General features: G+C 69.9%; 47 protein-coding genes (1 of these 47 only partly in view). 32 read left to right on the top strand and 15 right to left on the bottom strand.

Translation table 11 applies throughout. The annotated features are described in order from the left end of the window. The 3 genes in view from Q9G87_RS45010 to Q9G87_RS45020 are tightly spaced (at most 43 nt apart) and all read right to left on the bottom strand, a layout consistent with a single transcriptional unit that may run on beyond the window. Positions 1–18, bottom strand: partial view of an FUSC family protein gene (locus Q9G87_RS45010; protein WP_305922772.1) — the beginning only. The gene continues 1068 nt to the left of window position 1, outside the view; 18 of the gene's 1086 nt are visible here — the first part of the coding sequence; it begins with the start codon at positions 16–18; its stop codon lies off the left edge, out of view. 34 nt (positions 19–52) lie between these two features. Continuing rightward, the gene (locus Q9G87_RS45015; RefSeq protein ID WP_305922822.1) at positions 53–1138 is read right to left on the bottom strand and encodes an FUSC family protein; all 1086 of its coding nucleotides are present in this window, start codon (positions 1136–1138) and stop codon (positions 53–55) included. 43 nt (positions 1139–1181) lie between these two features. Beyond that, positions 1182–1865 (bottom strand): alpha/beta fold hydrolase, encoded by a 684-nt coding sequence (locus Q9G87_RS45020; protein ID WP_305922773.1) that lies wholly within the window; start codon positions 1863–1865, stop codon positions 1182–1184. Positions 1866–1907: 42 nt separating this feature from the next. On the opposite strand from Q9G87_RS45020, the gene Q9G87_RS45025 reads away from it, so the two are divergent. The 16 genes from Q9G87_RS45025 to Q9G87_RS45100 all read left to right on the top strand — a co-directional run bounded on the left by Q9G87_RS45025 (position 1908) and on the right by Q9G87_RS45100 (position 15018). Beyond that, on the top strand, positions 1908–2582 hold the full coding sequence (locus Q9G87_RS45025) for a response regulator transcription factor (protein WP_305922774.1): 675 nt from the start codon (positions 1908–1910) through the stop codon (positions 2580–2582). Next, entirely contained in the window at positions 2563–3855 is a 1293-nt protein-coding gene (locus Q9G87_RS45030) for a sensor histidine kinase (RefSeq protein WP_305922775.1), read from the top strand. Before Q9G87_RS45025 ends, Q9G87_RS45030 begins: the two co-directional genes overlap by 20 nt. Before the next feature lie 96 nt (positions 3856–3951). After that, on the top strand, positions 3952–4461 hold the full coding sequence (locus Q9G87_RS45035; protein WP_305922776.1) for a hypothetical protein: 510 nt from the start codon (positions 3952–3954) through the stop codon (positions 4459–4461). Next, entirely contained in the window at positions 4458–5480 is a 1023-nt protein-coding gene (locus Q9G87_RS45040) for a peptidoglycan-binding protein (RefSeq protein ID WP_305922777.1), read from the top strand. Before Q9G87_RS45035 ends, Q9G87_RS45040 begins: the two co-directional genes overlap by 4 nt. Positions 5481–5539: 59 nt before the next feature. Beyond that, positions 5540–6232, top strand: a complete 693-nt coding sequence (locus tag Q9G87_RS45045; protein WP_305922823.1) for an ABC transporter ATP-binding protein — start codon at positions 5540–5542, stop codon at positions 6230–6232. After that, on the top strand, positions 6219–7373 hold the full coding sequence (locus tag Q9G87_RS45050) for an ABC transporter permease (RefSeq protein ID WP_305922778.1): 1155 nt from the start codon (positions 6219–6221) through the stop codon (positions 7371–7373). Before Q9G87_RS45045 ends, Q9G87_RS45050 begins: the two co-directional genes overlap by 14 nt. Positions 7374–7467: 94 nt before the next feature. After that, positions 7468–8559 (top strand): barbiturase, encoded by a 1092-nt coding sequence (locus tag Q9G87_RS45055; RefSeq protein ID WP_305922779.1) that lies wholly within the window; start codon positions 7468–7470, stop codon positions 8557–8559. Between the two features lie 49 nt (positions 8560–8608). Then, entirely contained in the window at positions 8609–8950 is a 342-nt protein-coding gene (locus tag Q9G87_RS45060; protein ID WP_305922780.1) for a PadR family transcriptional regulator, read from the top strand. Then, the gene (locus tag Q9G87_RS45065) at positions 8947–9744 is read left to right on the top strand and encodes an HD domain-containing protein (RefSeq protein ID WP_305922781.1); all 798 of its coding nucleotides are present in this window, start codon (positions 8947–8949) and stop codon (positions 9742–9744) included. Before Q9G87_RS45060 ends, Q9G87_RS45065 begins: the two co-directional genes overlap by 4 nt. 11 nt (positions 9745–9755) lie before the next feature. After that, positions 9756–10286 (top strand): SseB family protein, encoded by a 531-nt coding sequence (locus tag Q9G87_RS45070; RefSeq protein WP_305922782.1) that lies wholly within the window; start codon positions 9756–9758, stop codon positions 10284–10286. 146 nt (positions 10287–10432) lie between these two features. Then, positions 10433–11011 (top strand): prepilin peptidase, encoded by a 579-nt coding sequence (locus tag Q9G87_RS45075; RefSeq protein WP_305922783.1) that lies wholly within the window; start codon positions 10433–10435, stop codon positions 11009–11011. Between the two features lie 43 nt (positions 11012–11054). Then, positions 11055–12236: a chorismate synthase gene (aroC, locus tag Q9G87_RS45080; protein ID WP_305922784.1), complete on the top strand. Its 1182-nt coding sequence runs from the start codon at positions 11055–11057 to the stop codon at positions 12234–12236. A gap of 28 nt (positions 12237–12264) precedes the next feature. Beyond that, positions 12265–12765 carry a shikimate kinase gene (locus Q9G87_RS45085; protein ID WP_371825923.1) on the top strand — a complete coding sequence of 167 codons (501 nt, stop codon included), beginning with the start codon at positions 12265–12267 and terminating at the stop codon, positions 12763–12765. Next, positions 12762–13835 (top strand): 3-dehydroquinate synthase, encoded by a 1074-nt coding sequence (gene aroB / locus Q9G87_RS45090; RefSeq protein ID WP_305922786.1) that lies wholly within the window; start codon positions 12762–12764, stop codon positions 13833–13835. Before Q9G87_RS45085 ends, aroB begins: the two co-directional genes overlap by 4 nt. Then, positions 13832–14266 (top strand): type II 3-dehydroquinate dehydratase, encoded by a 435-nt coding sequence (gene aroQ / locus Q9G87_RS45095; RefSeq protein WP_305922787.1) that lies wholly within the window; start codon positions 13832–13834, stop codon positions 14264–14266. The genes aroB and aroQ overlap by 4 nt, the downstream gene beginning before the upstream one ends. Continuing rightward, the gene (locus Q9G87_RS45100; protein WP_305922788.1) at positions 14263–15018 is read left to right on the top strand and encodes an SGNH/GDSL hydrolase family protein; all 756 of its coding nucleotides are present in this window, start codon (positions 14263–14265) and stop codon (positions 15016–15018) included. Before aroQ ends, Q9G87_RS45100 begins: the two co-directional genes overlap by 4 nt. Positions 15019–15420: 402 nt before the next feature. On the opposite strand, the gene Q9G87_RS45105 is transcribed toward Q9G87_RS45100, so the two are convergent. Beyond that, complete coding sequence (locus Q9G87_RS45105) at positions 15421–17421, bottom strand: ATP-dependent DNA helicase (protein ID WP_305922789.1); 2001 nt, start codon at positions 17419–17421, stop codon at positions 15421–15423. Positions 17422–17651: 230 nt separating this feature from the next. Here Q9G87_RS45105 and Q9G87_RS45110 point away from each other — a divergent pair, with 230 nt between their 5' ends. Further along, complete coding sequence (locus Q9G87_RS45110) at positions 17652–18857, top strand: hypothetical protein (protein WP_305922790.1); 1206 nt, start codon at positions 17652–17654, stop codon at positions 18855–18857. Between the two features lie 63 nt (positions 18858–18920). Further along, positions 18921–20507: a Na+/H+ antiporter gene (locus tag Q9G87_RS45115; RefSeq protein WP_305922791.1), complete on the top strand. Its 1587-nt coding sequence runs from the start codon at positions 18921–18923 to the stop codon at positions 20505–20507. 14 nt (positions 20508–20521) lie between these two features. Here the strand turns inward: Q9G87_RS45115 and Q9G87_RS45120 are convergent, their stop codons facing one another. Then, positions 20522–20779 (bottom strand): UBP-type zinc finger domain-containing protein, encoded by a 258-nt coding sequence (locus Q9G87_RS45120; RefSeq protein ID WP_305922792.1) that lies wholly within the window; start codon positions 20777–20779, stop codon positions 20522–20524. 125 nt (positions 20780–20904) lie between these two features. Between Q9G87_RS45120 and Q9G87_RS45125 the strand changes: the two genes are divergently transcribed. From Q9G87_RS45125 to Q9G87_RS45150, 6 genes are read left to right on the top strand one after another with little or no spacing between them, the layout of a single operon-like run. Then, a complete protein-coding gene (locus Q9G87_RS45125) occupies positions 20905–21666 on the top strand; it encodes an ABC transporter ATP-binding protein (RefSeq protein ID WP_305922793.1) in 762 nt (253 codons plus the stop codon). Then, positions 21654–22418 (top strand): ABC transporter ATP-binding protein, encoded by a 765-nt coding sequence (locus Q9G87_RS45130; RefSeq protein WP_305922794.1) that lies wholly within the window; start codon positions 21654–21656, stop codon positions 22416–22418. The genes Q9G87_RS45125 and Q9G87_RS45130 overlap by 13 nt, the downstream gene beginning before the upstream one ends. Beyond that, positions 22415–24238 carry an AMP-dependent synthetase/ligase gene (locus Q9G87_RS45135; RefSeq protein WP_305922795.1) on the top strand — a complete coding sequence of 608 codons (1824 nt, stop codon included), beginning with the start codon at positions 22415–22417 and terminating at the stop codon, positions 24236–24238. The genes Q9G87_RS45130 and Q9G87_RS45135 overlap by 4 nt, the downstream gene beginning before the upstream one ends. Next, complete coding sequence (locus Q9G87_RS45140; RefSeq protein WP_305922796.1) at positions 24235–25122, top strand: branched-chain amino acid ABC transporter permease; 888 nt, start codon at positions 24235–24237, stop codon at positions 25120–25122. Before Q9G87_RS45135 ends, Q9G87_RS45140 begins: the two co-directional genes overlap by 4 nt. Continuing rightward, positions 25119–26285 carry a branched-chain amino acid ABC transporter permease gene (locus tag Q9G87_RS45145; protein WP_305922797.1) on the top strand — a complete coding sequence of 389 codons (1167 nt, stop codon included), beginning with the start codon at positions 25119–25121 and terminating at the stop codon, positions 26283–26285. The genes Q9G87_RS45140 and Q9G87_RS45145 overlap by 4 nt, the downstream gene beginning before the upstream one ends. 13 nt (positions 26286–26298) lie before the next feature. Then, positions 26299–27588 (top strand): ABC transporter substrate-binding protein, encoded by a 1290-nt coding sequence (locus Q9G87_RS45150; protein WP_305922798.1) that lies wholly within the window; start codon positions 26299–26301, stop codon positions 27586–27588. A gap of 90 nt (positions 27589–27678) precedes the next feature. Here the strand turns inward: Q9G87_RS45150 and Q9G87_RS45155 are convergent, their stop codons facing one another. From Q9G87_RS45155 to Q9G87_RS45170, 4 genes are all read right to left on the bottom strand, one after another. Beyond that, complete coding sequence (locus Q9G87_RS45155) at positions 27679–27813, bottom strand: hypothetical protein (protein ID WP_305922799.1); 135 nt, start codon at positions 27811–27813, stop codon at positions 27679–27681. 269 nt (positions 27814–28082) lie between these two features. Further along, the gene (locus Q9G87_RS45160) at positions 28083–30257 is read right to left on the bottom strand and encodes a transglycosylase domain-containing protein (RefSeq protein ID WP_305922800.1); all 2175 of its coding nucleotides are present in this window, start codon (positions 30255–30257) and stop codon (positions 28083–28085) included. After that, positions 30257–31195, bottom strand: a complete 939-nt coding sequence (gene bla / locus Q9G87_RS45165; RefSeq protein ID WP_305922801.1) for a class A beta-lactamase — start codon at positions 31193–31195, stop codon at positions 30257–30259. Before bla ends, Q9G87_RS45160 begins: the two co-directional genes overlap by 1 nt. Before the next feature lie 114 nt (positions 31196–31309). Next, positions 31310–31501, bottom strand: a complete 192-nt coding sequence (locus Q9G87_RS45170; RefSeq protein ID WP_305922802.1) for a hypothetical protein — start codon at positions 31499–31501, stop codon at positions 31310–31312. A 43-nt stretch (positions 31502–31544) separates the two neighbouring features. Here Q9G87_RS45170 and Q9G87_RS45175 point away from each other — a divergent pair, with 43 nt between their 5' ends. The 4 genes from Q9G87_RS45175 to Q9G87_RS45190 are packed head-to-tail and all read left to right on the top strand — an operon-like array spanning position 31545 to position 33038. Next, positions 31545–31934, top strand: coding sequence for a hypothetical protein (locus tag Q9G87_RS45175; RefSeq protein WP_305922803.1), 390 nt, complete (start codon positions 31545–31547; stop codon positions 31932–31934). Between the two features lie 53 nt (positions 31935–31987). Beyond that, complete coding sequence (locus tag Q9G87_RS45180; protein WP_305922804.1) at positions 31988–32314, top strand: YidH family protein; 327 nt, start codon at positions 31988–31990, stop codon at positions 32312–32314. A gap of 10 nt (positions 32315–32324) precedes the next feature. Beyond that, positions 32325–32660, top strand: a complete 336-nt coding sequence (locus Q9G87_RS45185; protein ID WP_305922805.1) for a DUF202 domain-containing protein — start codon at positions 32325–32327, stop codon at positions 32658–32660. Positions 32661–32708: 48 nt separating this feature from the next. Next, the gene (locus Q9G87_RS45190; RefSeq protein ID WP_305922806.1) at positions 32709–33038 is read left to right on the top strand and encodes a hypothetical protein; all 330 of its coding nucleotides are present in this window, start codon (positions 32709–32711) and stop codon (positions 33036–33038) included. A 103-nt stretch (positions 33039–33141) separates the two neighbouring features. Here the strand turns inward: Q9G87_RS45190 and Q9G87_RS45195 are convergent, their stop codons facing one another. Both Q9G87_RS45195 and Q9G87_RS45200 read right to left on the bottom strand, forming a co-directional pair. Beyond that, the gene (locus Q9G87_RS45195) at positions 33142–34986 is read right to left on the bottom strand and encodes an ABC transporter ATP-binding protein (RefSeq protein WP_305922807.1); all 1845 of its coding nucleotides are present in this window, start codon (positions 34984–34986) and stop codon (positions 33142–33144) included. Next, on the bottom strand, positions 34983–36707 hold the full coding sequence (locus tag Q9G87_RS45200) for an ABC transporter ATP-binding protein (protein ID WP_305922808.1): 1725 nt from the start codon (positions 36705–36707) through the stop codon (positions 34983–34985). The genes Q9G87_RS45195 and Q9G87_RS45200 overlap by 4 nt, the downstream gene beginning before the upstream one ends. 205 nt (positions 36708–36912) lie before the next feature. On the opposite strand from Q9G87_RS45200, the gene Q9G87_RS45205 reads away from it, so the two are divergent. Continuing rightward, positions 36913–37392: a nucleoside deaminase gene (locus Q9G87_RS45205; protein ID WP_305922809.1), complete on the top strand. Its 480-nt coding sequence runs from the start codon at positions 36913–36915 to the stop codon at positions 37390–37392. 26 nt (positions 37393–37418) lie between these two features. Here Q9G87_RS45205 and Q9G87_RS45210 read toward each other — a convergent pair whose 3' ends face one another. Next, complete coding sequence (locus Q9G87_RS45210) at positions 37419–38534, bottom strand: ferritin-like domain-containing protein (RefSeq protein ID WP_305922810.1); 1116 nt, start codon at positions 38532–38534, stop codon at positions 37419–37421. An 85-nt stretch (positions 38535–38619) separates the two neighbouring features. Between Q9G87_RS45210 and Q9G87_RS45215 the strand changes: the two genes are divergently transcribed. Continuing rightward, positions 38620–39258: a TetR/AcrR family transcriptional regulator gene (locus tag Q9G87_RS45215; RefSeq protein ID WP_305922811.1), complete on the top strand. Its 639-nt coding sequence runs from the start codon at positions 38620–38622 to the stop codon at positions 39256–39258. Between the two features lie 3 nt (positions 39259–39261). Here the strand turns inward: Q9G87_RS45215 and Q9G87_RS45220 are convergent, their stop codons facing one another. After that, positions 39262–39720 (bottom strand): aggregation-promoting factor C-terminal-like domain-containing protein, encoded by a 459-nt coding sequence (locus Q9G87_RS45220; protein ID WP_305922812.1) that lies wholly within the window; start codon positions 39718–39720, stop codon positions 39262–39264. A 334-nt stretch (positions 39721–40054) separates the two neighbouring features. After that, positions 40055–40459 (bottom strand): aggregation-promoting factor C-terminal-like domain-containing protein, encoded by a 405-nt coding sequence (locus Q9G87_RS45225; RefSeq protein ID WP_371825924.1) that lies wholly within the window; start codon positions 40457–40459, stop codon positions 40055–40057. A 186-nt stretch (positions 40460–40645) separates the two neighbouring features. Here Q9G87_RS45225 and Q9G87_RS45230 point away from each other — a divergent pair, with 186 nt between their 5' ends. Together Q9G87_RS45230 and Q9G87_RS45235 are read left to right on the top strand one after the other, a co-directional pair. Next, positions 40646–41131, top strand: coding sequence for a glutathione peroxidase (locus Q9G87_RS45230; protein ID WP_305922813.1), 486 nt, complete (start codon positions 40646–40648; stop codon positions 41129–41131). A gap of 344 nt (positions 41132–41475) precedes the next feature. After that, entirely contained in the window at positions 41476–41643 is a 168-nt protein-coding gene (locus Q9G87_RS45235) for a helix-turn-helix domain-containing protein (protein WP_305922814.1), read from the top strand. 184 nt (positions 41644–41827) lie between these two features. Here the strand turns inward: Q9G87_RS45235 and Q9G87_RS45240 are convergent, their stop codons facing one another. Continuing rightward, complete coding sequence (locus Q9G87_RS45240) at positions 41828–42277, bottom strand: hypothetical protein (protein ID WP_305922815.1); 450 nt, start codon at positions 42275–42277, stop codon at positions 41828–41830. Positions 42278–42828 lie beyond the last annotated feature (551 nt).

A 42828-nucleotide genomic window follows, 5' to 3' on the forward strand; every position in this document is an offset into this window, starting at 1 on the left:
GCTGAGCCGGGTTCGCACCCTTCTACCTTGGCGGATCTTTGTGACATTAAGGTCACATTCCCCCGGAAACGTCCTTTTCGGGGAAGGTGTCCAGCGGCGGCAGCGCGGCCACGGCCTCCTCGCGATCGGTGCCGGTGGCCTGCAACAGGTCCACGGTGATCGACCGGACCTGCGCGATCATCACGTCCGCCGAGAACCCCCAGCGGTCGGCGTCCTGCCCCGACGCCACCGCCAGGATCGCCTCACGGGCCTCTTCCGGCGTGCGCCCGTCGGCCAGCTCCTCCCTGAGCAGCAGCGTGGCGTCGGCCAGCGCGCGCAGCGTCCCGGGCAGCCAGGGCGGCAGCGCGCTGGAGCCGTCGAGCGCCACGATGGCCCGCCTGGCCAGCACTCTGGCGTTGCGCAGCGCGTGGTCGAGCGGCACGGCGGCCTTCTCGTACCCCTCGAGCCTGCCGCGGCGGTGCCGGTGCAGCGGCGAGATGGTGGCGATCTCCCGGCTGGTCTCCAGCGCCTGCTTGAACTCCTCCACGTTCGTCTGGCTGCCCCGCGCGGCCTCGAGCGCCTCGGTGGCCAGGCTCGACCGGGACTTCTCGATGGCCTCCGCGATCCCTCGCAGGGCGTCGCCGAGCGCGTCGAACATCCCGGCCGCGTGCCGGTGCGCCAGCGCCGACGGGCTGGACGGCAGCAGCGCCACCGCGGCCAGCCCCATGAGGCCGCCCACCAGAGCGTCGACCATCCGGTCGATTCCGCCTGTGCCGCTCGGCGGCAGCAAGGTCGCCACGAGCACCGCCGAGGAGCCGGCTTGGAGCACGATCAGCGAGCCGCTGTCGAGCAGCACCGCGGCCGCCATCGCCAGCGCCACCACCAGCGCGATCTGCCACGCCCCTGAGCCGATCCAGGACACGAGCAGGTCGCCCACGCCGACGCCGAGGCTGACCCCGACGACCAGCTCCACCACCCGCCGCAGCCGCTGACCGAGCCCCACGCCGATGCACACGACGACCGCGATGGGCGCGAAGAACGGGCGGCTGTGCCCGAGCAGGTCCTTGGCCACGAGCCAGGCGAGGGCGGCCGCGACGGCGCACTGCAGGATCGGCGGCGCCATCAGCCGCAGCCGGCTCAAGCGCTCGTGTACGTGCATCTCGACCACGCCCCTACCCTTGCTCCCCCGCGTCACGCGCGCGTTACGGCGTGGTGAGGCGGTCGTTCACGAAGTCGTCGACCGCCCGCAGGAACGCCCGGCGCGCCGTCACGTGGACGAGATGCCCGGCCTCGATCGTCACCAGCCTGGCCCCCGGGATCCGGGCCGCCGTCCCCGCGGCGTCGAACGGGCTCGCCGCCCCGCCCGAGATCACCAGCGTCGGCGCGGTGATCCTGGCCAGCCCCTCCAGCCAGCCCGGATCGGGATCGAGGAACTGACGCTCGGTGTCGTGCATCATCCGCCAGTCGAACCCGGTGGAGCCGTCCTCCACGATGGGCGGCCGGTTCTTCAACGGCAGCGGCGGCGCCACGTCCTCCAGCACGAGTCGCTCGACGCGGCCCGGATGGCGCATGGCCAGCTGATAGGCCACCATGCCGCCCAGCGAGTGCCCGATCACCGTGGCCCGTTCCATCCTCAAGTGATCGAGCAGGCCCGCGATGTCCTGGGCCATGTCCGGCAGCGCGTACGCGCCCGGGTAGTCGCTGGCCCCGTGCCCTCGCAGGTCGGGGACGAGCACGTGGTAGCGGGCCGCGAAGTGCTGGGTGATGCCGTTCCAGTCATTGTGGTTCGCCGTGCGGCCGTGGATCAGCAGCAGCGGGGGAGTGGCGGGGTCGCCTTCCTCCCGGTAGACGAGCTTGATCCCGTTGACGTGTGCTTCGCGAATCACGCGTTTAGATTACGTTGAACTTTCCGCTTTAGCCTGGTGGCCATGGACACGTTGCTCGTCGTGGAGGACGAACCGAGCTTGCGCGAGTTGCTCGTCGGCTGCCTGCGCGAGGGGTTCGAGGTGGTGGCCGCCGCGGACGGGCGGGAGGCGGTGCGTCTGGTCCAGCGGCACGCGCCCGACCTCATCGTGCTCGACGTCATGCTGCCCGACCTGGATGGATTCGACGTGGTACGGCGGCTGCGCGGGGGCGGCGACCGCACCCCCGTGCTCTTCCTGACCGCCAGGGACGCCACCGCGGACAAGGTGCGCGGGCTGACGGCGGGCGGCGACGACTATGTCACCAAGCCCTTCAGCCTGGAGGAGCTGATCGCCCGCATTCACGCGCTGCTGCGCCGCAGCCGGCGCACCGCGGCGGCGCCGGTCCGGCTGGCGGTCGCCGACCTGGAGCTCGACCAGGACGCGCACACCGTGTGGCGGTCGGGCAGACAGGTCCAACTGTCGGCGACGGAGTTCCAGCTGCTGCGGTATTTCATGGTCAACCACAACCGGGTGTTGTCCCGTGCCCAGATCCTCGAGCACGTGTGGGATCCCGACTTCAGCGGCAATCCCGGCATTGTCGAGCAGTACGTGTCGCTCTTACGCAGGAAGGTCGACTCCGCCCAGCCGCGGCTCATCCACACAGTGCGCTCGGTGGGCTATGTTCTCCGCGTTCCGTAGCCTGCGGGTGCGGCTGATCGCCGGGACGGTCGCCCTCGTGCTGCTCGCCCTGGTCACGATCGGTGTGGCCAGCCTGGTCCTGCTGCGTGCCGAGCTCGTGGACAAGGTCGACCTGCAGCTCCGGACGCTCGCCCAGGCCGGCCCGGCCGACGACCGCCCGGCGCGGCGGCCCGCCGGTTACGTCTTCCAGGTCCGCGACGCCACAGGGGCGGTGGTCAGCGGGGACCCGGGCGGGCCGCCGGTCGTGCCGCAGGCCGAGCGGGAGCCGTACACGGCGGGCGATTGGCGCGTGCTCGTCGACACCCGGCCGGGCGGCCAGTCGATCGTCGCCGCCATGGATCTGCGCGAGATCGACGCCACCATCGGGCTGCTCGGCATGATCGAGCTGCTCGCCGGGGGCGTGGTCGTGGTGGTGCTGGCCGTCGCGGGGCTCGTGTTCGTACGGCGGAGCCTGCGGCCGCTCGCCGAGATCGAGAGCGCGGCCCGGCAGATCGCCGACGGCCGGCTGTCGCGGCGGGTGCCCGACGTGGACCCCCGTACCGAGGTGGGCCGCCTCGGGGCCGCGCTCAACGACATGCTGGCCAGGATCGAGGCCGCCTTCGCCGCCCGGCGGGAGTCGGAGGAGCGGATGCGGCGTTTCGTGGCCGACGCCAGCCACGAGCTGCGCACCCCGGTGACCGTCGTCCGCGGCTACGCCGAGCACTTCCTGCGGCACGCCGACAGCGAGAACGTGCGGCGGATCGAGGAGGAGGCCAGGCGGATGGGGGCGCTCGTGGACGACCTGCTGGTCCTCGCCCGGCTCGACGCCGAGCGGCCGCGCGAGCATGGGCCCGTGGACCTGCTGCCGCTGGCCGCCGAGGTCGTACGCGACGCGCGGGTGCTGGCGCCCGAGCGCGACATCACGTTCGCGTTCGGCGAGGACGCGGCGTTCGTGGTCCTGGGCGACGCGGCCGAGCTGGGGCAGGTGCTGCGCAATCTCGTACGCAACGCGCTCACGCACACCCCGCCGGGGACCGCCGTCGACGTACGGGTCCGGCACGAGGACGGGCACGCCGTGCTGGAGGTCGCCGACCACGGCCCCGGGCTGGCCGAGGGCGAGGCGGCCAGGGTGTTCGAGCGCTTCTACCGGGCGCCGGGGGCCCGCTCGCGCGAGGGGTCGGGGCTGGGACTGGCGATCGTCCAGGCGGTCGTGGCGGCCCACGGAGGCTCGGCAGGCGTCGAGTCGGCCCTGGGCCGCGGCACGACCTTCTCCGTCCGGCTCCCGCTCGATTAGCAAACCCTCAGGCGGGGTTTGAGGTCTGATGAGACCCGCCGCCTACACCTGGATCCGCACGGGGACGAGCGTTCCCCGTGCGGGAGGTGATCGACCATGGTCAGGTGCCTGGTGGCACTGATCGTCCTTGCGGTGACGACAGGCTGCGCCGCCGCCCCGCCCGGGGACGGTGTCGCGTCCGCGGGCGGGCCCGCGTCCGCCACGTCCTCGCCGTCCGCGAGCGCGGACGTATTGAAGTTCGCGCAATGCCTGCGCGACCAGGGGCTCAAGGTCGAGGATCCGGCCCCGGGGGAGCGGGTCGACGTCGACGACGCCGACCAGGCCGGGCGGGAGCTGATGGAGAAGGCCATGACGGCCTGCCGGTCGCTGGCGCCCCCGCAGACCGTGAACCGCGACAACGACCAGCAGTCGCTCGACGGCATGCTCGACTACGCGCGCTGCATGCGCGAGCAGGGCCTGAACTGGCCGGACCCCGTCGTCGTGAACGGCGACGCCCGCTGGCCCGACACCGACGACCTGCCCCGCAGGAACACCGGCCCGTTCAAGACCGCCGACGAGAAGTGCCGGCCGCTGCTGGGCGAGAAGAAGTCCGGGGGGACCAAGTGAGACGCGCGATCCTGGCCGGAGCAGTCCTGAGCGCCGCGGCGGTGGCGGCGCTCGCCGTCACGCTCGGCGCCGGCGAACCCGCCGCCGCGCCCTCCCCGTCCGCCGCTCCCTCCTATGCCGAGGTGACGAGGGGAGACCTGGCCGACTCCGAGACCGTGGAGGGCATGCTCGCCTACGCCGACGAACGCGTGCTGCGGGCAGGGCCCTCTGGCACGCTGACCGCGATCAAGGCCAAGGGCACTTCGGTCAAGCGGGGTCAGACCCTCTACACGGTCGATCGCCGCCCGGTCACCCTCTTCTACGGAAAAATACCGATCTACCGGGAGCTGTCCGTGGGCGTGAATGGCGCGGACGTCGCCCAGCTCGAACGCAACCTCAAAGCTCTCGGCTACGGCACCGGCATGACAGTGGACGACCAATTCACCACGGCCACCGCCGCCGCCGTCGCCGGCTGGCAGGCCGACAGGAACCTGCCGGTCACCGGCGCCGTGGACGCCGCCCAGGCGGCCGTGCTGCCCGGCCAGGCCTGGGTGAAGCAGACCAAGGCCCAGGTGGGTGATCCGGTCTCGGCCGGAACCGAGCTGCTCGTGGTACGCAGCACCCGGCGGGTCGTCGCCATCGACCTCGACATCGCCGACCAGCACCTGGCCAGGAAGGGCGCGGAGGTCGAGATGGAGCTGCCGGGCGGCGCCCGGCTCAAGGGCACGATCAGCAAGGTCGGGGTGGTGGCGGAGGTGTCCGAGGACAGCGTCACCGTCGACGTCGAGGTCGCCCCGCGCGGCTCGACAGGGGCGCTGCGCGAGGTGCCCGTCACAGTGGACCTGCGCAGTGACACCCGAGAGGACGTGTTGTCGGTGCCGGTGGAGGCCCTGCTGGCCCTGCGCGAGGGCGGGTACGGCGTACGCACACAGCAGGGCGTCGTGATCACCGTTACACCCGGACTGTTCGCCGGAGGCCGCGTGGAGGTTACGGGCGCCGGACTGAGCGAGGGCATGAAGGTCGAGGTGCCGGCGTCATGACCGACATCGCAAAGCGGCGGCTTCAGGCGCGCGGCGTGGGCGACGGTCCGGCAAGGGGCATGACAGGCGATCCGGGCGAGGGACCCGTGGCGGAGCTGGCCGGAGTCACGAAGGCATACCCGGGCGGGGTCGAGGCGTTGCGGGGCGTGGATCTCAGGGTCGACGCGGGCGAGGCCGTGGCGATCGTCGGGCCGTCCGGCTCCGGCAAGTCGACCCTGCTCCACCTGCTCGGCACCCTCGACCGACCCTCCTCGGGAACCGTCCGCGTCGCCGGCCACGACATCGCCCATCTCCCCGACCGGCGGCTCGCCGCGCTGCGGGCCTCGACGATCGGCTTCGTCTTCCAGCACTTCCACCTCATCCCCGGCCTGAGCGCCCTGGAGAACGTCGCCGACGGCCTCCTCTACGCGCGGATCCCGATGAGCGAGCGCAGAGGCCGGGCGGCGCACGCCCTGGAGCGGGTCGGACTGGCGCACCGCCTCCACCACCGTCCGCACGAGCTCTCGGGCGGCGAGCAACAACGGGTCGCCGTGGCCCGGGCGATCATCGGCGAGCCCGTGCTCCTCCTGGCCGACGAGCCCACGGGCAACCTGGACTCGGCCTCCGGGGCGGAGGTGCTGCGGGTGTTGTTCGCCGTGGCGGCCACACTCGTGATCATCACCCACGACGCCGACCTGGCCGCCGCCCTGCCACGCCGCGTCCGCATGCGCGACGGCCTGATCGTGGAGGAGACCGCTCATGAGCCCGCGTGACCTGCTCCGGCTCGGCGTCGTCGGGCTGCGGGCCCGGCCCAGCCGGGCCGTGCTGTCCGCCCTGGGCATCGCGATCGGCATCGCCACCATGGTGGCGGTCATCGGCATCTCCGCCTCCAGCCGCGCCGACCTCCTGCGCAAGCTCGACAGCCTCGGCACCAACCTCCTCACCGTCACCGCCGGCCAGACGGTCAGGGGCGAGCAGTCCAGCCTGCCCGAGACCGCCGTCGCGATGACCGGCCAGATCGGCCCGGTACGGTCTGTCGCCGCGACGGCCCAGCTGGAGGCCAGGATCTACCGCAGCGACCTGATCCCGCCCGAACGCACCGGCGGCGTCGCCGTACAGGCCGCCACCGAGCACCTCCTGGACACCCTCCAGGGCACGGGCGCCTGGTTCAGCCAGGCCACGAGCCGCTACCCGACCGTCGTGCTCGGCGCCGTCGCCGCCCAGCGACTGGGAGCACGCGGTGGCGACCAGGTATGGCTGGGCCGCCGCTGGTTCACCGTGCTCGGCGTGCTCGACACGCTCCCGCTGGCGCCGGAGATCGACCGGTCGGCACTGGTCGGCTGGCCGGCCGCCGCCGAGCTTCTGGGCTTCGACGGGCATCCGACCACGGTCTACGTACGCGCCGATCCCGAGTCGGTCGAAGACGTGGCAGCGGTGCTCGCCCGTACCGTCAATCCCGAGCACCCGGAGGAGACCACGATCGCCCGCCCGTCCGACGCGCTGGCAGCGCGGGCGGCGGCCGCGGGGGCGTTCACGAACCTCCTGCTCGGACTGGGCGCGGTCGCCCTGCTGGTCGGCGGGGTGGGCATCGCGAACACGATGGTGATCTCCGTGCTCGAACGCCGCAGGGAGATCGGGCTGCGCCGCGCGCTCGGCGCCACCAGGACCGACGTACGCCTGCAGTTCCTCACCGAATCCCTGCTGCTGTCCGCGCTCGGCGGGCTGGCCGGCATCGTGCTGGGCGCCCTGGTCACCTCCGGGTACGCGCTCGGCCATGCCTTCCCGCCCACCCTGGACGCCTGGGCCCTGGCCGGGGCGGCCGCCGCCACGCTGCTCGTCGGCGGGGTGGCCGGGATCTATCCCGCGGCCCGAGCCGCCCGGCTGTCTCCGACCGTGGCGCTCAGCGCACCTTGACATGGCCGGCGGGGTTCATGGGCAGACATTGCCCATGAACCCCGCTGACCGGCTCGGTTAGCGTCACCAAGAGGTAAGAGGGAAGGGGCGTCGCATGCCGGAACCGATCGAAGTGCGCAAGGTGCCGATCGAGAGTGTCACCGACGCGTCCGGGTTGTCGCGGCTCATCGCCGACGGCGTCATCGAGGCCGATCGGGTGCTGGCCGTCATCGGCAAGACCGAGGGCAACGGCGGCGTCAACGACTACACCCGTATCCTGGCCGACCGCGCCTTCCGGGAGGTGCTGGCCGCGCACGGGCATCCGGCGCCGGAGAGCGTGCCCCTGGTGTGGTCGGGCGGCACCGACGGCGTGCTCAGCCCGCACGCCACGATCTTCGCCACCACCGCGAACGCCCCCGCCTCCGAGGAGCCGCGCCTGTCGGTCGGCGTGGCGATGAGCGAGGTCATCCTGCCCGAGGACATCGGCCGTCCGGCCATGGTGGAGAAGGTCGCCGCCGGGGTCCGCGAGGCCATGAAGATCGCCGGCATCGACGACCCGCGTGACGTCCACTACGTGCAGACCAAGACGCCGCTACTGACTCTGGCCACCATCACCGACGCCAAGAGCCGCGGCCAGGACACCGCCATCGAGGAGACCGGCCCCTCCATGGACCTGTCCAACTCGACCACCGCCCTCGGCATCGCCGTGGCGCTCGGCGAGATCGACATGCCCGGCGCCGACCAGATCCACAAGGACCTGTCGCTGTACTCGTCCGTGGCGTCCTGCTCGTCCGGGGTGGAGCTGGACCGGGCGCAGATCGTGCTGGTGGGCAACGTACGGGGGATCGGCGGGCGCTACCGCATCGGTCACAGCGTCATGAAGGACGCCCTGGACGCGGACGGCATCTGGGAGGCCATCCGGGACTCCGGGCTCCCGCTGCCCGAGCGCCCGCACCCGTCGGACCTCGACGGGCGACTGGTCAACGTGTTCATGAAATGCGAGGCCGACCCGTCGGGTCGGGTGCGAGGGCGGCGCAACATCATGCTGGACGACTCCGACGTGCACTGGCACCGCCAGATCAAGGCGGCCGTCGGCGGGGTGGCGGCGTCGGTCACGGGAGATCCGGCGGTGTTCGTCTCGGTGGCCGCCGTCCACCAGGGCCCGTCGGGCGGCGGCCCGGTGGCGGCCATCTCCGAACTCGGGTAGCGGGACTGTGGCTCGACAGCCACAACTCTAGCTATGTAGAGTACGAGATATGAAGAGCAACGGCCCGCGTATGACCATGCCGACCCAGGCCGTGCTTCGCGCCCTCCTGAACGATCCGGCGCGCGAACGCTACGGGCTGGAGCTGTGCGAGCAGGCGGAGATGCCGAGCGGCACCCTTTACCCGATCCTGGCCAGGCTGGAGCAGATCGGCTGGGTGGAGAGCCGGTGGGAGGATCCCGAGACGCATGTGGCGGAGGGCCGCCCGCGCCGCCGTTACTACCGGATCACCGCCCACGGCGCGGAGCAGGCCCGCGACGCCATCGCCCGCGCTTACCGCTCGCGCAGCCAGGCCGTCCCCGCCTGGCTGCTCCCCTCGGAGGCCGCGTCATGACGGGGGCCGCCGGACAGGACGCGCACGACCGGGGACCGAACCTGCATGGCCGGCTCCAGCCGGTCCTGGACGCCGCCGGCGGCAGGCTGACCGGCGAGCGGCTGGAGCTGGTTCAGCGAGCTCATCTGGTGGCCGCCTACTGGCATCGCGACCAGTGGCGGCGCAGCGGAGACCCGTACATCACCCACTCGATCGCCGTCGCTGCGATCCTGGCCGAGCTTGGCATGGACCACGAGCTGATCTGCGCAGGGCTGCTGCACGACGTGCTGGACGACACCGGCTGCACAGAGCAGGAGCTGGTCGCCGAGTTCGGGGAGCCGGTCGTGGAGCTGGTGCGCGGGTTGCGGACTCTCGACGACCCCGAGCGCCGGCCCCCGGACTGGGAGACCTCGACCGACGAGCGCGTGCTGACGCTGAAGCTGGCCGACCGTCTGCACAACCAGCGGACGATGCGCTTCCTGCCCGAGGAGAAGCAGCGGCGCAAGGCCCTGGAGACGCTGGACGTCGTCGTGCCCATCGCCGGCCGGCTGGGCCTGGTGCGGGTCGAGGAGGAGTTGCGGCGGCTGTCCACCGCGACGCTGTCCGGGCGGGGCGGGATACGAGCGTCCTTCGGCGTCATCTCCGCCGGTGCGATCATGCTTCCGGCCGGGGCCCGGGGCCGGTGGCTGGAGGAGTGGCTGGGGGAGTTGCACGCGTTGCCGGGCCGGCGGGCCAGGTGGGGGTTCGCGGTCCGGCTGATCGCTGGCATGCCGCGCCTGGCCCGCACCCTCAGGGCCGAAGCTCGGCGCAGGTAAGCTCGTACGCTGTGCCCAGCATCCCGCAGCCACTCGACCCCGAGGACGACGGCCGCGCCGCGCCCGCGGTGACCGCGGCCCTGGCCGCCTTCCAGGCGGGCACGGCCGACCCCACCGACGTGCTCAACGCCCTCAGCGGCGCCAGGCTCCTGGTGCCTGTGGTCGCCCTGCTGACCGAGTCCGAGGTCGGCGCGCACGGGCTGCGGCAGGAAAAGGAGAGCGAGATGGCCCTGCCCAAGCTCGTCGGGCAGGACGGCAGGCAGGCGGTGCTGGCGTTCACCGGGGCGGAGGCGCTGGCCAGGTGGCGGCCGGACGCCCGGCCGATCCAGGCGACCACGCTGCAGGTGTGCCGGGCCGCCGTGCAGGAGCAGGCGGCGGCGGTCGTGGTGGACGTGGCCGGGCCCGTGCAGTTCGTGATCGAGGGCGCGGTCATGGAGGCCCTTGCGGCGATCGAGTCCGGCACCGCCGACCGGCTCGAGAACGCGACCGTGGCCAAGGTCGAGCCGGCACGGCGCCGCCGCCGCTGGTTTTCGCGCCGCTGAAGGGCGATGATTCTCGCGCCGCCGAACCTGTACGTCCCCGTGTTCTCCCGCCGCTGAATGGGGCGATGCCGGCGATCGGCCACGAAGGCCGCGGCGGACCGGCGGAACTGCGGCGGGCGCGGCCGGGTCCGCATTAGGGTCGGCTCGTGGTCGCACTCATGGCGCTGGCCGGATTACTTTGCGGACACCGCATCAGGGCGCTGGCCGACTCCTACGACGGCCTCCCGGACCCCCCCTGGCCGCCGAAGGCCGAGCTGGTGACCGCCGCCGTCACCGCGCTCGTCACCTGGCGCCTCGGCCTCCCTTACGTGCCGTTCGCCGTGATCGGCGTCGCTCTGGCCGTCATCGACTGGCGCACCACGCTTCTGCCTGACGCGATCACGCTGCCCGCGTACCCGATCACGGCCCTGGCCCTCCTGCCCACCGGCGAGCTGCCGCGAGCGCTGGCCGGAGGAGCGGCGTTGGCAGCGATCTACGGGCTGCTGTGGGTCATCAGACCTGACGCGCTGGGACTGGGCGACGTCAAGCTGGCCGGGCTCATCGGCATGGCGGGCGCGGCGCTGGGCTGGCAGGCGTGGGTGGTGGCGGCGTTCAGCGGGCAGCTGCTCGGCGCGTTCTACGCCCTGGCGCTGCTCGCGACCGGGCGCGGCACCAGGCACACGCAGTTCCCGTTCGGGCCGTTCATGCTGTTGGGGGCGTTCACGGTGCTGTGTCTCGACACGTGAACGTGGGACATCTCACTAGGCCGCACATGGAAGACTTGTACGCATGTTGCGCTGGTTGACCGCCGGAGAGTCCCACGGGCCCGAACTCGTCGCCGTCATGGAAGGCCTCCCGGCCGGGGTGGAGGTGACCACGGCCGCGATCGACGAGGCCCTGCGCCGTCGCCGGCTCGGCTATGGCCGCGGCGCCCGGATGAAGTTCGAGCAGGACCAGGTCACGATCGTCGGCGGCGTGCGCCACGGGCGGACCATGGGCAGCCCGGTCGCGATCCGCATCGGCAACACCGAATGGCCCAAGTGGGAGAAGGTCATGGCGGCCGACCCGGTCGATGCGGCCGAGCTGGAGGGCCTGGCACGCAACGCGCCCAGGTCGCGCCCCCGCCCGGGGCACGCCGACCTGGCGGGCATGCAGAAATACGGGTTCGACGACGCCAGGCAGGTGCTCGACCGGGCCAGTGCCCGCGAGACCGCGGCCCGCGTCGCGCTCGGCGAGGTCGCCAGGCGGTTTCTCAAGCAGGCGCTCGGCGTCGACATCGTCAGCCACGTGACCTCCATCGGCGGCGCCCAGACTCCGACCGAGATCCTGCCGGGGCCGAACGACCTGGCCAGGATCGATGAGGACCCGGTCAGGTGCTCGGACCCCGAGGGCAGCGCCGCCATGGTCGAGGTGATCGACAAGGCCCACAAGGACGGCGACACGCTCGGCGGCGTCGTCGAGGTGCTCGCCTACGGCCTGCCGCCGGGCCTGGGCAGCTACACCCACTGGGACCGCAGGCTCGACTCCCGGCTCGCCGCGGCGCTCATGGGCATCCAGGCGATCAAGGGCGTCGCGGTCGGCGACGGTTTCGAGACCGCGCGCAGGCCCGGGTCCCGTGCCCACGACGAGATCGAATACACCGCCGAGGACGGCGTCAAGCGCATCACCAACCGCGCGGGCGGCGTCGAAGGCGGCATGACCAACGGCGAGATCCTGCGGGTCAGCGCCGCCATGAAGCCGATCTCCACCGTGCCGAGGGCGCTGGCCACGATCGACGTCAAGACCGGCGAGGCGGCCAAGGCGCACCACGAGCGCTCCGACGTGTGCGCCGTGCCGGCGGCCGGCGTCGTGGCCGAGGCCATGGTCGCGCTGGTGCTGGCCGACGCGGCGCTGGAGAAGTTCGGCGGCGACTCGGTCGAGGAAGTCGCCCGCAACCTGTCCGGCTACCTCTCCTCCATGGTGATCAAATGACACGGTGGAGCGTACGAGGAGGGGTGAAATGACGACAGTAGTTCTGATCGGGCCTCCTGGGTCCGGGAAGACGACCATCGGGCGGCTGCTCGCGGAGCGGCTCGGCGTCGCGTTCCGTGACACCGACGCCGACGTGGAGGCCGTAGCGGGCAAGCCCGTCGCCGACATCTTCGTCGAGGACGGGGAAGCCCGCTTCCGCGAGCTGGAGCACGAGGCCGTGCGCCGGGCGCTGGCCGAGCACGACGGCATTCTGTCGCTGGGCGGCGGAGCCGTGCTCAACGAGGAGACCCAGGCGCTGCTCGCCGGCCACCACGTGGTCTACCTGCAGGTCGGGCTGCCGGACGCGGTTCAGCGGGTCGGGCTCGCATCCGCCCGGCCGCTGCTCGTGCTCAACCCGCGCAGCCAGCTGAAGAAGCTCATGGAGGAGCGGCGGCCGATCTACGAGCGGCTCGCCGTGGCGACCGTGGTGACGGACAAGCGCGAGCCGGCAGAGCTCGCCGACGAGATCGTGAAGGGGCTGCCCGCATGACCGCCGCCACCAGGATCACCGTACGCGGCGACAGCCCCTACGACGTCGTGGTCGGCACCGGCGTGCTGGCCGAGCTGACCACGCTGCTCAAGCCGGGCGTGCGCACGATCGCCGTGATCTGCCCAGAGACCCTGCCCGACATCTCCCGGCCGGTCTGCGCGGCGCTGTCCGAGGCCGGCTACGACGTGGTCGAGCTGCCCGTGCCGGACGGCGAGCAGGCCAAGACCGTCGAGGTGGCCGCGGGGCTGTGGTCGGCGCTCGGTCGTCACGGCGTCACCCGTTCCGACGCCGTCGTCGGTGTGGGCGGGGGCGCGACGACCGACCTGGCCGGGTTCGTCGCCGGCACGTGGCTGCGCGGCGTCCAGGTGGTGCTCGTGCCCACGACCCTGCTGGCCATGGTCGACGCGGCGGTCGGCGGCAAGAACGGCATCGACACACCCGAGGGCAAAAACCTCGTCGGCACGTTCCTTCCGCCCGCGGGCGTCTTGTGCGAGCTGTCCACGCTGGACGGCATGCCGAAACGGGACTACGTGGCGGGCCTGGCCGAGATCATCAAGGGCGGCTTCATCGCCGACCCGGAGATCCTCCGGCTCATCGAAGAAGACCCCGAGGCCGCCACCCGCCCCGACGGCCCCCACACGCGCGAGCTGATCGAGCGCAAGATCCAGGTCAAGGCCGACGTCGTGGGCACCGACCTGCGCGAGGCGGGGCTGCGCGAGATCCTCAACTACGGCCACACGCTCGCCCACGCCATCGAGCGCAACGAGCACTACGGCATCCGCCACGGCGAGGCCGTCGCCATCGGCATGGTCTACGCCGCCGAGCTGTCCCGCCTCTCCGGCCGCGCCGACCTGGTCGATCGGACCCGCGCCATCCTCACCAGCGTGGGCCTGCCCATCTCCTACCGCGCCGACGCCTGGCCGCAGCTGCGCGACCACATGCGGCTGGACAAGAAGAACCGCGGCGCCAAGCAGCGGTTCGTCGTCCTCGACGAGCTGGCCAAGCCGGGCCGCCTCGAAGACCCCTCGGAAGAGCTGCTCGCCGCCGCCTACAAGGAGATCTCGGCATGATCCTCGTGCTCAACGGCCCCAACCTGCGCAGGCTCGGCACCCGCGAGCCCGACGTCTACGGCGCCGAGACGTTCGAGGACCTGGCCCAGCTCTGCCGCGACACCGGGCGCAAGCTCGGCGAGCACGTCGAAGTGCGCCAGACCGACGACGAGGCCGAAATGATCGGCTGGATCCACGAGGCCTGCGACGGCCGCATCCCCGTCGTGCTCAACCCCGCCGCGTTCACCCACTACTCCTACGCTCTGCGCGACGCCATCGCCCAGCGCACCGCCCCGCTCGTCGAGGTGCACCTCAGTAATCCCTCCGCCAGGGAAGAGTTTCGCCATACCTCCGTCGTCGCCGGGGTGGCGACGGGCACCATCGCGGGGTTCGGGCTACAGTCGTACGTCCTTGCGCTGCAGGCTATCGCGGAGATGAACACCACCTCATGAGGCACTACAAGTCCTTCGTCGCTCTCGGCGACAGCTTCACAGAAGGACTGAACGACCCCGGCGTCAACGGTCACTACCGCGGCTGGGCCGACCGGGTGGCCGAGCGGCTCGCCGCCGACGACCCGTCCTTCCGGTACGCCAACCTGGCCGTCCGCGGCAAGCTCATCGACCAGATCGTCGCCGAGCAGGTGCCGGCTGCCATCGAGATGGCCCCGGACCTGGTCAGCTTCTGCGCCGGGGGCAACGACCTGCTCCGGCCGGGCAGCGACCCGGACGAGATGGCCAAGAAGGTCGCGCGGGCCGTGCGGGACCTGCGGGCCGGCGGTGCCGACGTGCTGCTGTTCACGGGCGTGGACCCGCGGGACACGCCGCTGATGCGGCGGCTGCGGGGGCGGTTCGCGATCTTCTACCTGCACGTGCGGTCCATCGCCGACCTCTACGGGTGCCGGCTCGTCGACCAGTGGTCGATGCAGGGGCTGCGGGACTGGCGGGCGTGGAGCGCCGACCGGCTGCACATGAACGAGGACGGGCATCGGCTGGTGGCGGCACGGGTGCTGGACGTGCTGGGGGTGCCGTTCGAGGACTGGCGCAAGGACTGGCCGGCGCGGGCGGTGGATCCGCGGGTGCGGCGGCGCGAGGACGCCCAATGGATGCGTGAGCATCTCGTCCCGTGGGTGGCTCGCCGCCTGCGCGGCGTCTCCTCCGGCGACGGTCTCTCCCCCAAGCGCCCCGACCTCACCCCATTCGGATAATCTTCTTTTACGCGGTGACGTGGCTTGCCACTCGCCGTACCTTGGCTGAGGGCCCTCCAGGGAACGGCCTCTGACCCTTCACCGGCGGGCCGCCGTTACGCGAGCGTCTTCTGGGCCGGCTACGTGGTTCGAAGACTGGACCGGTCGCGTGGCTTGTGCGTGTCGCCATGAGTGTTGCGCCAAGCTCCGCCTCTCGCCGCGCCGGCGCTCGGAAGGCGTGACGGCTGCAGGACCCGCCTCGGCACGCCGGGCACGCGAGGCACGCCGGGCACGCGAGGCACGCCGGGCACGCGAGGCACGCCGGGCACGCGAGGCACGCCGGGCACGCGAGGCACGCCGGCACGCCCGGCACGCCCCAGCCTGGGGCAGCTCACACGAGGCCCACGGGGCTCCCGAGGGGCGTTACGTGGTTGGTTCGGCTGATAGGCGTTTCAGGGCGGCGCGGGGGATGGAGGGGTCCGTCGTGCGCCAGAACGGGGGGAGGGAGCCCAGGAGGAAGCTGCTGTAGCGGGCCGTGGCCAGGCGGGGGTCGAGGACGGCGATCACGCCCTTGTCGTTCTGGGCGCGCAGGAGGCGGCCGGCGCCCTGGGCCAGCAGCAGGGCCGCGTGGTTGGCGGCCACCGCCATGAAGCCGTTGCCGCCCCGCGCCGCCACGTGGCGCTGCCTGGCCGACGTCAGCGGGTCGTCGGGACGCGGGAACGGGACCCGGTCGATGATGACCAGCCGCAGCGACGGTCCGGGCACGTCCACGCCCTGCCACAGCGACAGCGTGCCGAACAGGCAGGTCGGCTCGTCCTCGGCGAACTGTTTGACCAGCAGCATCGTCGAGTCGTCGCCCTGGCACAGCAGCGGCACCTCCAGCCGCTCCCGCAGCGCTTCCGTGGCCGCCTTGGCCGCGCGCATCGACGAGAACAGCCCCAGGGTGCGGCCCCCAGCCGCCTCGATCAGCTCGGCGATCTCATCCAAATATTGCTGCGGCAGCCCGTCGCGGCCCGGCTGGGGCAGGTGCTTGGCGACGTAGAGGATCCCGGCGCGCGGGTGGTCGAACGGCGAGCCGACGTCGATGCCCTGCCAGCCCTTGGCGTCGCCGAGCCCCCACTGCGCGGCCAGCCCGTCGAAGGTGCCGCCCAGCGCCAGGGTGGCGGAGGTAAGGATCACCGTGCGCTCGCCGAACAGTTTGTCACGCAGCATGCCGCTGACGGTCAGCGGCGCCACCCGCAGCGCGGGTGGCCGCCGGTCGGTGCCCGCGTCGAGCCACACGACCTCCGCCCGGTCGCCCTCGGAGTCGTGCCCGTAGGCCTCCAGCATGCGTACGGCCGTGTCGTGCACCTCGTCCAGGGCCGTGAACGCGGCCTTGCGCTGCCCGGCCTTGTCCGGGTCGTCCTTGTCGGCGCCGCGCGGACCCATGGCCGTGATGCAGCGCCAGGCGGTGTCGCGGATCAGCTGCAGCGTCAGGCCGAGCACCTGCGGCATGTCGTCGATGCGGCCGGGTGGGGCGGCGGCCAGCAGCGCCTTGAGGTCCTCGCCCGCCTCCTGGAGCTGGTCGGCGACCGTCTGCTCGATCAGCCTGCCCACCCGGCGGACCGCCAGCGACACCGTCAGCTCCGACAGCTCGCCCGTCACCACCGACGTCACGCGGTCGACCAGCTCGTGCGCCTCGTCCACGACCACGACCTCGTGCTCGGGCAGCACCGGCAGGTCACCCATGGCGTCGATGGCCAGCAGCGCGTGGTTGGTCACCACCACGTCGACCTCGCCCGCGCGGGCTCTGGCCAGCTCGGCGAAGCACTCGGCGCCACTCGGGCAGCGGTTGGCGCCCAGGCACTCCTGTGCGCTCACCGAGAACTGCCGCCACGCCTGCTCGCTCACCCCCGGCACCAGCTCGTCGCGGTCACCGGTCTCGGTCTCCTCGGCCCACTCCTGGATGCGCTGCACCATGCGGCCCGTGGCGCTCACCTCGCGCGGGTCGAACAGCTGGTCCTGCTCGTCCTCCTCGGGCCAGCCCGCCGTGGCCTTGTAGCGGCACAGGTAGTTGCGGCGGCCCTTCAAGATCGCGAACGTGGGCTCGTGCGGCAGCTCCTTGCTCAGCGTCTCGGCCAGTCTCGGCAGGTCGCGGTCCACGAGCTGGCGCTGCAGCGCGATCGTGGCCGTGGACACTACGACCGGCTTGTCGCTGTCCATCGCGTGGCGGATCGACGGCACGAGGTAGGCCAGCGACTTCCCGGTGCCCGTGCCGGCCTGGACCGCGAGATGCTCCTCGTCGTCGATGGCCTGCTGCACGGCGCGGACCATCGTGATCTGGCCCTGCCGTTCGCTCCCTCCGAGAGCGCCGACCGCGATGCTGAGGAGTTGGTCCACTGGCGGGAGATGGGAGTCCGGCACGGCACTAAACGCTACCCGCATTTTCCGGGTCGCCGTGCCGAACGCGGTGTGATCGGCCATGCGCATCCCGACATTCCTGAATCCTTTCGCCGGCGCGCATGGCACACTGGGCGATCGGGACTCCAACTGGTCAAACACGATCTTCCCGTGTGTGATCGGAGGGATTCGCGGTGTATATGGGAAGGCCGGTTCCGTAGGGTTTTCCGGGGTTGAGTGGACGAATAAAGGCTGGTTAAAGCAGTATGTCTGCCATGTCGGAAGTTGTCCCGTTGCCGTCGTTCGGCGAAGTCTTCTTCGATGCACGAGGTCAGGAGCGGTGTCTCCGGGTCACGTGGCACGAGGGCACCTTGGTGCTCAGCCTGTGGCGGGGGGAGATGTGCACAGCGAGCTTCCGCATGCCGATGGAGGACGTCGGCCGGCTGCTCGACACCCTTGACGAGGGCTTTGCCGAGGCCACGGGCGAGCAGCCCGCCGTGCCCGCGCACGATCCGGGCACCGAAGTCATGCCGGGCACCGGCCAATACCAGCGGCCGTCGCAGCCCGCTCCCCAGCACCATCTCCAGCAGCCGGCCCACCCTCAGCTCGACGAGCGTCCCACGGCCGCGTTGTCGCCCAACGACGTCCTCGTGGCCAGGGGGCCGGCGCCTCAGGACAAGCTGGTCGCCTCCTACAGCGAGACCACGGCGCCCAGGGACACGACCCCCGCCTACGGCGAGCAGGCGGCGGCGCCCTTCACCGGCCCCCAGTACGTCGACTCCACCGCACCCCAGCCCCAGTACGCCGGCGACCCCTTCAGTGGCCCCCAGTACACCGGCGATCCCTTCAGCGGCCCTCAGCACACCGGTGACCCCTTCAGCGGCCCTCAGTACACCGCCGAGACACCGCAGTACCAGCAGCAACCTGATCGCTTCGGCGGTTCTCAGTACGTGGACAACCAGCCCGTCTACCAGATGCCCGAGGAACAGCGCCGCCCGTCGCCGCTGAGCACCGACCCCCTGGGCTTCCCCTCCCAGGCCGTCGACCCCTACGCGGCGGCCCCCCAGCACCGGTCCGAGCCGTACCACTCCGACCCGTACCCGTCAGATCCGTACGCGTCCGACTCCTTTGGGCGGCGTCAGGAGGCCTACCAGCAGCCCCAGCCCCAGCCCCAGCCCCAGCCCCAGCCGCAGAGCCAGAGCGCCGCCGGCCTGGGCACGCCCATGCACGGCATTCCGGGCGCAGGCCGGCGCCGGGCGGCGCCCCAGCCCGCCCGCGACGACTACGCCGCCTACCAGCAGGCCCCGCAGGCCAACCCGGTGGACCCGCTGCTGGCCCTCGGCAGGCAGGAGCCCCAGCAGCCGGATGCGGGCTTGGCCCGTCCGTACGCCGGGGATCCCATGTTCTCTACCGGCGAGCGCCTGCGTCCGGAGCAGCAGCACCCGGACTACCACCAGCGGAGCGACCGCAGGGAGTGGTGATTCACCCGGCCCGTCCAGGTACGCTCTGCGCGAGGTGATCGGGCCGAGGTAGAAGGAGCGTCGGTGAGTCCCATCCTGGGCTTGCAACTGCTGCTGGTGGCCGCCGGTGCTATCGCGGTCTCCGCCATGGCGCGGCGTAAGGGCTGGCCGGCTCCGCTGCTGCTGGTGGCTGCGGGGTTGCTGGCTTCGCCGCTGGTGCCCGCGGTGCCGCTGGATCCCGAGCTGGTGCTGTTCGTGTTCCTGCCGCCGCTGCTCTACTCGGCCGCGCTCGACAGCTCCTACCTGCGCCTGCGTGATGTCAAGCGGGCCGTGCTGCTGCTGTCGATCGGGCTGGTGCTGTTCACGACGGCCGTGGTCGGGCTGCTCGTCCACCTGCTGCTGCCGGATCTGCCGCTGGCGCTGGCGTTCGCGCTCGGCGCCATCATCGCGCCGCCCGACGCGGTGGCCGCGGTCGCGGTCGGCCGGCGGCTCGGCCTGCCGCGCAGGACGCTGACGATCCTGATCGGCGAGAGCCTGTTCAACGACGCCACGGCGCTGACGGCCTACCGGGTGGCGATCGGGGCTGCCGTGGGCGGCACCGTGGACCTGGTGGAGAGCATCGGAGCGTTCTTCATCGCGGCGGCGGGCGGGGTGGCGATCGGGCTGGCGCTGGCGTTCCTGTTCGCCTGGGTGTTCCAGCACACGCGAGACTCCCTGGTCGAGAACACGCTCATGCTGCTGATCCCGTTCGCCGCCTTCTTCGCGGCCGAGACCGTGCACGCCTCCGGCGTGATCGCGGTCGTGATCGTCGGCCTCTACCTGGGCTACCGCATGCACCTGCGCGGGTTCGGCACCCGGCTGGTGTCCGACGCGGTGTGGAAGGTCACCGACTTCTTCCTCGAGACGATCGTGTTCGCCCTGATCGGGCTGCAGCTCGTGACCGTCATCCAGGGCATCGGCGGCTACAGCGCGTGGGCGGTCGCGGGTTACGCGGCGGCGGTGCTCGCGGTGACGATCCTCAGCAGGTTCGTCTGGGTGTTCACCGCCACCTTCCTGACCAGGGCGCTGGTCAGAAACGCCAGGGTGCCGGCGCCCACGCCGAAGCAGGCGGTGATCCTGAGCTGGGCGGGGATGCGGGGCGTGGTGTCGCTGGCGGCGGCGTTCGCGATCCCGCCGGAGGTCCCGCCGCGCGACCGGGCGATGCTGCTGTTCCTGACGTTCACGACCGTGATCGGCACGCTGCTCATCCAGGGCATGACGTTCCCCGCGCTGATCAGGCGGCTGGGCGTGACGAGCACGCAGGAGCAATACGAGGACCGCCTGGCCGAGGCGGCCGCCCAGCAGGCGGCGCTGGAGGCAGGATTGGCCGAGTTGGAGCGGCTGGTCGCCGAGCAGGACGGCGAGCCCGACGAGATCCAGAAGCAGGTCATCGACCAGCTCAGGGAGAAGTCATGGCGGCGGTCGCTGACCGCGTGGGAGCGCCTGGGTGGCGGCACCGGGCACGGTGGCGCGGAGACCCCGAGCGCGCTCTACCGGCGGTTGCGCCGCGACATGCTGCAGGCCGAGCGCCAGGTCTTCGTGCGCCTGCGCGATGAGCGCCGCCTCGACGACGAGGTGCTGCGCGAGGTGATGGCCCAGCTCGACTTCGAGGAGGCCATCCTGGAGCGTTAGCGGAGCCGTTCCCGCTAACCCATCTGGCTGTCCACGAAGCACCACCGCCACTCCTCGCCGCGCTCGAACGACTGGATCACCGGATGCCCCGTCGCGCGGAAGTGGGCGGTGGCGTGCTTGGCGGGCGAGGAGTCGCAGCACCCGATGTGGCCGCACACCAAGCAGCGCCGCAGGTGCACCCAGCGGCCACCGTCGGCCAGGCACTCCTCGCAGCCCTCCGGCGTCTTCGCCGCCGGGTCGTCGGCCTGGGAAAGATGCTCGCACATTGCCATAACAGCAATCTTAGGGCCAGTATGCGATCTAATTTCGGCCAGGCCCCTTGTCGGCTGGCGGACAAGCGTAGACATTGTGCTCAACGGGGGAGTGACATAGGCCACACTGTCCCGAGGAGCCGCCCTTGCTTGAGGTACGCAACCTCGAGGTCGTCTACGACGACGTGATGCTCGTGCTGCGCGGCGTGAGCCTCAATGTCCCCCCTGGCTCGATCGTGGCCCTGCTCGGCGCGAACGGCGCGGGCAAGACCACGCTGCTGCGGGCCCTGTCCGGGCTGCTCGACGTCCATGACGGCGAGATCACCAAGGGCGCCGTCACGCTGGAGGGCGAGCCCATCCACCACCTCAAACCCGCCCAGATCGTCCGGCGCGGGGTGAGTCAGGTGATGGAGGGCCGCCGCATCCTGTCCGAACTGACCGTCGAGGAGAATCTCAAGGTCGGCGGCCACACCGCCACCGCCTCCCACCTGGACCGCGTGTACGGTCTGTTCCCGCTGCTGGCCGAGCGCCGCAAGAGCGTGGCCGGCTACCTGTCGGGCGGCGAGCAGCAGATGCTGGCCGTCGGCCGCGCCCTCATGGCCGGCCCGAAGTACCTGCTGCTCGACGAGCCCAGCCTGGGCCTGGCCCCGTCGCTGGTCGGCCAGGTGCGCGACCTCATCGTCGAGATCAACCGGCAGGGCACCACGGTCCTGCTGGTCGAGCAGAACGCCACCATGGCCCTGTCCATCGCCTCCCACGGCTACGTCATGGAGACCGGGAAGATCGTCATGGACAAGCCGGCGCAGGAGCTGCTCGCCGACGAGGACATCAAGGAGTTCTACCTCGGGGCCGTCCGGTCCTTCCGCGAGGTCAAGCACTACAAGCGGAGGAAACGATGGCTCTCCTGACGTTCGAGGACGTGCACCTGAGCTTCGCCGGCGTCAAGGCCGTCGACGGCGTCTCCTTCGAGGTCGGACAGGCGGAGCTGCTGGCGGTCATCGGGCCGAACGGCGCGGGCAAGACCTCGATCTTCAACGTGCTGTCCGGCGTCTACCGGCCCCAGCGCGGCCGGGTCACCTTCCTCGGCGAGGACCTGCTGCTCAGGCGGCCGCACGAGATCGCCGCGATGGGCCTGGCCAGGACGTTCCAGAACGTCGAGCTGTTCCACAACCTCACCGTCCTGGACAACCTCATGCTCGGTCGCCACCACCACTTCCGCTACGGCGCGTTCTCCGCCCTCCTGTGGTACGGCCGCGCCCGGCGCGCCGAGCTGGCCGCCCGCGCCAAGATCGAGGACATCATCGACTTCCTCGAGCTGGAGGCCTGGCGCCGCCACCCCGTGCGGCTGCTGCCGTACGGGATCCAGAAGCGGGTCGAGCTGGGCCGGGCCCTCGCCATGGAGCCGCGGCTGCTGCTGCTCGACGAGCCGGTGGCCGGCATGAACCTGGAGGAGACCGAGGACATGGCCAGGTTCGTCCTGGACATCCGTGACGAGCTGGGCATCCCGCTCGTGCTGGTGGAGCACGACATGGGGCTCGTCATGGACCTGGCCGACCGGGTACTCGTGCTGGACTTCGGCCGTCCCGTCGCGCTCGGCAGCCCGGCCGAGGTGCAGCAGGACCCCAAGGTGATCGAGGCGTACCTGGGAGGAACCGCATGACAACGATCGTGGACCGAGTGCGGGAGCGGGCCAGGAGGACGCCCGACGCGGTCGCGATGCGGCACAAGGACTTCGGCATCTGGCAGGAGGTCACCTGGGCGGCGTACTGGACGCACGTCGAGCTGGTCGCGCACGCCCTGCTCGCGCTCGGCGTCGAGCCCGGCGACCGGGTGGCCGTCCACGCGGACAACCGCCCGGAATGGCTCTACGGCGACCTCGGCACGGTCGCCGTGCGCGGCATCACGGTCGGCCTCTACCCCACCAATCCGCCCGCCGAGGTCGCCTACCTGCTGGCCGACTCCGGTGCGAAGATCCTCATAGCCGAGGACCAGGAGCAGGTCGACAAGGCCCTGGCCGTCCTCGACGAATGCCCCGACCTGCGGCGCATCGTCTACCTCGAGCCGCGCGGCATCCGCGGCCGATACGACGACGAGGTCCTGATGTCCTGGCCGGAGCTGCTCGCGCTGGGCGCCGAGCACCGGGCCGCGCACCCGGACGCGGTGGAGCGCCGCATGGCGCAAGCGGCGCGCGACGACGTGGCGACGCTCATCTACACCTCCGGCACCACCGGACCGCCCAAGGGCGTCATGCTCACCATCGGCAACGTCGAGTTCGCCGTCGACACCCTCGTCACGGGCGGCGGCTTCACCTCGCCACCGCCGTCGGAACGCGACCTCGCGCTGTCATACCTGCCGCTGTGCCACGTCGCCGAGCGGGCGTTCACCGTGTGGTTCAACTCGGCGGCCGGCGTGCAGGTGAACTTCGCCGAGTCCATCGACACCGTCCAGGCCAACCTGCGCGAGGTGCAGCCCACGATCCTGTTCGGGGTGCCGCGCATCTGGGAGAAGGTGCTCGCCCAGGTCACCATCAAGCTGGAGTCGGCCTCGCCGGTCAAGCGGGCGATCACCCGGTTCTGGCTGCGGACGGCCGACCGGATCGGCGACACCCTGGTACGCACCGGCGGCCGGCACACCTTGCGGACGAGGGCGGCGTACGGGGTCGGCTGGGTGTTCTGCTATCGCGCGCTGCGCGAGCGGCTCGGCATGCGGCGGGTGCGCTACGCCGCCTCCGGCGCCGCGCCCATCGCGCCCGACGTGCTCAAGTTCTACATGGGGATCGGCATCCCCATGCACGAGGTGTACGGGATGAGCGAGAACACCGCCATCGCCACCGCCAACCGCCCCGGCCGGGTCCGCCTCGGCACGGTCGGGGAGCCGCACCCCGGCATCGAGCTGAAGATCGACGAGGCCACCGGCGAGATCATGACCCGGCATCCCGGCAACTTCGCCGGCTACTGGCGCAACCCGCGCGCCACCGCCGACGTGCTCGATCCCGACGGCTGGCTGCACACCGGCGACGTGGGCGAATGGGTGGACGGCACGCACGTGCGGATCACCGACCGGATGAAGGACATCATCATTACGGCCGGCGGCAAGAACGTCGCGCCCAGCGAGATCGAGAACGCGCTGAAGGCGTCGCCGTACCTGAAGGAGGCCGTCGTCATCGGCGACCAGCGGCCCTACCTGGTGGCGCTGATCGGGATCGAGCCGGACACGGTGGGGGAGTGGGCGCGGCGGCGCGGCCTGCCGTACACCACCTATCGGGACCTGTCGGAGAAGCCGGAGACGCGGGAGCTCGTCCGCGGGATCGTCAACGAGGTGAACGAACGGTTCGCGTCGGTCGAGCAGGTCAAGCGGTTCGCATTCCTGCCGAAGGAGCTCGACCACGAGGACGGCGAGCTGACCGCCACGCAGAAGGTCAAGCGCAGTGCCATCGCCAAGCTGTTCGAGGACCTGGTGGAAGGGATGTACGCCCGGTGAAGGGGCTGCTGGAGACGGTCATCAGGGGCCTGGGCAACGGGTCGGTGTACGCGTTGCTCGCGCTGGGGTTCGTGATCATCTACAAGGCGACGCGGGTGATCAGCTTCGCGCAGCCCGCGCTGATGCTGGCCGGGGCCGTCGCGGTGAGCTACCTGGCCGAGGTGACCGGGTTCTACGCGGCCGTGCTGCTGTCGGCGCTGCTCATCGCCGGCGTGGCGCTGGGCATCGAGCGGGTGGCGATCCGGCCCATGGTGGGGCGGCCCGTGTTCGTCGTGGCGATCATCACGCTCGGCATCGACGTGGTCGTGCGGGTGGTGGTCAACGCCTTCATCGGCAGGGACGTGCGGCAGATGGGCGATCCGTGGGGGTTCACCCAGGTCTCGCTCGGGCCGCTGGTCGTGCAGTCACGCTGGCTGGCCATGCTGGTGGTCACCGCGGTGCTGGTCGGGCTGCTGTTCGCGTTCTTCCGCTTCACCAGGTACGGCCTGGCCATGCGGGCGGCGGCCTTCGACCAGGAGACCGCGCTGGCGCAGGGCGTGTCGGTCGGCATGGTGTTCGCGCTGTCGTGGGGCCTCGCCGGGTTCCTGGCCGCGATCGCCGGGATGTTCGTCGGCACCGGGCAGGGCATCGAGCAGCTGACCTGGGTGATCGCGTTGAAAGCGCTGCCGGCGATCATCGTGGGCGGGCTCGACTCGCTCGGCGGCGCCGTCGTGGGCGGGCTGGTGGTCGGCGTCGTGGAGTCGCTCTTCCAGTCGTACCAAGGGGATTTCGCACCCTGGCTGGGACAGAACTTCGCGGTCGTCTCGCCGTACGTGGTGATGCTGATCGTGCTGCTGGTCAGGCCGTACGGCCTGTTCGGGACCCGGGAGGTCGAGCGGGTATGACCGACACGCGCTCCGCGGCGGCGCAGACCGCCCCAGACATACCGACCGGCCGGTCTCGCCGGGTACGCGGCCGGCCGCTGCTCTACACCTCCTACGCCCAGGACATGGCGCTGCTCGACACCCGGGCCAAACGGGTGTGGACCGGGGTGCTGGTGCTGCTCGCGTTCGCGCTGGCGGTGCTGCTGCAGGACCGGTCGCTGGAGGTGCTGGCGGGGGCCTACGTGCTGGCCATCGGCGCGATCGGGCTCAACATCGTCACCGGGTACGCCGGCCAGGTCTCCCTCGGCCACGCCTTCTTCGTCGCCATCGGCGCCTACACGGCGGCCGCCCTGTCCGGACCAGTCGACGGCGAGCGGCTCGGCTACGGGATCGCCGAGATCTGGATCTGGCTGCCGGCCGCCGGGCTGGTCGCCGCCGCGGCCGGGGTGCTCGTCGCGCCGCTGGCCACCCGCCTGCGCGGCCTCTACCTGGCCGTCGTCACGCTCGGCCTGGTCTTCCTCGGCGAGCACGTCTTCAAGGAGTGGCAGGAGCTCACCGGCGGCCCCGGGGTGGGGCGCGAGGCGGCGATCCCGCAGCTCTTCGGCACCCGCCTGGACCAGGACGGCCCGCTCGGCACCAAGGAGCAGACCCTGTACGTCCTCATGCTGGTGCTGCTCATCGTCTTCGCCGTCGCCGCCCGCAACCTGGCCCGCTCGCGCATCGGCCGCGCCTTCGCCGCCATCCGCGACCGGGACATCGCGGCCGCGGTCATCGGGGTGCCGCTGACGCGCAACAAGGTGCTGGCGTTCGGGATCTCCTCCTTCTACGCCGGGTGCGCGGGCGGCCTGCTCTACACGATCTCCGGGTACGTCGAGCCGGGCTCGTTCAGCCTGCTCATGTCGGTGCAGTTCATCGCGATGGTCCTCATCGGCGGCGTGGCCACCGTGTCCGGGGCGATCGCGGGCGCGTTGTTCATCTCGCTGTTGCAGCCCCTCACCAGGGCGCTGCCCTCGCTGGTGCCGTTCGTCAGCGGCGACACCACGCAGACCCCCAACGTGTTCCAGGTCGAGACCGTCCTGTACGGGCTGCTGATCGTGCTGTTCCTCATCTTCGAGCCGCGCGGCCTGTTCGGTCTGTGGATCCGGATCCGCAACTACTGGAAATCCTGGCCTTTTTCATACTGAGAAGGGATTTTTCATGAAGAGTCGCTGTGTGGTGGCGTTCACCGCGGTGGTGGCACTTCTGTCCGCATGCGGCGTCATCCGGGGGGACGACGAGGGCAGCAAGGCCGGCGCCCAGGCGCCAGGTGTCACCGCGGAGCCCTGCCCGAATGCGGTCGACCGCAACAAGGGCTGCATCTACCTCGGCACGATCTCCGACCTCACCTCCGGCCCGTTTGCCGCGCTCGCGGTGCCCATCACCGACGCGCAGAAGGCCTTCTGGGCCCGCGTCAACAAGGCCGGCGGCGTCGGCGGCAAGTACGAGGTGGACGTGACCCGCTACGTCCGCGACAACAAGTACAACCCCGAAGTGCACCGGCAGGTCTACAACGAGATCAAGGACCAGGTGCTCGGCCTGGCCCAGACGCTCGGCTCGCCCACGACCGCCGCCATCATCGGCGACCTCAAGGCCAACAGCATCGTCGCCGCTCCCGCCTCGTGGACCTCGGCGTGGGAGTTCGAGGACGTGATCATCGAGTCCGGGTCCAACTACTGTGTCGAGGCCATGAACTCCGTGGACTACGCGATGGAGACGTACAAGCCGAAGTCGGTCATGGCCGTGCACCTGGCCGGCGACTACGGCGCGGACGCCGCCGCCGGCGCCAAGATCGCCGCCGAGCGCAACGGCCTGACGTTCACCAGTGTCGAGACCCCGAGCGGTGCGAACGAGCAGGGCCGCGCCATCACCGAGATCACCAAGAACAAGCCGGACCTGGTGATCCTCACCACCGGCCCGGCAGACGCCGCGACCATCATCGGCCAGGCCGCCGCGGCCGGCTTCAAGGGCCGATTCATCGGCACCGGCCCCACCTGGAACCCCGCCTTGCTGAAGTCACCCGCCGCACCGGCCCTGAAGGCGTTGTACGAGCAGTCGGCGCCCGGCAAGCCCTGGAACGCCGACACGCCCGGCCACCAGGCCGTGCGCGAGGCGTTCCCGAACGTGTCCGCCAATGAGGGATACACCTCGGGGTGGGCGTGGGCGTACCCGCTGAAGGCGGCCCTGGACAAGATGGTGGCCGACGGCGACGTGAGCAGGAAAGGCCTGCTGGCGGCCGTGAAGACGCTGAAGACGGTGGACTACGAGGGCATGCTGCCCCCGGAGGCCGGGAACTTCGCCGACGACGCCAACACGGCGACCTTCCGCCAGACCTTGATCAACAAGGTGGACGACAAGGCACCCACGGGCGTCTCCATCGCCAAGGACTTCTTCACGGGCCCAACGGCCCAGTCCTACACCTTCGACGGCCCCTGCTTCACCAAGCTCTAGATGGTCCGGGACCCTGTCTGGGGATCTTCCGATCCCCAGACCCCGGGTCGTTGGGCGCTTTCCACCCGTTGGACGTATAGGCCTTCTCACTCAGCAGGCGGCGAGGCCGTCCACAGCGCGAACGGTGTCGGCCTTACGTGTGATCGCCGTCGATGCCGCCTTGACCGGCGCCCGATCGTGCTGGTCGACTGTCGCGGCCATCTCCAGTCCATGATCGATGGCCACGGCAGTAGTGAACGCCCAGGTTCGACGTGTTCCCGTGGCCATCCAGGCACTCGAAGATGTCGCTACCGCAATGGCGACCCGACTCCGAAACCAGCTACGTGACCGTGAGGTCTTCCAGTACGGCGGCGTGGGTCGCAAGCCGTGATGCCGTGCCCGAGTTCGTGCAGCCATCGCTCCAGTCCGCGCTGATCGCCTTGGGCTACGCGTTCGGCCACGCGGAAGAGAACCTGACGGCCTGGCCGCCGACAGCCTTCGAGCGTGAGGTGTGGTCATTCGTCAGAGGCCTCGACGTCCGTGTCCTGCCGGCCGCCGTTGGTCGCCAAACCGGTGTCTTCCTGATTGTTGTCACGCTCGGAGCCGGTGTCCCGCGGCTCAGGCCGGCAGTGCCGCCCGCAGCCGCCGAACCGCGCCGAATCGATAGGCGGGAACGATGACGGTTCCACACTCTTCAGCGCCGCCACCATCGTGTCCTTCCAGATCGGCCCGGGAAGGCTGGACCCCGCCACCACCCCGTAGTACCGCCCGCCGATCGTCACCCCAACCAGCTTGTGCCGCTGCGACCCGCGCGGATCTCCGATGCTCACCGCCCCCGCCAGATCCGGGGTGAATCCGGCGAACCAGGCGGTCGCGTAGTCGTCGGTGGTGCCGGTCTTGCCCGCCGCGTCGCGCCCGATCCCGCCGATGCCGCGCATCGTGCCCTTGGTGAACACACCTGACAGCACGTCGGCGGTGGCGTCCGCGACGGCCGCGTCGAGGGCCTGGCGGCATTTCGGCCGGTAACGGGTGGTGTTCCCGTCGCGGTCGGTGATGCGGGTGATCGCCATCGGCGCGCAGAACTTCCCGCGCGCCCCGATCGCCGCGTACGCCGCGGACACCGTCACCGGGTCCATCTCGTTGATGCCGAGCGTGAACGTCTCATACTCCTGCAGCCGTTGCCCGTCCGCGCGATGGATGCCCAGCGCCTTGGCCGTCGTGACGGTCTCGCAGAGCCCGACCCGCTGCTCCAGCTCCATGAAGAACGTGTTCACCGAACCCCAGGTGCCGGTCCGCAGCGTCTTCCACCCCGGCGAGCCCTCGTCGTTGGTGACCGTGTGGGCGGGGTCGCCGATGTTCTCGCCCTTGCAGTTCTTGAACGTCGCGTAGCCGGGCGCCCGGTAGCCGGCGCCCGCGGTGAGGCCGTCGTCAAGCTTCATGCCCTGCTCCAGCGCGCTGATCAGGGTGAACGTCTTGAACGTGGAGCCGGCCTGGAAGCCGGCCCCGCCGCCGTGGGCGACGTCCGCGACGACGTTGTACGAGATCTCGTTCCGCGCCTTGCGAGGACCATACGGCCTGCTGGCGGCCATCGCCTTGATCGCCCCGGTGCCCGGCTGGACCAGGGCCTCGGCGGCGACCGGGGCATCGGAGGCGCGCACGTACGTCCGGATGGTCCGGTCGGCCGCCGCCTGCATGGCCGGGTCCATCGTGCTCCTGATCGTCAGGCCGCCGCGGTTGAGGGTCGCCAGGCGGGCCTCGGCCGTCTTGCCGAAGTCGGGATTGCTGAGGATCTCGTGCCGGACGTAGAGGCAAAAATAGGGATATTTGCTGGATTCGCAGCCACCGGGGAGCTCTGTGCCCTTGTAGCCGAGCTTGGCGGCCTTCGCCTCAGCCGCCTCCCCTGGGGTGATCTTGCCTAACTCCGCCATCCGGTTCAGCACGACGTTGCGGCGGTTCAGGAGCCGTTCCCGGTGCTTCCTGCCGAGGTTGGGGTCGGTGGCATTGGGGTCCTGTACGCCGCCCGCCAGCGTCGCCGCCTGCGGCAGAGTCAGGTCGGCGGCCTTGACGCCGAAGAAGCGCTTGGCCGCTGCCTCGACCCCGTACGCGCCGGCGCTGAAGTACGCGATGTTCAGATATTTCTCGAGAATCTGGTCCTTGGTGTACTTCTCCTCTATCCCCATGGCGTACCGGAGTTCGTTCAGCTTGCGCGCGTAGCTGGCCTCCAGCGCCGCGTTTCGCTCCCGCTCGGTGCCGGCGGAGTTGAGCAGCACCTGCTTGACGTACTGCTGCGTGATGCTCGAACCGCCCTGGCTCACCCTGCCCGCCTGCAGGTTCGTGGCCAGCGCGCGGAGCGTGCCCTCGATGTCGATGGCGCCGTGTTCGTAGAAGCGGTAGTCCTCGATCGCGACGATCGCAGTCTTCATGACCTCGGCGATGTCGTCGAGACCGACGATCTCGCGGTACTCCTCGTAGAACCGCGCGATCACGTTCCCCTTGGCGTCCCGCACGATCGTGACCTCGGCCGGGGGCGGCTCCATCAGGTCGGCCGGCGTGAGATCGACCTCCCCGGCCGCCGCCACCAGTCCGAAGCCCGCACCCCCGACGGCCGGGACGGCGATCCCGGCCATGAGCACGCCCGCCGCCGCGCCCGCGGCGGCGAGACGTACGATCTTCGTCCCCCGACCGGACATCAGAGCTTGCCGAGCCCGCGGGCCAGGACCGTGGCGGTCTTGGCGATCGTCTTGTCGTCGGTGGCGAGACCCGGGGAGCGGTTGGTGTAGATCGCCATGATGATGGGAGCGGCGCCCTTCTCGGGCCAGATGACGGCGATGTCGTTCCCACCGCCGAATCCCGTGGAGTTTGTGCCGGTCTTGTCGCCGATCGTCCAGGTATTGGGGAGGCCGGCCCGGATGCGCTTGTCGCCGGTCCTGGTGGCGATCAGCCAGGCGTTGAGCTGCTCGCGATCCTTGGCGTGCAGCGCGGTGCCGCTCGTCAGCACGCGGAGGTCACGGCTGATGGCCGCGGGGGTCGTGGTGTCGCGCTTGTCCTTCGGCGTCCAGTCGTTCAACCCGGGCTCGTAGCGGTCCAGGCGCGAGATCGGGTCCTTGAGCGAACGGAAGTATTTGGTCAGACCGGCAGGGCCGCCGATCTGCTTCAGAATCAGGTTGCCCGCGGTGTTGTCGCTCAGCGTGATGGTCGCCTCGCACAGCTGGGCCACGGTCAGCCCGTCCTTGACGTGCTTCTCGGTGACCGGGGAGTAATCCAGCACCTCGTCGGCCGACCAGCGGATCACCTTGTCCATCAGCCCCGGTGCCGAGGTGCGGGCCTTGTGCAGCACGGCCGCGCACGCCATGGCCTTGAAGGTAGACAGGAGGGGGAAGCGTTCACCCGCCCGGTACGTCACGGTCTTGCCCGTGGCGGTATCGATGGCGTACGCGCCGATGCGGCCGTTGAAGGCCTTCTCCAGCGCCCGCAGCTCCTTCCTGACACTGACCTGGGCCTCGCTGGAGACCGCCGCCGCCACGGCCGTGGCCGAGGCCGGGCTCGTGCCGAAGGTGGTGCCGCCCGCGAAAAGAGAGATCGCCAGAGTGGTGGCCGCCGCCAGCCGCCGGGCGCGGAGATTTCGCATGTCATGGGTCCTTGCTCTCGCCTGTCAGAGGTCAGGAGCAAAGCAGATGAGATCTCTGTATGTCTAATAGCGATATCGGAAATCGAACGATAGGGATTCCGATATCAGTGCAGGTCACAGCCGCAGGCAGGTGGAACGTCCGCCGGTGGCCACCGCGGCCATCATGTCGAGGACTTCCGAGGTGATCAACCGGCCTTCGGCGAGGCTGATCGTGCTGATGTGGCTCACCACGCGCCCGGGACGCCGATCTTCTGGTGGCCGTGCTCTGCGGGATCGCCCGCCGATCGTGCGGATGTGCTCAGTCACGTCGCTCACCCGGCTGAACTGGACTCTTGGGTAGGGTCGAAGTATGCGACTCCACAAGAGCCGGTTCGTGCCCCTCGCCCTCTTCGCCCTCTGCATCGCCGCCGCCGGTTGCGGCGAGGTCAATCAGACCATCGACAAGGCCCAGGCGTGCCTGGAGGCACCGAAGATCGTCAGCGAGCTGGGCGCCCAGATCGCCAGCCTCACCAACGACCCCCAAGCCATGGACAAGGCCCTGGACGACGCCGCGGCCAAGCTCAACGACGTGGCGGACAAGGCCACCAACACCACGATCAAGCAAGCCTCCGACGACCTCGCCAAGACCCTGAGCGGCATCACCGTCAATGACGTCAACGACGCCGTCGACGCGACGCAGAAGGTCGCCACCGAGGGAGCCGCGTACGTGGAGAAGGTGACCAAGGCCTGCACCGGCTGAGAGCTGAATCCCGGCTTCTCTAGGGGAAATGGGGACGAAATATCGTTTTTCCTATGGAACCCGACCCGCGTTTTACCTTGGCCAATGAACGGACCTTCCTCACCTGGCTGAGCACGGCGCTGGCGCTCAGTGCGGGTGGGGTGGCCATGGCGGCGGTGCCGGCCGACGTGTTCGTGCCATGGATCCGCACCGTACTCGCCGTCGTGCTCGTCACGCTCTCCGCGCTGGCCGCGGGCATGGCCTACCCGCGCTGGCGCAACATCCAGCGGGCGCTGCGCAACCAGACGCCGCTGCCGCCACCAGCGCTTGCCGCCGTCTTCGGCTACGGCGTGGCCGCCGTGGCCGTGATCGCCCTGATTCTCATCATCCTCTCAGCGTGAGGCGGCGAGGATGACTCCCGAAGAGGAGGTCTGGGATCGTGGGCTACAGAGCGAGCGCACCAGGCTCGCGTGGGTGCGCACGGCCGTGGCTCTGGCCACCGGCGGGCTCGGCGCGACCGGGCTGGCGGCCAGGAGCGGCCTGCCGGCCCTCGCGGTGGTGGTCTTCGCGCTGGCCGCGCTGTGCGGCGGCGTGCTGCTCATCAGGACCAGGACCCGGTTCCGGCGGGTGCAGGCGGCACTGCACGGTGGCAGGCCGCTGGACCCTGGACTGGACGTGGTCTTCGCCTGGCTGGGCACGCTCAGCGTGGTCGCGGGTGCCCTGACCTTTGTGTTCACCATTCGGTGAGTCCGCTTGCGAGATTCCGGCGAGCAGGCGGAAACTCGAAGCAAGGGGGTGACCTCGTTGGAAGAAGAACGCAGGATCGTGCCGTTCGAGTGCCGCAGTTGCTGGCACGTCTGGGAAGAGGAATACCTGGTCAGGCACGTCGACGATCAGCACGGCAACGAAGCGGAGATCTGGTTGCGCAATCGGCTGCCCGTGCCGCCGCCGTCGCCGGGCGCCATCTGCCCGCGGTGCCGTCGCCAGGACAGCACCACCTTCCCTGAGGGCTACCTGTCGCGTCATCCGGAGCTGATCCCGCCGGAGAAACCGGCGGCGCCCGATCCGACCCCGCTGCTCAGCCCGGTGCCGCGTCCACCCTACTGGCAACCTGACACACGGTGAGGATCGCCTAACGGCGAGTGTCGCAGGCACGTGCGGGAGACGGCCGAGCCGGACAGGGCGTCCGCTGAGTGGACACCGCTGTCCGGCCGGCCACTGGTCGCCACTAGCTGCTGAGACTGTCCAGCCAGGCCTGGTGCAGGCCGGCGAAGCGGCCCGAGGCGGCGATGAGCCGGGCCGGCGGCCCGTCCTCGACGATCTCGCCCCGCTCCATGACCAGCACCCGGTCGGCGATCTCCACGGTGGACAGCCGGTGCGCGATGATCAGCGCCGTGCGGTCGGCCAGGATCGTCCGCAGCGCGCGCTGCACCAGGCGCTCGCTCGGCACGTCCAGGCTGGAGGTCGCCTCGTCCAGGATCAGCACGGCCGGATCGGCCAGGAACGCCCGGGCGAACGCGACAAGCTGCCGCTGGCCGGCGGACATGCGGCCGCCGCGCTTGCCGACCTCGGTGTCGTATCCGTCGGGCAGGCCGGAAATGAACTCGTGGGCGCCGATCGCCTTGGCCGCCTCGCGCACCTGACGATCGGTCGCCTCCGGCCGCCCGAACCTGATGTTGTCCGCGACCGTGCCGCTGAACAGGAAGTTCTCCTGCGTCACCATGACCACGGCCTGGCGCAGCGTCGGCTCGTCCAGCGTCCGCAGATCAACGCCGTCCAGCAGCACCCGGCCCTCGGTCGGGTCGTAGAAGCGGGAGATCAGCTTGGCCAGCGTCGTCTTGCCCGCGCCTGTCGCCCCGACCAGCGCCACGCTCTGCCCGGCCGGGACCGTCAGGTCGAGCCCCGGCAGGATCGGCATCTCCTCGACGTAGGCGAACCTGACGCCCTCGAAGCGCACCTTGCCGCGCGCCCTGCCCTGCGGCAGCGGCTGCGGCTTGCGCGGCTCGGGCACCGACGGCTCCTCCTCCAGCACGCCGGACAACTTCTCCAGCGCCGCGCCCGCCGACTGCAGCGTGTTGTAGAACTGGCTGACCTCCTGCATCGGCTCGTAGAACTGGCGCAGATACAGCAGGAACGCAGCCAGCACGCCGACCTTGACCTCACCCTGGAGCGCCAGCCAGCCGCCGTAGAGCAGCACCCCGCCGATCGTCAGGTTGCCGATCAGCTTGATGCCGGTCATGAACGTCGCGCCGAGCCGCATGCTGCTGGCGTTGGCGCCCCGGTAGTCGTCGTTCAGCTGCTGGAAGATCTCCTGGTTGCGGGGCTCGCGGCGAAAGGCCTGCACGGCGCGGATGCCGGTCATCGACTCCACGAAGTGCACGATCACCAGCGCCACCGTCTCCCGCGTACGCCGGTAGACGATCACCGACTGCCGCCGGAACCACCGCGTGAACAACAGCAGCAACGGCAGCGGGATCAGCGCGACCAGGCCCAGGTGCACGTCAAGGATCAGCAGCAGCACGGCCGTGCCCACCATGGTCAGCACAGCCTTGACCAACGCGTCGAACCCGGACTGCAGCAACTCGGCGATGGCCTCGATGTCCGAGGTCAGCCGTGAGATGACGCGGCCAGAGGTGTATCGCTCGTGGAAGCTCAGCGACAGCCGCTGGAAGTGGTCGAACACCCTCCTGCGCAGCTCCAGCAGGGTGCTCTGGCCGATCGTGCCCGACAGCCGCAGGAATGCCTGCCGAGTCAGCGCCTGCGTCACGGCCGCGGCCAGGATCACCCCGACCACGGTCAGCAGGATCGCCGGGCCCGACCCGCGGGTGATCGGCGGAATGCCCTCGTCGATGCCGACCGAGACCAGGAAGGGGATGGCGAGCCCGGCCGCGTTGGACACCACGATGATCGCCACGAGCAGCGCGATCTGCTTCCGGTACGGCTTGAGCAGGTCGCCGAGGAGCCGGCGGGAACGCGCCCGCAGCAGGATGGAGACCTTCTCCGGCAGCTCGTCCTGCTCCTCGGAGGCGACGCCGCGCCAGGACGCCGAGGTCGGCGTAGTCGTCGTCGTCATCGCAGCGCTCCTTCCGACGCGTCGTCCAGGTCGGCGTCCTGGGCCAGCAGCTGCCGGTATTCGGGCACGTCGGCCAGCAGCTCGTGGTGCTGCCCGACGTGCGTGATCGTGCCGTCGCGCAGCAGCGCCACCTTGTCGGCCAGCAGCACGGTGGAGGCACGGTGGGCGACCACGATGCCGGTGGCGTCGCGCAGCACGTGCCGCAGCGCCTCCTCCACCAGCGCCTCGGTTTCCACGTCGAGGGCGGACAGGGTGTCGTCGAGCACGAGGATGCGTGGCTTGCTGAGCACCGCCCGGGCCAGGGCCAGGCGCTGCCGCTGGCCGCCGGACAGGGACAGGCCCTGCTCGCCGATGCGGGTGTCGAGGCCCCATGGCAGGTCGTACACGAACATGGCCTGCGCCGTCTGGACCGCGTCGGCCAGCTCCTCCTCGGTGGCGTCGAGCCGGCCGAGGGTGAGGTTCTCGCGCACGCTCATCGAGAACAGCGTCGGCTCTTCGAACGCGGTGGCCACCACCGACCGCAGCGTGGTGAGCTCCAGGTCGCGCACGTCGTGCCCGTCGATCGTGACCCGGCCGTCGGTGGGGTCGATCAGCCGGGGCACCAGCGCGGTCAGCGTCGTCTTGCCCGCGCCGGTCGCGCCCACGATCGCCACCGTCTCGCCGGGGCGCACGTCCAGCCAGACGTCGTGCAGCACCGGCCGGTCCGCGCCGGGGAAGCGGAACCCGACGCCTTCGAAGCGCAGGTGGCCGCGCGGCCTGGCGATCGTGTCCGTCCCGCCTTCGATGGCCGGGACGGTGTCCATGACCTCCATGAGCCGGTCGGCCGAGGTCATGGCCTCCTGGCCCATGGCCAGGATGTAGCCGAGGCTGGCGATCGGCCACACCAGCTGCAGCATCAGCGTGGTGAACGCGACCAGCGCGCCCAGCGTCAGCGCGCCCGAACCGACGGCCAGCGCGCCGAGCAGCAGCACCATGGCCAGCGTGATGTTGGGGATCACCTCGAGGAAGGCGAAGAACTTCGCCGACAGGCGCGCCTTGTCCATCGACGTGCCGTAGACCTTGAGCGCGGCGTCGTCGTAGCGGTCGTAGACGTGGTGGCGGCGGCCGAACGCCTTGATCGTGCGGATGCCGAGCGCGGACTCCTCGACGAGCGTGGCGAGGTCGCCCTGCTCGTCCTGCACCTGGCGGGAGATCCTGATGTAGCGCTTCTCGAACCGCAGCGACGTCCACACGATAGGCACGGATGAGGCCAGCACCAGCAGCCCGAGCGGCCAGTACTTGTTGAGCAGCAGCACGGTCACCGTGATCAGCTGCAGGATGTTCATGACCAGGAACAGCATCCCGAAGCCGAGGAAGCGGCGGATCGTGGACAGGTCGGTCGTGGCCCGAGATAACAGCTGGCCGGACTGCCACTCTCCGTGGAAGCCCATGGGCAGGCGCTGCAGATGCTCATAGAGGTCGTCGCGGATGGCGGTTTCCAGGCCGAGCACCGGTTTGACCTGGGCCCACCGTCTGAGCAGGATCAGCAGGGCCTCGACGACGCCGACGCCGATCGCGAGCAGCCCGAGCGGGAGCAGCCCGGCGGAGTCGCCGTCGGCGATGGGGCCGTCGATGACCTGCTCGATGATCAGAGGGAGGGCGATGCCGGCTCCGATGCCGACGATCGCGGCCAGCCAGATGAAGACCAATCTGGTGACGTAGGGGCGGAGGTAGGACTTCATCCGCCACAGGGAGTTGGAAGACAGCAGGGGACGGCGAGGTGTGTGCGTATCGGGAGGCATCACTTCTAGGTTAGTACGTGAGATCAACCCATTTTTGGTGGCGCGGAGGTGCGTTTCCTGTGCCTGACATGGGAAAACGTGAGGAATCATGCCCTTTCGGGCGGGCCGTTACGCTCATGGTGATGAGGCGTAGGATGTGGGACTCGTGATCAACGAATCAGACCTGCCGCACCTGCGCCGCTGCGTCGAGCTGGCCACGCGGGCCCTGGAGGTGGGCGACGAGCCGTTCGGCTCCGTGCTCGTCTCCGGCGACGGCGCCGTCCTGGCCGAGGACCACAACCACGTGGCGTCCGGGGATCGCACCCAGCATCCGGAGTTCGCGCTGGCCCGCTGGTCGGCGGCGCACCTGACACCGCAGGAGCGGGCCGCGGCCACCGTCTACACCTCCGGCGAGCACTGCCCCATGTGCGCGGCCGCGCACGCCTGGGTGGGGCTGGGGCGGATCGTCTACGTGGCGTCGTCGGAGCAGCTCGCCGCCTGGCTGTCGGAGCTCGGCGTTCCCCCGCCGCCGGTGCGGACGCTGCCGGTCAACGACGTCGCGCCCGGCGTGGAGGTGGAGGGACCTGTGCCCGACCTGGCGGACGAGGTACGCGACCTGCACCGCCGCTTCCACAGCGGCGGCTGACCGGCTTCGAGCCGTGGGCCACGTGGCTAGGACTCCTGGCCGAGCGCGATCGTCTCGGCGACCTCGGTGTGCCGCTCGGTCTCCTCCTGCGCGAAGCGCTCCGCGTCGAGCTTGTCGGCGATCTCCTCGTCCTGGTTCATCAGCGCCTCGAGTGACTGGCCGGCCATCTCCAGCACGCCCATCTCCGCGTACGCCTGCTGCAGCCGCGGGCTCCACAGCCCGATGTCCTTGACGCACGGCACGATCCTGCTGAACAGCAGCGACCGGAACAACCTCAGGTACTCCGAGTGCTCGGTCGCCTCCATGGCCTCGTCGACCTCGGATTTCGACAGGCCCAGGTACTCCCAGGTCTCCTTGCCGCGCAGCCGGTCGCGCATCAGGTAACAACCCTCGATGACGAAGTCCTCGCGCTCGCGCAGCTCGCTCTCCGACAGGCTCCTGTAGTAGTCGCGCAGCGCCATCCGGCCGAAGGCGACGTGCCTGGCCTCGTCCTGCATCACGTACGCGAGGATCTGCTTGGGCAGCGGCTTGGTCGTGATGTCGCGCATCACCCCGAACGCGGCTAAGGCCAGCCCCTCGATGAGGACCTGCATGCCCAGATACGGCATGTCCCAGCGCGAGTCGGTCAGCGTGCTGTCCAGCAGCGCCTTGAGATGCTCGTTGATCGGGTACGCCAGCCCCACCTTCTCCTGCAGGAACCGGGCGTACGTCTCGGCGTGGCGGGCCTCGTCCATGGTCTGCGTGGCCGCGTAGAACTTGGAGTCCAGGTCGGGGACCGACTCCACGATCTTGGCCGAGCAGATCATCGCGCCCTGCTCGCCGTGCAGGAACTGGGAGAACTGCCAGGCCGCACCGTGCAGGCGCACCTCCTGGCGGGTCTGCTCGCTCATCCGCTCCCACAGCGGGGTGCCGTAGATGGCGATCGTCTGGTCGGGGATCCCGAGCACGTTGTACGGGTCGACCTCGAGGTCCCAGTCGATGCGCTTGGTCGAGTCCCACTGCTTGTCCTTGCCCTTCTGATACAGGGCCAGCATGCGATCTCGGCCGTCGTCGTACTCCCAGGTGAACCGGCTGCTGCCGGCCATCTGGACGTCCCAGGTGGAGAGCTCGGGGGGGATGGTGTAGAGATCGTGCGTCGACATCGGACCTCCGGGGGGCGGTTACGTACACCGTACGTCCTTGGTTCGAGCTTGCACGTACGGCGTACGTCCGTCAATAGAATGAGCTATGCCCACGGAGCCTCTCTCGCGCGGCCGGATCGTCGCCGCGGCCATCGGCCTCATCGAGCGCGAGGGCGCGGACGCGATCTCCATGCGGCGCATCGCCGCCGACCTGGGCGTCGGCGTGATGTCCCTCTACAACCACGTTCCCAGCAAGGACGTGCTGCTCGACGGCGTGGCCGAGGCGGTGCTCAGCAAGATCGAGTTCACCGACGACCCTGACGCGCACTGGACCGACCGCGTGCGGATGCAGGCACGGGCGTTCCGGCAGATCGCCCACCATTACCCGCGCTCGACCATGGTCGTGGTCAGCCGCCAGCTCCACTCCGCGGCCGGTCTGCTACCCGTCGAGCGGGCGCTGGCCACGTTGCGCAGCGCCGGGTTCGACGGGGCGGATGCGGTCAGGACCTTGCGGATGTTCATCGCCTACATCGTGGGCTCGCTGCTGCGCGAGGTCGGGGTGACGCCGACGTTCGCGCCCGTCCACACCAGGACGATCAAAGCCGACAGTGTCGATGCCGCTCTGTTCCCCGAGGTCAGTTCGCTGGCGCCGCTGCTGGACGAGTGCGACCACGAGGCCGAGTTCGAATTCGGGCTCGAGCTGCTGATCCAGGCCATCGTGGCGCACTCGGCGCGCAGCCGGTGAGACTCAATACCAGTTGTGCGACCTGAAGTGGCCCCATGCGCCGCACGGCCTGCCGTATCTTCCCTTGATGTAGGTCAGGCCCCACCGGATCTGCGTCTCCGGGTTGGACCTCCAGTCGCGGCCCGCGCCGCTCATCTTGCCCGCAGGCAGGGCCTGTGGGATGCCGTACGCGCCCGATGAGCTGTTGCGCGCGCGGTGGTTCCAGTTGCTCTCCCTGGTCCACAGGTTGTCCAGGCAGCGGAACTCCTGAAGGTTCCACGATCGCTGGACGACGTGGTCCAGGGCGATCTTCTTGTTCCTGCTTTCCGGCCGGATGGCCGGGATGTCCGGCTCCGCCGATGTGGTCCAGGTCCTGGTCCGGACCTGCGGCACCGACTCCGCCCAAGCGGTCGTGGTGGCGCCGAACGCGGTGAACGCGGTGACGGAGATGAGAGTGCCGCTGAGTACACGTTTGCTGTCCAAAACGATCCTTGCTGTCGGGTCGCGTGCGGACAGGCGCACAAGCTTTCGCGCCCTGCTCGTCCGCGTCCGTGGCTCGGACGTGGAGGGTCCGCCCGGCCCTCCGGGATCTTGCTCCGCCCGATCCTGCTGGGCGGCCCGGAGGGCACCGCGACGTGTCCTTTAGCACGATTCCTATTACGCGCCGTCACCGCGGGTCATACATCTCGACACGCGAAGGACAGGTGTTTGTGTGATCGTTGCGGATAAACGGCCGGCTCGCTGGGACGGGATTGCCCGGCCCGCCGCGCCTATGGTCTGCCCTTGCCACAAGAATCGGGCAAGCCTGGGGTTTGGCTCAGTACCAATGGTGGGATTGGAAGTGCGCCCACGCGCGACACGGCGTGCCGTACCGCTTCTTGATGTAGGACAGGCCCCACTTGATCTGGGTGCGGGGGTTGGTCCGCCAGTCGCGGCCCGATGAGGCCATCTTGTGGGCGGGGAGCGCCTGCGGGATGCCGTAGGCGCCGGACGAGCGGTTGCCCGCCCGGTGATTCCAGCCGCTCTCACGGGCCCAGAGCTTCTCCAAGCACCTGAACTGGGCCTTGTTCCAGCCGCGCGCCGCCACCAGGGGCTTGGCGATCGACTTGTTCCTGCTGCTCGCGCTCGTCTGGGAGCTCTGTGCCTGTGCGGCCGAGGCGCCGCCTGCCGCCACGAGCGTGGCGGTCAGGACCAGGACGCCGGTACGGCGGAGCATGGGCATGCGGGTTCCCTTTCGAAGGGGGACATGGACCGCGCCACCCTGCCCGAAAGGATCCCTTTACAGGGAATTGACCATGAAAATGAAGATCGTCAGTAAAGATTCGATATATAGCTGTTTCTGGGGTTTTGCCCGATAAATGTGGTCTGCGTCTCATTTTCGGCGCAACTCGTTCTGTAAGGTCTTCTCATGACCCTTAGCGAGATCCCTCTCCGCACCCTCACGGACGCTCCGACCACCCTGGCCGAGCTGACGGCCGGCAAGGCCGCCCTCATCGTGAACGTCGCCTCCCGCTGCGGCCTCACCCCGCAGTACGCAGGCCTGGTCAAGCTGCAGGAACAGTACGGCCCGCGCGGCTTCACCGTGATCGGCGTCCCGTGCAACCAGTTCGCCGGCCAGGAGCCCGGTTCGCCGGAGGAGATCCAGGAGTTCTGCTCGACGACGTACGGCGTGGACTTCCCGCTCCTGGAGAAGACCGACGTCAACGGTCCGGATCGGCACCCGCTGTACGCCGAGCTGACGAGCGTCCCGGACGCGGACGGCGAGGCCGGCGACATCCAGTGGAACTTCGAGAAGTTCCTGGTGGACGGGGAGGGCAACGTGGTGGGTCGCTTCCGCCCCCGCACCACCCCCGAGGACCCCTCCATCACCTCGGCCATCGAAAAAATCCTCTAGCCGAAACGCTACCTGGGCGATGGAGTCCGGGGGCTGCGCCCAACTCTCGTCGGTGCTGCCATACGCATCACGTACTGGCCACCCCGAACCGCACGGCGGTTCTGCTGACAGTCTTCCGCAAGACGAGAATGCGGGAAGACGCCGAGATCAGGCGCGACAAACTCGCTCCAAGTCTGCGAGGCCGAACACGGTCCGGCACACGAGGAATTCATCCGCGCCATTGATGAAGGAGAGGTGGAGCAATGAGCCACAGCCGCTGGAAGACCCTGCGCGAACACAAGCTTGCCGACGGTTTCACCGAGCCGGAGGACGTGATCGAGGTCCGTTGAGAGATCCGGCTGTCCATGGCTCTGGCGAAGGCCGTGTACGACCGGCGCACCGAACTCGGGCTCACGCAGGCTGAACTGGCCGATCGTGCGGGACTCAGCCAGGCGAAGATCTCTCGCATTGAGGGCTCCGACACCGTCCCCCACTGGACACCGTACCGACGCTGCATGAGAGCCCATCACTGAAGGAGCGGGGCTGGTCACCTGCCCGCCCGGTTGGTCGGCACGCTTGCCTGCGGATCTTGAAGATCAGCACGACCTGGACCTGGAAGAATGCCTTCCTCACCTGCTGGCAGCGTCCGTGCGCCGGCTGACCAGCCTCCACATGCCCCGCCAAGCCAGAAAGGAGGGATCGTGGGGCTGGCAAGCGTCACAGCGCGAACGGCCGATAGGCGAGCGCCTTGTCGACGATCCGCTCCGCTGAATCATCTTCGTCGTCGGGCTTTACAAATAGCAGTTCCCCTATGTTGGGGTGTGGCACATTCGCGTCGAACAGCTCTTGATAATAATCCGCGTCCTCGTCGCCGTCCATCATAAGCTGCACGATCTCGATAAGATCATCTCTGGTTATAACCGGGACCTTCTCAGGTGTACGTCGTGCGGCTTGCCGGGCAAAGTCTTCCGCGTCCCATGCCTGCCAGTATTTCCTGAAATCTGTAATGTCATAGTGTCGGCCGGTGAGCTTAGTAAACTCGTCGACAGCCCACCCGACATCCTCGCCCCGCTCGATGGCGTTTGCGATTTCGCCAATCATCGTAGCCAAGCGGGCAAGGAAGCCAGGATTGATCGCCGGTGCGCGCAACTCTGGCCTTAGGGTCATGCTCCACACTCCTATCAGCCGCTGCGAGCGATGGCCTGGGTTCCCATGCAGGTGAGACGTTCAGCTCGCCCGCGCACGCGGTAAGGGGCTGCCCCGGCCGGTAGGGGCTGTGCCCCGCGAGCGCGACGGGTTGTGTCTCCACACTCGCCGCCGGGGCGCCGTTCGTGATCTACCATGCCGTCCCGATCGTCACATGAGACTCGAGTCCTGTGGAACTTCAAGAAGTTCCTCGTGCACCGGGCGGGCAAGTTCATCCGCGCCATTGAGGAAGGAGAAGTGGAGCAATGAGCCAACGCCGCTGGAAGACCCCGCGCGAACGCAAGCCTGCCGACGGTTTCACCGAGCCGGAGGACGTGATCGAGGCCGTCGAGAGATCCGGCTGCTTATGGCTCTGGCGAAGGCCGTGTACGACCGGCGCACCGAACTGTGCCGTGACACGTTAGTTGGAACCGAGGCGTTGTCGTGAGCTGTGGTTCTGGCTTTCCGGGACATGGTTGTTGAACATAGCGGGTCACGCTACTTGGCACCGATGACGAGTTGCCACGACTGTT

It is taken from the genome of Nonomuraea turcica (assembly GCF_030718205.1).
Classification (GTDB): Bacteria; Actinomycetota; Actinomycetes; order Streptosporangiales; family Streptosporangiaceae; genus Nonomuraea.

Excerpts from the sequence above, each read along its gene's own strand:
- Q9G87_RS45015 (WP_305922822.1), bottom strand. The coding sequence starts at position 1,138 with ATGCACGTACACGAGCGCTTGAGCCGGCTGCGGCTGATGGCGCCGCCG.
- Q9G87_RS45025 (WP_305922774.1), top strand. The coding sequence starts at position 1,908 with ATGGACACGTTGCTCGTCGTGGAGGACGAACCGAGCTTGCGCGAGTTG.
- Q9G87_RS45030 (WP_305922775.1), top strand. The coding sequence starts at position 2,563 with ATGTTCTCCGCGTTCCGTAGCCTGCGGGTGCGGCTGATCGCCGGGACG.
- Q9G87_RS45035 (WP_305922776.1), top strand. The coding sequence starts at position 3,952 with ATGGTCAGGTGCCTGGTGGCACTGATCGTCCTTGCGGTGACGACAGGC.
- Q9G87_RS45045 (WP_305922823.1), top strand. The coding sequence starts at position 5,540 with ATGACAGGCGATCCGGGCGAGGGACCCGTGGCGGAGCTGGCCGGAGTC.
- Q9G87_RS45050 (WP_305922778.1), top strand. The coding sequence starts at position 6,219 with ATGAGCCCGCGTGACCTGCTCCGGCTCGGCGTCGTCGGGCTGCGGGCC.
- Q9G87_RS45055 (WP_305922779.1), top strand. The coding sequence starts at position 7,468 with ATGCCGGAACCGATCGAAGTGCGCAAGGTGCCGATCGAGAGTGTCACC.
- Q9G87_RS45060 (WP_305922780.1), top strand. The coding sequence starts at position 8,609 with ATGAAGAGCAACGGCCCGCGTATGACCATGCCGACCCAGGCCGTGCTT.
- Q9G87_RS45065 (WP_305922781.1), top strand. The coding sequence starts at position 8,947 with ATGACGGGGGCCGCCGGACAGGACGCGCACGACCGGGGACCGAACCTG.
- aroC (WP_305922784.1), top strand. The coding sequence starts at position 11,055 with ATGTTGCGCTGGTTGACCGCCGGAGAGTCCCACGGGCCCGAACTCGTC.
- Q9G87_RS45085 (WP_371825923.1), top strand. The coding sequence starts at position 12,265 with ATGACGACAGTAGTTCTGATCGGGCCTCCTGGGTCCGGGAAGACGACC.
- aroB (WP_305922786.1), top strand. The coding sequence starts at position 12,762 with ATGACCGCCGCCACCAGGATCACCGTACGCGGCGACAGCCCCTACGAC.
- aroQ (WP_305922787.1), top strand. The coding sequence starts at position 13,832 with ATGATCCTCGTGCTCAACGGCCCCAACCTGCGCAGGCTCGGCACCCGC.
- Q9G87_RS45100 (WP_305922788.1), top strand. The coding sequence starts at position 14,263 with ATGAGGCACTACAAGTCCTTCGTCGCTCTCGGCGACAGCTTCACAGAA.
- Q9G87_RS45105 (WP_305922789.1), bottom strand. The coding sequence starts at position 17,421 with ATGCGGGTAGCGTTTAGTGCCGTGCCGGACTCCCATCTCCCGCCAGTG.
- Q9G87_RS45110 (WP_305922790.1), top strand. The coding sequence starts at position 17,652 with ATGTCGGAAGTTGTCCCGTTGCCGTCGTTCGGCGAAGTCTTCTTCGAT.
- Q9G87_RS45120 (WP_305922792.1), bottom strand. The coding sequence starts at position 20,779 with ATGGCAATGTGCGAGCATCTTTCCCAGGCCGACGACCCGGCGGCGAAG.
- Q9G87_RS45130 (WP_305922794.1), top strand. The coding sequence starts at position 21,654 with ATGGCTCTCCTGACGTTCGAGGACGTGCACCTGAGCTTCGCCGGCGTC.
- Q9G87_RS45135 (WP_305922795.1), top strand. The coding sequence starts at position 22,415 with ATGACAACGATCGTGGACCGAGTGCGGGAGCGGGCCAGGAGGACGCCC.
- Q9G87_RS45145 (WP_305922797.1), top strand. The coding sequence starts at position 25,119 with ATGACCGACACGCGCTCCGCGGCGGCGCAGACCGCCCCAGACATACCG.
- Q9G87_RS45150 (WP_305922798.1), top strand. The coding sequence starts at position 26,299 with ATGAAGAGTCGCTGTGTGGTGGCGTTCACCGCGGTGGTGGCACTTCTG.
- Q9G87_RS45160 (WP_305922800.1), bottom strand. The coding sequence starts at position 30,257 with ATGTCCGGTCGGGGGACGAAGATCGTACGTCTCGCCGCCGCGGGCGCG.
- bla (WP_305922801.1), bottom strand. The coding sequence starts at position 31,195 with ATGCGAAATCTCCGCGCCCGGCGGCTGGCGGCGGCCACCACTCTGGCG.
- Q9G87_RS45175 (WP_305922803.1), top strand. The coding sequence starts at position 31,545 with ATGCGACTCCACAAGAGCCGGTTCGTGCCCCTCGCCCTCTTCGCCCTC.
- Q9G87_RS45180 (WP_305922804.1), top strand. The coding sequence starts at position 31,988 with ATGGAACCCGACCCGCGTTTTACCTTGGCCAATGAACGGACCTTCCTC.
- Q9G87_RS45185 (WP_305922805.1), top strand. The coding sequence starts at position 32,325 with ATGACTCCCGAAGAGGAGGTCTGGGATCGTGGGCTACAGAGCGAGCGC.
- Q9G87_RS45195 (WP_305922807.1), bottom strand. The coding sequence starts at position 34,986 with ATGACGACGACGACTACGCCGACCTCGGCGTCCTGGCGCGGCGTCGCC.
- Q9G87_RS45200 (WP_305922808.1), bottom strand. The coding sequence starts at position 36,707 with ATGAAGTCCTACCTCCGCCCCTACGTCACCAGATTGGTCTTCATCTGG.
- Q9G87_RS45210 (WP_305922810.1), bottom strand. The coding sequence starts at position 38,534 with ATGTCGACGCACGATCTCTACACCATCCCCCCCGAGCTCTCCACCTGG.
- Q9G87_RS45215 (WP_305922811.1), top strand. The coding sequence starts at position 38,620 with ATGCCCACGGAGCCTCTCTCGCGCGGCCGGATCGTCGCCGCGGCCATC.
- Q9G87_RS45225 (WP_371825924.1), bottom strand. The coding sequence starts at position 40,459 with ATGCCCATGCTCCGCCGTACCGGCGTCCTGGTCCTGACCGCCACGCTC.
- Q9G87_RS45230 (WP_305922813.1), top strand. The coding sequence starts at position 40,646 with ATGACCCTTAGCGAGATCCCTCTCCGCACCCTCACGGACGCTCCGACC.
- Q9G87_RS45235 (WP_305922814.1), top strand. The coding sequence starts at position 41,476 with ATGGCTCTGGCGAAGGCCGTGTACGACCGGCGCACCGAACTCGGGCTC.
- Q9G87_RS45240 (WP_305922815.1), bottom strand. The coding sequence starts at position 42,277 with ATGACCCTAAGGCCAGAGTTGCGCGCACCGGCGATCAATCCTGGCTTC.